36 protein-coding genes, 1 tRNA gene and 1 riboswitch (2 of these 38 cut by a window edge) are annotated in these 57,671 nt (G+C 70.9%); of the genes, 25 read left to right on the top strand and 12 right to left on the bottom strand.

The window, feature by feature from the left end; genetic code table 11:
- From glmU to RM704_RS29700, 3 genes are all read right to left on the bottom strand, one after another.
- On the bottom strand, nt 1–811 hold the 5' portion of the coding sequence (gene glmU / locus RM704_RS29690; protein WP_078936909.1) for a bifunctional UDP-N-acetylglucosamine diphosphorylase/glucosamine-1-phosphate N-acetyltransferase GlmU. It extends 638 nt beyond the left edge of the window; the window shows 811 of its 1,449 coding nt (coding positions 1–811); it begins with the start codon at nt 809–811; its stop codon lies beyond the left edge, outside the window.
- Nucleotides 812–944: 133 nt separating this feature from the next.
- Nucleotides 945–1,018: transfer RNA gene (locus tag RM704_RS29695), tRNA-Gln, on the bottom strand.
- Between the two features lie 11 nt (nt 1,019–1,029).
- Nucleotides 1,030–1,902, bottom strand: a complete 873-nt coding sequence (locus RM704_RS29700; RefSeq protein WP_033524905.1) for a hypothetical protein — start codon at nt 1,900–1,902, stop codon at nt 1,030–1,032.
- A 168-nt stretch (nt 1,903–2,070) separates the two neighbouring features.
- Between RM704_RS29700 and RM704_RS29705 the strand changes: the two genes are divergently transcribed.
- Nucleotides 2,071–3,426, top strand: a complete 1,356-nt coding sequence (locus tag RM704_RS29705; protein WP_033524904.1) for a sensor histidine kinase — start codon at nt 2,071–2,073, stop codon at nt 3,424–3,426.
- Between the two features lie 112 nt (nt 3,427–3,538).
- Here the strand turns inward: RM704_RS29705 and RM704_RS29710 are convergent, their stop codons facing one another.
- Both RM704_RS29710 and RM704_RS29715 read right to left on the bottom strand, forming a co-directional pair.
- The gene (locus RM704_RS29710; RefSeq protein ID WP_033524903.1) at nt 3,539–4,033 is read right to left on the bottom strand and encodes an SUKH-3 domain-containing protein; all 495 of its coding nucleotides are present in this window, start codon (nt 4,031–4,033) and stop codon (nt 3,539–3,541) included.
- 143 nt (nt 4,034–4,176) lie between these two features.
- Entirely contained in the window at nt 4,177–4,677 is a 501-nt protein-coding gene (locus RM704_RS29715; RefSeq protein ID WP_078936908.1) for a YwqJ-related putative deaminase, read from the bottom strand.
- A 324-nt stretch (nt 4,678–5,001) separates the two neighbouring features.
- Between RM704_RS29715 and RM704_RS29720 the strand changes: the two genes are divergently transcribed.
- From RM704_RS29720 to RM704_RS29730, 3 genes are all read left to right on the top strand, one after another.
- Nucleotides 5,002–5,988 (top strand): SMI1/KNR4 family protein, encoded by a 987-nt coding sequence (locus RM704_RS29720; protein WP_033524901.1) that lies wholly within the window; start codon nt 5,002–5,004, stop codon nt 5,986–5,988.
- A 7-nt stretch (nt 5,989–5,995) separates the two neighbouring features.
- The gene (locus tag RM704_RS29725; protein WP_033524900.1) at nt 5,996–8,848 is read left to right on the top strand and encodes an SUKH-4 family immunity protein; all 2,853 of its coding nucleotides are present in this window, start codon (nt 5,996–5,998) and stop codon (nt 8,846–8,848) included.
- A gap of 241 nt (nt 8,849–9,089) precedes the next feature.
- Nucleotides 9,090–9,965 carry a cellulose-binding protein gene (locus RM704_RS29730; protein WP_033524899.1) on the top strand — a complete coding sequence of 292 codons (876 nt, stop codon included), beginning with the start codon at nt 9,090–9,092 and terminating at the stop codon, nt 9,963–9,965.
- 155 nt (nt 9,966–10,120) lie between these two features.
- Here the strand turns inward: RM704_RS29730 and RM704_RS29735 are convergent, their stop codons facing one another.
- A complete protein-coding gene (locus RM704_RS29735) occupies nt 10,121–11,704 on the bottom strand; it encodes a sodium/solute symporter (protein ID WP_192829537.1) in 1,584 nt (527 codons plus the stop codon).
- 89 nt (nt 11,705–11,793) lie between these two features.
- A complete protein-coding gene (locus RM704_RS29740; protein ID WP_033524897.1) occupies nt 11,794–12,237 on the bottom strand; it encodes a DUF485 domain-containing protein in 444 nt (147 codons plus the stop codon).
- Nucleotides 12,238–12,601: 364 nt separating this feature from the next.
- Here RM704_RS29740 and RM704_RS29745 point away from each other — a divergent pair, with 364 nt between their 5' ends.
- From RM704_RS29745 to RM704_RS29755, 3 genes are all read left to right on the top strand, one after another.
- Entirely contained in the window at nt 12,602–16,246 is a 3,645-nt protein-coding gene (locus RM704_RS29745) for a LamG-like jellyroll fold domain-containing protein (protein ID WP_311591369.1), read from the top strand.
- A gap of 172 nt (nt 16,247–16,418) precedes the next feature.
- Entirely contained in the window at nt 16,419–22,874 is a 6,456-nt protein-coding gene (locus tag RM704_RS29750) for a polymorphic toxin type 30 domain-containing protein (RefSeq protein WP_033524924.1), read from the top strand.
- A gap of 14 nt (nt 22,875–22,888) precedes the next feature.
- Nucleotides 22,889–23,233, top strand: coding sequence for a hypothetical protein (locus RM704_RS29755; protein WP_033524895.1), 345 nt, complete (start codon nt 22,889–22,891; stop codon nt 23,231–23,233).
- 80 nt (nt 23,234–23,313) lie between these two features.
- On the opposite strand, the gene RM704_RS29760 is transcribed toward RM704_RS29755, so the two are convergent.
- Entirely contained in the window at nt 23,314–24,810 is a 1,497-nt protein-coding gene (locus RM704_RS29760) for an MFS transporter (protein ID WP_192829536.1), read from the bottom strand.
- A 436-nt stretch (nt 24,811–25,246) separates the two neighbouring features.
- Between RM704_RS29760 and RM704_RS29765 the strand changes: the two genes are divergently transcribed.
- Entirely contained in the window at nt 25,247–26,035 is a 789-nt protein-coding gene (locus RM704_RS29765) for an ABC transporter ATP-binding protein (protein ID WP_033524894.1), read from the top strand.
- Entirely contained in the window at nt 26,032–28,611 is a 2,580-nt protein-coding gene (locus RM704_RS29770; protein WP_033524893.1) for an ABC transporter permease, read from the top strand. Before RM704_RS29765 ends, RM704_RS29770 begins: the two co-directional genes overlap by 4 nt.
- 145 nt (nt 28,612–28,756) lie before the next feature.
- On the opposite strand, the gene RM704_RS29775 is transcribed toward RM704_RS29770, so the two are convergent.
- Nucleotides 28,757–30,211: a DUF2079 domain-containing protein gene (locus RM704_RS29775; RefSeq protein ID WP_033524892.1), complete on the bottom strand. Its 1,455-nt coding sequence runs from the start codon at nt 30,209–30,211 to the stop codon at nt 28,757–28,759.
- A 392-nt stretch (nt 30,212–30,603) separates the two neighbouring features.
- Here RM704_RS29775 and mfd point away from each other — a divergent pair, with 392 nt between their 5' ends.
- The gene (gene mfd, locus RM704_RS29780) at nt 30,604–34,137 is read left to right on the top strand and encodes a transcription-repair coupling factor (protein ID WP_033524891.1); all 3,534 of its coding nucleotides are present in this window, start codon (nt 30,604–30,606) and stop codon (nt 34,135–34,137) included.
- A gap of 132 nt (nt 34,138–34,269) precedes the next feature.
- Here the strand turns inward: mfd and RM704_RS29785 are convergent, their stop codons facing one another.
- Complete coding sequence (locus RM704_RS29785) at nt 34,270–35,697, bottom strand: RICIN domain-containing protein (protein ID WP_033524890.1); 1,428 nt, start codon at nt 35,695–35,697, stop codon at nt 34,270–34,272.
- A gap of 445 nt (nt 35,698–36,142) precedes the next feature.
- Between RM704_RS29785 and RM704_RS29790 the strand changes: the two genes are divergently transcribed.
- The gene (locus RM704_RS29790; protein WP_033524889.1) at nt 36,143–36,868 is read left to right on the top strand and encodes an HNH endonuclease family protein; all 726 of its coding nucleotides are present in this window, start codon (nt 36,143–36,145) and stop codon (nt 36,866–36,868) included.
- 32 nt (nt 36,869–36,900) lie between these two features.
- Here RM704_RS29790 and RM704_RS29795 read toward each other — a convergent pair whose 3' ends face one another.
- Nucleotides 36,901–37,638: a hypothetical protein gene (locus RM704_RS29795; protein ID WP_033524888.1), complete on the bottom strand. Its 738-nt coding sequence runs from the start codon at nt 37,636–37,638 to the stop codon at nt 36,901–36,903.
- Nucleotides 37,639–37,885: 247 nt separating this feature from the next.
- Here RM704_RS29795 and RM704_RS29800 point away from each other — a divergent pair, with 247 nt between their 5' ends.
- The 14 genes from RM704_RS29800 to RM704_RS29865 all read left to right on the top strand — a co-directional run bounded on the left by RM704_RS29800 (nt 37,886) and on the right by RM704_RS29865 (nt 55,522).
- Entirely contained in the window at nt 37,886–39,913 is a 2,028-nt protein-coding gene (locus RM704_RS29800) for an N-6 DNA methylase (RefSeq protein WP_033524887.1), read from the top strand.
- Nucleotides 39,914–40,121: 208 nt separating this feature from the next.
- Entirely contained in the window at nt 40,122–40,739 is a 618-nt protein-coding gene (locus RM704_RS29805; RefSeq protein ID WP_311591370.1) for a hypothetical protein, read from the top strand.
- A gap of 44 nt (nt 40,740–40,783) precedes the next feature.
- Nucleotides 40,784–42,277 (top strand): serine/threonine-protein kinase, encoded by a 1,494-nt coding sequence (locus RM704_RS29810; protein WP_311591373.1) that lies wholly within the window; start codon nt 40,784–40,786, stop codon nt 42,275–42,277.
- 212 nt (nt 42,278–42,489) lie between these two features.
- Entirely contained in the window at nt 42,490–43,161 is a 672-nt protein-coding gene (locus RM704_RS29815; protein ID WP_033524884.1) for a SurA N-terminal domain-containing protein, read from the top strand.
- Between the two features lie 99 nt (nt 43,162–43,260).
- Nucleotides 43,261–44,277 carry a nucleoside triphosphate pyrophosphohydrolase gene (locus RM704_RS29820; RefSeq protein ID WP_033524883.1) on the top strand — a complete coding sequence of 339 codons (1,017 nt, stop codon included), beginning with the start codon at nt 43,261–43,263 and terminating at the stop codon, nt 44,275–44,277.
- 329 nt (nt 44,278–44,606) lie between these two features.
- Nucleotides 44,607–45,914, top strand: a complete 1,308-nt coding sequence (locus RM704_RS29825; protein WP_033524882.1) for a cytochrome P450 family protein — start codon at nt 44,607–44,609, stop codon at nt 45,912–45,914.
- Between the two features lie 219 nt (nt 45,915–46,133).
- Entirely contained in the window at nt 46,134–47,183 is a 1,050-nt protein-coding gene (locus RM704_RS29830; RefSeq protein WP_033524881.1) for a transglycosylase family protein, read from the top strand.
- Between the two features lie 182 nt (nt 47,184–47,365).
- Nucleotides 47,366–47,565, top strand: a riboswitch (cyclic di-AMP (ydaO/yuaA leader).
- Nucleotides 47,566–47,569: 4 nt separating this feature from the next.
- On the top strand, nt 47,570–48,262 hold the full coding sequence (locus tag RM704_RS29835) for a LysM peptidoglycan-binding domain-containing protein (RefSeq protein WP_033524880.1): 693 nt from the start codon (nt 47,570–47,572) through the stop codon (nt 48,260–48,262).
- 456 nt (nt 48,263–48,718) lie between these two features.
- Nucleotides 48,719–49,999, top strand: a complete 1,281-nt coding sequence (gene eno, locus RM704_RS29840) for a phosphopyruvate hydratase (protein WP_086784875.1) — start codon at nt 48,719–48,721, stop codon at nt 49,997–49,999.
- 131 nt (nt 50,000–50,130) lie between these two features.
- A complete protein-coding gene (locus RM704_RS29845) occupies nt 50,131–50,613 on the top strand; it encodes an FtsB family cell division protein (protein ID WP_033524878.1) in 483 nt (160 codons plus the stop codon).
- 58 nt (nt 50,614–50,671) lie between these two features.
- A complete protein-coding gene (locus RM704_RS29850; RefSeq protein WP_033524877.1) occupies nt 50,672–51,214 on the top strand; it encodes a DUF501 domain-containing protein in 543 nt (180 codons plus the stop codon).
- Nucleotides 51,211–52,152 carry a Ppx/GppA phosphatase family protein gene (locus RM704_RS29855; RefSeq protein ID WP_033524876.1) on the top strand — a complete coding sequence of 314 codons (942 nt, stop codon included), beginning with the start codon at nt 51,211–51,213 and terminating at the stop codon, nt 52,150–52,152. The genes RM704_RS29850 and RM704_RS29855 overlap by 4 nt, the downstream gene beginning before the upstream one ends.
- Before the next feature lie 481 nt (nt 52,153–52,633).
- Nucleotides 52,634–54,016: an NAD(P)/FAD-dependent oxidoreductase gene (locus tag RM704_RS29860; RefSeq protein WP_033524875.1), complete on the top strand. Its 1,383-nt coding sequence runs from the start codon at nt 52,634–52,636 to the stop codon at nt 54,014–54,016.
- A 204-nt stretch (nt 54,017–54,220) separates the two neighbouring features.
- The gene (locus tag RM704_RS29865; protein ID WP_033524874.1) at nt 54,221–55,522 is read left to right on the top strand and encodes a class I SAM-dependent methyltransferase; all 1,302 of its coding nucleotides are present in this window, start codon (nt 54,221–54,223) and stop codon (nt 55,520–55,522) included.
- A gap of 70 nt (nt 55,523–55,592) precedes the next feature.
- Here the strand turns inward: RM704_RS29865 and RM704_RS29870 are convergent, their stop codons facing one another.
- Nucleotides 55,593–57,671: the 3' portion of an ABC transporter permease gene (locus RM704_RS29870; RefSeq protein WP_033524873.1), read on the bottom strand. It continues 462 nt past the right edge of the window; 2,079 of the gene's 2,541 nt are visible here — the last part of the coding sequence; its start codon lies off the right edge, out of view; its stop codon occupies nt 55,593–55,595.

Genomic DNA, 57,671 nt, shown 5'->3' on the forward strand with positions numbered 1-57,671 from the left:
CCCAGGTCGTGGCGGGATCGATCACGGTCACCCCGGCCAGCATCGCCCCGGTGAGCAGCCGGTCGTTCAGGATGCGGCGGGCCTCCGAGAGCTGCACACGGTTGTTGATCCCCGCGATCTCACGGTGGTCACCGGCGACGGAGGCACCGACCCGGTGCCCCGCCTCGCGCAGGATCCCCAGGACGTCCGTCAGGTACTCCTCGCCCTGGCTGTTGTCCGTCCTGACCTTCCCGAGGGCGTCCGCCAGCAGCTGGCCGTCGAACGCGAACACCCCGGAGTTGATCTCACGGATCGCGCGCTGCGACTCGGTCGCGTCCTTGTGCTCCACGATCGCGGTGACGGCACCGCTCGCCCCGTCACGCACGATCCGGCCGTAACCGGTGGCGTCCGGGACCTCGGCGGTCAGCACCGTCACGGCGTTGCCGTCGGCCGAGTGGGTGGCCGCGAGCGTCTGGAGGGTGGCGCCGGTGAGCAGCGGGGTGTCACCGCAGACGACGACCACGGTCCCGTCGACGACACCGCCCAGCTCCTCCAGGCCCATCCGTACGGCGTGCCCCGTGCCGTTCTGCTCCGCCTGGACCGCCGTACGTACACCGGGGTCGATCTCCGCGAGGTGCGCGGTGACCTTCTCGCGGGCGTGCCCCACGACGACGACCAGGTTCTCGGGGTCCAACTCGCGCGCGGCGGCGAGGACGTGGCCCACCAGGGAGCGGCCACAGATGCTGTGCAGAACCTTCGGTGTGGCCGACTTCATACGGGTGCCCTCACCCGCTGCTAGGACGACGACGGCTGCCGGGCGGGTTGCGCTCACGGGGATGCCCTTCGGCTGTGGGTGCGGTGGGGGTTGACATCCGCAGGATACCGGGGCGTTGTGCGGGGGAAATGTGAGCGGGTCCTGACCCGTGTTGCTGGGGTCAGGACCCGAACTGAGGTCTTGTGTGCCGTGGCTCCCGGAGAAGGATTCGAACCCTCATTCAACGGACCAAAACCGTTTGTCCTACCCTTAGACGATCCGGGATGGGTTGCGCGCTATGTCCGATTTCGTTGATCGGTTTCGCGCGCGGACACCACTATGCCGTACCAGGAGCCTTCGATGCGACGGTAAAGGTCGGCTCCCTGGAGGACCTTGATCGCCAGGCAGCCTCTGTAGGAGTCGCCGATGTTCTTCCGGGCCGTCTTCGGGTTGTGCTTCTTGATCGTTGTTTTGTTGAACGCAGACCGATCGGCGCCCACGAGTTCGGCCCAGTACTGTTCAGCGCCCCCTACGTCCGCGCTCTCGTGGATCATCACGTTGAATCGCAGGCGCTTGCGATCCACCCCCAGCAGGTCGAGCCATGCGAGGAAGACCTGGATCATGCCGGGGTCGCTGTTGACGAAGGTCACGTTCTCGCGGCGGTCGTACGGCTTGTCCTTGCTGCCCTCGGCCCAATAGAGGCCCACGCCCACCAGGAACAGTTCGCGCGGTGAGAGGTCGCCGATCGCTTGCTTGGCCGCCTCCTTGGTCTGCTGCCGTTCCTCGTCGCGGAGGCGGAGCTTCGCTTCCCAGCCCCGTCGGGCGATGGTTGCGGCCTCCTCGCGGGAGCGCGTGCGCTCGGGCTTCGGCAGGTCCCGCACCCATAGGGAGATTGAGCTCTTCGAGCAGCCCAGCTCCACCTGGATCCGGTCGTACGTCCAGCCCTGGAGGCGTAGCTCCCTCGCCCTTGCCTTGAGGTCGTCTTTCGCGTTGGGGCGCTTGGTCCATTCCGGGGGCGGCTCGCCTTCCAGGAGGCGGTTGAGGATGTCGTTGTTGTCGACGAGGAGCCGGTCGCGGATCTGGCGGCGGCTGAGGCCCTCGCGCCGCAGCGCGACCGCCCGCTCCCGCAGCCCCTCGAAATCGGCGTACTTGCTGTGTGGATGTGCCATGGGCATACCGTCCGGGTGGAATGCGGGGTTCCGGGATCGAACGGTGGGCGATTCAGCTGTTCGAGGGATACCGGGTGGTTTCGCTTCTGTTCGATTGTGGCGTGTGGTGTAGGCCAGTACGGGAAACTCGCCGGAAAAGCGGGGGCGCTCGAACGTAGGCTTGGGTGTATGACCACGACGGGGGAAGACCACACCGCTGCCGGGACGGGGGACAGTGCCGGGCCGTGGTGGTGGGAGCGGTGGCGGAGCGCCGCCCTCGACGGCGGGCTGGCGCTGGCGTCGGCCGTCGAGTGTTCGATCGAGGGCGTCGAGTTCGCCCGGAACGCCGCGTTGCCGGAGGCCGTGGGGGTCGTCTTCGGGGCGCTGGCCGGGTCCGTGCTGCTGGTGCGGCGGATGTGGCCCGTCGCGGTGGTGCTGGTCTTCATCGCTGTCGCGCCCGCTCAGATGGGGTATCTGATGGGGCTCGTCGGGCTGTACACGCTGGCGGCGTCGGAGGCGCCGAGGCGGATCATCGGGGCGTTGTCGGGGATGGCGTTCGCCGGTGTGTTCATCGTGTGGTTCGTGGAGGCGACGCGGAGCAATCTGCAGGGGGACGGGGCGGTCGGCGGCGGGGACGCGTTCGCCGTGTTCCTGGCGTCCACGATGGCGATCGGGCTGACCGCGCCGCCGGTGCTGCTGGGGCTGTATGTCGGGGCGCGGCGGCGGTTGATGGAGAGTCTGCGGGAGCGGGCGGATTCGCTGGAGCGGGAGTTGCAGCTGCTGGCGGAGCGGGCGGAGGAGCGGGCCGAGTGGGCTCGGGGGGAGGAGCGGACCCGGATCGCGCGGGAGATGCATGACGTCGTCGCGCATCGGGTGTCGTTGATGGTGGTGCACGCGGCCGCTCTTCAGGCGGTGGCGCGGAAGGACCCGGAGAAGGCTGTGCGGAACGCGGCGCTGGTGGGGGACATGGGGCGTCAGGCGTTGACCGAGTTGCGGGAGATGCTCGGGGTGCTGCGGTCGGGGGAGGGGTTCTCGTCGATGGCGGCGGTGCGGTCGGGGTCCGCGCCGGCGCCGGCGTCGGTGCCGTTGGCGGCGGTGGGCGCGGCGGCCGCGGCGGCGGCTTCGCGGGCCGAGGACGAGGCGGCGGAGGGTCCCTGTCTGGCCGAGCTGGAGGCGTTGGTGGGGCAGTCGGCGGCCGCGGGGATGGTCGTCGAGTTGTCGGTGGAGGGGGAGGTGCGGGTGTACGCGGCCGAGGTGGAGCAGACGGCGTACCGGGTGGTGCAGGAGGCGTTGACGAACGTCCACAAGCATGCGGCGGGGGCGAAGACGCGGGTGCGGTTGGCGCATCGGGCGGCGGAGATCGCGATGCAGGTGGAGAACGGTCCGCCGCCGGAGCCGGGGGCGGCGGGGGCCGCGCGGTTGCCCAGTGGGGGGAACGGGTTGCTCGGGATGAAGGAGCGGGTGGCCGAGCTGGGGGGTGTTTTCGTGTCCGGGCCCACGGATGCCGGGGGGTTTCGGGTGTCCGCGGTGATTCCGGCGGCGTAGACGTAGGGGGCGTGTGGCGCCGGGTGGCTGCCGGTGCCCCCTGAGTCGGTTCGGGTGCCCCAGCTGTCGGCTTCGGGTGCCCTCGCTCCCCGGCTTCGGTCGAGCGGGGGGCTCAGCCCGCTGTGAGGCGGGTCGGGGACGTGCCGGTCAGGAGGGTGGTGAGGGCTGTGTCGATGGTGGGGCCGAGGTACCAGTCGCCGGTGTGGTCGAGGGCGTAGGCGCGGCCCTCGGTGTCGATGGCGATGAGGGCGCGGGTGGCGGTCTCGTGGCCGAGGGGGCAGACCTCGGTGTCGAGGGCGCGGCCGAGGTCGCCGAGGGTGCGGGCCATGTGCAGGCCGTGCAGGGGGTCGAGGTGGAGGTCGGCGGGGGCGAGTCGGCGGCCGGGTCCCTGGGCGGTGAGGCGGAGTCCGCCGAATTCGGCCCAGGCTTCGACCGCGGCCGGGAAGACCGCGTGGCGGTGGCCGGCGGGGGAGGTGTGCTCGCGCAGGGCGTCGGCCCAGATCTCGGCCTGCTTTATGTCCCAGCGGCCCGGTTGCCATCCGGCGGCGCGCAGGGCGGCGTCGACGGGGACGGAGAAGCGCGTGGTGGAGGTGCGGTCTGTGTGCATCTGCCCTTTGTTCGTCGGTGGTGCGTAGGTCGTTTTCGTACGTGGTTCGTGGGTGGTTCGGTGGGTGGTTCGTGGGTGTTGCCGGCGGTGACCGGGCGGGTCCGGGTCGTGTTCTCTGACGTGTTCTTCGGGCGCCCGGGTTCCTAGTTCGCCTGGGTCGGGTCGACGATGCGGACGCCGAAGTGGGCGCTGAGGGCGGCGCAGGAGCGGCAGGGCGTGGCGAACGCGCCGTGCAGGGGGTCGCCGTCCTCGCGGATGTGCCGGGTGGTGAGCTTGGCCTGCTTGAGGACCTTGCGGGCCTCGCCGTTGGACATGGGTCTGCGGGCGGCGCGCCTGCTGCGGGCCGCGTCGGCGCCGGTGATGTGGCGGGAGATGAGGATGGCTTCGGCGCAGCGGCCGGTGAAGCGGTCTCGCCGGTCGGTGGCGAGGGAGTCGAGGAACTCCTGGACCAGGGGGTGCAGGGGCGGGGCCTGGTCGCCGCGGGCGGCGGTGCCGGTGAGGGTCTCGCCGCGTACGGAGAGGGCCGCGGCCACGGTGGGCAGGATGCCGTCGCGGCGGTGGAGGAGGGCGGGGGCGTGTGGCTGTTCGGCGGTGCTCCAGCCGATGCGGGGGTCGCCCGATGGTCCCGCCTGTGTCGCGCTCATGATCGTGATCCCCTCCTATTGCATCCCCCGCCAGGGGACACAGAGTGCCAAACGGCGTGGCCGGTGCGGAAGCTGGGGCAGTGCGACACGCCCGTTCTTCGGCGTTGCGTGAGGGTGGTGTGACGGCTGGTCACGGAAGCGGAGGCCCGATGACCGGTGTCGCCTTACCGCATAGGCTGTCGACAACCGCGATCCGTTCGGTCTTGCGATCGAGGGCGGACAGAACAGGCCGTACCAGGGCCTTTTCTGCTGTCGGGAAGCAGTACGTCACAGCAACAACGCAGCCAGAACAGGTCTCACAGAACGCCGCAGGGGGCTACCGCCATGACGACAGGTCGGCTCGGGCAGCAAGCCGCGCCGCCGAACGCGGCCTACGCCGGGCAGGTCGTGCAGTTTCCGGACCCGGTCCGGGCGGCGCGTCATCCGAGGGGTGTCCGTGTTGACGCGCACGGCTTTCCGGACTTCTCGCCCTACGCGCGCGCCGCGGCGGAGATCGCCGATCCCCCGGAGGGGTTCGGGGTGGACGAGCTGCGGTTGACGGACTACGTGTCCGCGAACGCGGCGCTGGCGGCGTCCGGACACGAATTGTGGGACACGATCCCGCCGGTGGCGACGCCGCACGGCTGGACGTGGCATCACGCGCCGGGTGGGCGGCGGCTGGAGCTGGTGCCGGTCGAGGTGAAGGCGCTGTTGCGGCATCACGGTGGTATCGCGACGGCGCGTGTGGACCAGCACAAGCGCGGGACGCGGCCGTTGCAGGAGACCCGGCCGGCGCATTTCGGGTTGCCGAAGTCGTCGGCGGTCGCGGTGACGGAGACGCAGGTGCAGGGGGTCGAGGAGGACCTCGGGTACCGGTTGCCGGGCGCGTACCGGTCGTTCCTGAAGGCGGCGGGCGGTTGTGCTCCCGTGGGGGCGGCGCTGGACGCGGAGTTGGGGTTGCTGGTCGATCAGCCGTTCTTCACGGTGCGGGACGAGGCCGCGGTCAACGACCTGGTGTATGTCAACAAGTGTCTGCGGGACCATCTCACCAAGGACTATCTGGCCGTGGCGTTCGCGCAGGGCGGGATCCTCGCGGTGAAGGTGAAGGGCGACCGGATCGGGTCGGTCTGGTTCTGCGCGTACGACGACGCCCGTGACGTCGATCCGTCGTGGTCGCCGGCCGCGCGGGTGGAGCGGTTGCTGCTCCCCGCCGGTGAGGACTTCGACGCGTTCCTGTCCCGGCTGGCGGGCAATCCGCCGGAACTGGAGACGGTGGCCAACCTGATGGTGGACGGTGGCTTCGCGCGTGCCGTGCCGGTCGCGGGGGAGTGAGTTTTCGATGGTGACGTTCGCTCAGGCGCAGGAGCGCGCCGAGGAGTGGATCAACGGCGATCTGCCGGGCTATCAGCACCGTGAGGTGCGGGTGCGGGAGTTCGAGCTCGGGTTCGTGGTGTGGGCGGAGGACCGGGCGGACGGTCCGCGTTCCGACGGTGGCGCGCAGCGGCTGGTCATCGCCCGGGACAGCGGGGAGGCCACGCTGTGGCCGTCGCTGCCGGTGGGTGAGGTGATCCGCCGGTTCGAGGAGGAGTACGGGCGTACGGAGGCGGCCGCGGCCGCCGCGCCGGCGCCTCCGGCTCGGGTGGATCTGAATCAGACGTCGTTCCTGCTGACTCCGCCGGAGTGGTTGCAGGACGCGGCGGACCGGATGGGGATTCCGGACCACCGTACGGGTGCGGGGGCCGGGTCCGGGTCCGGTGCCGGCGCCGGTGCCGGTGCGTCCGAGGGTGCCGGGTCCCGTCCGGCCGCCGTCGGCGCCGATTCCGGCTCCGGTACGGGTGGTTCCGGTGCTCCGGGTGCCAATGGGGCGTCCGGGGGCGGCGGTTCGCTGCCCGAGACGATGGCGGGGCCGGTCGGGCAGTCGCCCTCGGCCGGTCCTGGGGCGCCCGACGCGCCGGCCGACGCCACGCCGTGGCCGGCCGCCGCCTCGGCGGAGGACGAGGTGCGGGACGCCGTGCCGCCGAGGGACGCCGAGCCGCACGACGTGGTGCCCGCGGGGGCGACCCCGTGGGCCGGGACGGACACCAACGCGGAGGCCGAGGACGACCGTTCGGTGCCGCTGCCGGACACCGTGTTCGCGCCCCAGCTGTCCGAGGTGAGCGACGCGGACGACACTCCGCCGCCCAGCGCGCTGCCGGACGCCAAGACGGCGCTGATCTCCGGCGGCAGCCAGCTGCCGCGTACGACGGTGGCGCCGGCCATGGGCGGCCCCGGTCCCGGCGCGGGTGCGCAGGGCGGCTCCGCGCAGCCGTCGCAGCAGGTCCCGTCCGGCCCGGGCACCCCGCCGCCGGGAGCCCCGCAGTCGTACGGGTACCCGCAGGGGCCCGGCGGTCCGCAGGGCCCGGGGACCCCGCCGCCCGGGGCGCCGTCGTACGGCTATCCGCAGGGCCCTGGTGGTCCGCAGGGACCCGGTACGCCGCCTCCGGGGTCTCCGCCGGCGCCCCACGCCGGTGACATCGCCGACGCCGCGACGAGCAAGGCCGCGCCGCCGCCGCGTCGGGGTGGCGCGGCCGGTGCGCCGCCGCCTCCGGCTCCGCCCGGGACCCCGGGGATGCCGGGTGCCCGTCCGGGTGCCACGCCTCCGCCGCAGTCCGGTCCCGGCGCTCCGGGCACCCCGGCGGGCGGGTACGTGCCGACCCAGATGGTCTCCTCCCTCGGGCCGGGTGGCCCGGGTGGTCCGGGTGCTCCCGGTGCACCGGGGGCTCCTGGTGCTCCTGGTGCGCCTGGTGCGCCGAATCCGCCGGGGGGTACGCCTGCCGGTGGTGTGCACCACGCGGCGACGATGCTGGCCGGGCCCGCCGTGGGCGGACCGGGTGCGCCGCTGCCGCCGGGGCCTCCTGGCGCTCCGGGGCAGCCGGGTGGTCCGCACGCCCCGGGTGCGCCTGGTGCTCCTGGCGCTCCTGGTGCGCCGAATCCGCCGGGGGGTACGCCTGCCGGTGGTGTGCACCACGCGGCGACGATGCTGGCCGGACCTGCCGTGGGCGGTCCCGGTGCGCCCGGTGCGCCCGGGGCCCCGCAGCCGCCCGGGCCGCCCGGGATGCCGCCGGGGGCTCCCCACGGGATGCCCGGTCAGCCGATCCCCGGTCAGCCGATGCCCGGTCAGCCGGGGCCGCCGATGGGGGCTCCGCCCGCGTACGGCTACCCGCAGCCGCCGGCCGGGCAGCCGACCGTGGGCCCCGGCTACCAGGCCGTCCTGCGCTTCCGGGCGCCGGACGGGTCCGAGCAGCAGGTGATCCGGCGTTCGGCGCCGGGTACGCCGCACCCGGAGTGGCAGATCTTCCACGAGCTGCGCGGGATGAACATCCCGCCGGAGGCCGTGCTGGAGCTGCACACCGAGTTGGAGTCGTGCGAGCTGCCGGGGGCGTACTGCGCGCGGATGATCCGTGAGCAGTGGCCGAACGCGCGCATCACGTCCATCGCCCCGTACGGCAAGGACCACGCGAGCCGGCAGCAGGGTATGGCCCAACTCCTCGCTCACCAGGGCGAGTTGCACCAGGTCGCGGACGGTCCGGCGCGGCCCGCGCCGGTGCGGGCGCCGTTGCCGCCGGTGCAGCCGGCGCCGCCGGTCCCGCCGGAGGCGATCGGGCAGGAGCTGGCGGCGGCGTTCGGGCCGGGTGTGTTCCGGTTCGACCAGCAGGCGGTGTCGCGGCAGGGTGTTCCGCCGATCGTGGCGCACACGCTGGTCGTGGCCGGGCTGCCGGTGGACATGGGTCCGTTCTTCTGGGCGCAGGCCCAGCCGGGCCGTCCGGTGCCGACGCTGGCGGAGCTGGCGCAGGAGCGGGGTGTGCAGCCGGCGGCGGACGCGGGCTCGTACCTGGTGATGGGCAGCGACTTCGGCAAGGCGCTCTGTGTGCAGTACGGCACGGCGAACATCGTGGCCGTGCCGGTGGAGGCGGGGCCGGGCGGCGCGCCCGTACCGCCGCAGTTCGTGAACACGGGTCTGCCCGAGTTCGCGCGCTGTCTGGCTCTGCTCGGCCGGATGTGGCGGCTGCGCTTCGGTCTCAACCAGGAGCAGGCGGGTCGCTGGACCGTCGACTTCCAGGCGCAGCTCGCGGCCCTCGACCCGGCGGCGCTCGCCTCGCCGGAGAGCTGGTGGTCGGTGCTGCTGGAGCAGATGTGGGACGGGTTGCTGTGACCCGTCGCGGCTGACCTCCACGTCGGCCGTCCGCCATACGCATGACGCGAGGGCCCGGCCCGGACACGCAGGTGATCCGGGCCGGGCCCTCGCGCGCGTCCGGGGCGGGGGCCCTGCGGGTGTCCGGCCGTCCGCTCCCGTGACCTCGCACGGAGTGTCGCGTTATGAACACTTTGGTCCGATCCATCAAGATGTGGCGCGAAATCATCATTTCGTGTGCGTCCGGCGGAGAGGGCCCAGCATGAGCAGCGCACCGACGGCACCCCATGACTTCGAGTTCGACGTCGTACGGCGTGGCTACCGTCCCGACGAGGTCGACGCCCACGCGGCGGCTCTCTCCAGGGACCGGGACGCCGCGTGGGAGCGGGCCGCCCGGCTGACCGTGCTGGCCCGGGAGATGGGCGCGGACCTCGACCTGCTGCGCGAGACGGTCGCCGGGCTCACCCCGCAGACGTACGAGGCGCTCGGCGGGCGCGCCCGGGAGTTGTTCGAGCTCGGTGTCGAGGAGGCGGCGGCCGTTCGCGAGGGCGGGCGTGAGGACGCGCGGCGGATCGTCGCCGAGGCGGAGGAGGCCGGGCAGCGGCTGCGGGGGGCCGCGCAGGCCTACGCGGACGAGGTGCGGGGCGAGGCCGAGGAGCGGGCCCGGCAGGTGTTGCTGGCGGCTCAGGCCGAGGCCGACGATCTGCGGATCGAGGCCCGGCGGGGGGTGAAGGAGGGGCGGGGCGAGGCGTTGGCCGCGCTGCGGGAGATGCGGGAGCGGACGGAGGGGATGCTCGCGGAACTCCAGAAGGAGTACGACGAGCGGGTGGCCGAGATCGAGCGGGAGGCCGCCGAGCGGGAGGCCGCGTTCGACGCGGCGCTGGCCGAACGGGTCGCCCGTGCGGAGGCGGAGCTTCTCGCGGCCGAGCAGGGGTTGGCCGACGCGGAGGCCGATGCGGCGCGGATGCGGGAGGAGGCGGAGGAGCGGGCCGCCGAGGCGTTGGCGGAGGCTCGGCGGCGGGAGGAGTGGGTGGCTCGGGAGACCGAGCGGGTGTTGCGGGAGCACGGGGAGAGGTGGGACGACGTTCGGGCGCACATGGACTGCATCCGGGAGAGTCTGTCCGCGTTGACGGAGTAGGCGCGGGTGGGGAGTCAGGGGGGCGGGGGTGCGTTGTCGGGTGCGGGTGGGTGGGGGTTCTCGCGCAGTTCCCCGCGCCCCTGGGAGGCGCCCGGCGGTTCCAGGGCAGCCGGAGGCTCCGCTCGTTCCTGAGCGGTGCCTCCGGCTCTCGGTCGTCAGTCGCCCCTTCTTGTCGCGCCTGCCAGGATCCAGCCCTCCACGGCTTCGTACTGTCTGCGTTGTTCTTCTGCCTTGGCGCGGCCGGAGAGGGTCGTGCCGAGCCAGCCGAAGGCGAAGCCGAGGGGGATGGAGAGCAGGCCGGTGGTGGTGAAGGGGAACCAGTTGAAGTCGGCTCGGGGGAAGGCGGAGTGGGGGGAGCCGGAGACCAGGTTGGTGCCGGTCATGAGAATGAGGACGGAGAGGCTGCCGCCGATGAGGGTGTACATCAGGCCCGTACGGGTGTAGCGGCGCCAGAAGAGGCCGTAGACGAGGGCGGGCGCGATGGCGGAGGCGCCCAGGCAGAAGGAGAGGGTGACCAGCGGCTGGAGGTTGCGGTGCTGGACCATCGTGGCGAGGACGATCGCCGTGACGCCGACCGCGCACGCCGAGAGCCTGGCGATGGTCATCTCGCGACGGGGCGTGAGCGGTTGGCGGGCGCGGGCCGCGAAGACGTCGTGGGCGAGGGAGTTGGCGCAGGCGAGGATCATGCCGGCGACGGAGGCGAGCAGCGTCAGGAAGACGGCCGTCGTGACGGTGGTGAAGAGCAGCGTCTCCGCCGTGGACACCTCCGTGCCGAACGCCGCCATCGATCCCAGCAGATAGGCCGTGTTGCCCTGGGGGTCGGCCGCCGCGATCACCTCGCGGCCGATCAGGGCCGTCGCGCCGAAGCCGATCACCGAGATGATCAGGACGAAGAGGGCGACGGAGGGGACCGCCCAGGACAGTGAGCGGCGGACCTGACGGGCGCTGTTCGCGGTGTACATGCGCATGGTGATGTGCGGGAGGCAGGCGCCGCCGAGGACGACCGTCAACTGGGCGCTGATCATGTCGAGTTCGGGGTACGGGCCGCCCGAGAACTGCAGTCCGGAGTGGAGGTAGCCGGTGCCGATACCGCTCTTCTCCGCCGCCGCGCCGAGCAGCAGGCCGGGGTTCCAGTCGAACTTGTGCAGGATGAGTACGGCGACGAGCGCGCCGGAGCCGAGCAGCATCACGATCTTGAGGATCTGGATGAGGGCGGTGCCCTTCATGCCGCCGATCGCCGCGTAGCCGATCATCAGCGCGCCGACGATCACCACGACGCCGGTCTTCAGGCTGTCGCTGGAGAACCCGAGGATGAACGCCAGCAGGTCGCCGGTGCCCGCGAGCTGTACCAGCATCATCGGCATCAGCGCGGCGATCGTGACGACGCAGGCGACGATGCGTACGGACCGGCCGGGCATCCGCCGGGCCAGCGCGTCGCCCATCGTGAACCTGCCCGCGTTGCGCAGGGGTTCGGCCAGCAGGAACATCAGCAGCATCAGGGACAGGGCCGTGCTCAGGGCGAGGACGACACCGTCGTAGCCGAAGAGGGCGATCACTCCGCCGGTGCCCAGCACGGTCGCCGCGGAGATGTAGTCGCCGGCGATGGCGAGGCCGTTGCGCATGGGGGAGAGCGAGCCGTAGCCGGTGTAGAACTCGTCGAGGTCGTCCCGGTCGGGGCCCGTCATCACGCACAGCAGGAGCGTGATGGTGGCGACCGCCGTGAAGCCGACGAGGGACATGGCCTGTGCCGACCCGCTGAACTCGGCGAGTCCGCCCGCGGCCGTGGTCGAGGGGGCGCCGGCGGTGAGGGCGGTGGTGGCGGTGACGCTCATCGAACCGTCCCCCGCCTCGCGTCGACCGCCGCGAGGTCGCGGATGCGGTCGGCCAGCGGGTCGACGCGCACGCGCGCGGTGTGCTCGTAGAGCCAGATGGCGAGGCAGGTCACCGGTACCTGGAGGAGGCCGAGCAGCAGGCCCATGGAGAGTCCGCCGCTGACCTCGCTCGTCATGAACGACGGGGCGAAGGCGGACAGGAGCAGGAACAGCACGAAGTAGCCGAGGGCCGTCAGGGTCGCCACCCGCCGCTGCCAGCGGTACGCGCCGCGCAGCACCCGCAGGTCGCTGTGGTGGCCGAGGGAGGGGTGGCGAGGGGCGGCCGGGTTCGGCTGCGGTTCCGGTTCCCGGCGGGCCCAGGGGTAGGTCTGGTACGAGGGGGACGAGGTGTGCGGTGTGTACGGGGGTTGGTGCGGGGGTGACGAGAACGCGTCGGTCATCCCGTGGTCTCCTTGCGCGGCTCGGGTCCGGGTGCGGACCGCAGGGAGGGGGGCGGGCGTGAACGCTACTCGTGGGTTCGGCGGAGCGCGAGCTTTTCGACAAACTGATCGGTCGGTATGCGCTTACTTGGAGGATCCGGCGCTGACCTGGGGTGTTACCCGGATTAACTCAGGTTTTTGAACGAGGGTCAGAAGGGGCTTGTGGAGTTGCTGTGCGCACCGTGTGAGATGTGCCTCACCGATCGCCACTTGGTCAGCAAAACGACACTGGTTACCCTCCCCTTCGACCAAGTGCACGACCAAAAATAAAAAAGCGGGGGGAAGAGTGCGACCACACAGTCGCAGTCGAGCCATGCGCGGAGCGATGACCGTCGCTTCCGCGGTGCTCGTGCTGGCCGGCGGCCTACAAGCCGCACCGGTGCAGGCGGCGGGCACGGACAGGGACACGGGGAACACCGGCCGCACGGCCGACGACGGGGCACGGGGCAAGGACTTCTGGGAGGACGACGAGCTGCCGGCCGCCACGGCCGAGGCACGCGCCTCCGCACGGGCCGTCGCGTCCCGAAAGCCCGTCGTCGTCGACGCGTTGACGTCCTCGACCAGCCGGGTCGTCGCCCATCCGGACGGGACCTTCACCGCCGAGACGGCGACCTCGCCCGAACGCGTCCGCAAGGACGGCGCGTGGACGGACATCGACACGACGCTCGTCGCCCGCCCGGACGGCGGCCTGGCGCCGCGCGCCGCCGAGGACATCCGCTTCTCCGGCGGCGGCACCGACGAACCGCTCGCCCGGATGGTGCTGGCGGGCAAGGAGTACGCGGTGTCGTCGCCGTGGGCGCTGCCGGAACCGGAGGTCGACGGCTCGTCGGCGGTGTACCGGTCGGTGCTCCCCGACGTGGACCTCGCCGTGCAGGCCCACCCGGACGGCTTCACCTACCACCTGGTGGTCCACAGCCGCGAGGCCGCCGCCGACCCGGCCCTGCGGAAGGTGAGCTTCCCCGTCGAGACCGAGGGGCTCTCCGTACGCACGGACGACACCGGCGCGGCCTCGTTCGTGGACGCCTCGGGGCACGCGGTCGTCTCCAGCGGCTCGGCGCTGATGTGGGACGCGGGCACCGGGGACGAGCCCTCGGGCACCGGGGACGAGCCCTCGGCGGACACCCCGGCGAAGAAGGCCTCGTCGGTCCGGTCGGCATCGTTGTCGGGCTCCGCCGCCGAGGACGGCGCCCACTCCCTCGGCACCGACGCCGTCGCCGACTCCCTCAGCGCCGACGCCACCTCCCGTACGGCCGTCATGGACACGGCGGTCACCGACGACACCCTGACCGTCGTCCCGGACCAGGACTTCCTGACCGACCGGGACACCACCTACCCGGTGGTCATCGACCCGCCCGCGGTCAAGGCGACCCTGACGGGCTGGACCGCGCTGTGGTCGGACTCGCCGGGCACCAGCTTCTGGAAGACCAAGCACGCCCTCGGCGTGGGCTACGACGCGTACGTGGACAACAAGAAGTCCCGCTCGCTGTTCCAGTTCGACACCCGCAGGGTGGCCGGCAAGAAGATCCTCGACGCCACCTTCACGGCGTACGCGATCTGGTCGGCGAACTGCGACAAGCGCGACGTCCACCTGTACCGCACGAGCCCGATCTCCTCGTCCACCACCTGGAACTCGCAGGACAGGTCGCTCAAATGGCACGCGAAGGTCGACACGGTCTCCGCGGCCAAGGGCCACTCCGCGGACTGCAAGGACGGTGACATCGAGTTCGACGCCACCGCCGCCGTCGCGCACACCGCGAAGGCGAAGGACACGCTGACCACGCTCGGTCTGCGGGCCGACGAGGGCGACCCGATCGCCTGGAAGCAGTTCATGTCACCGCTGGACCCGGAGGCCACGTCCGCACGCAAGCCCCGGCTGTCCATCACCTACGTCACCCCGCCGGACAGCAAGCCGTCCTCGGTGAAGATGTCCGACCCGAAGATCGCCTGCTCGGCCTCCACGGCACCCGCGCAGATCCGGGACGCCACGCCCCGGCTGACCGCGACGCCCACGTCGAGCGACGCCTCCAACGCCTCGCTGCGCCCCCACTTCGAGCTCTACAAGGGCAGCGCGACCACGGCGACCTCGCTGAGGCCGACCACCTGGACGGACAGCGGCACGGCCGGCACCTCCGTCACCGCGACCCTGGACGAGAAGGTCACGTACAAGTTCCGGGCCCGCACCGAGTACAAGTACACCTGGAAGGGCGACACCCACTCCCTCTACGGGCCGTGGTCGGGCTACTGCTACTTCACGGTGGACTCCAAGGGCCCGCTGCTGCCGAAGGTCTCCTCGACCGTCTACAAGGAGTGCGCGGGCACCAGTTGTGACGCCGCCGACCCGGAGCAGGGCAGCGTCGGCATGACCGCCGGCTTCAAGATCGAGGGCGGCGCCGGCGACGTCCGCCGCTACGACTGGTGGCTCAACGGCGTGAAGCTCGGCAGCAAGTCGTTCACCGCCAACACCCCCGCGTACGAGATCGAGGCCGCGCCCGACAAGCGGCTCACCAACACCCTGCGCGTGCAGACCTACGACGGGGCGGGCAACGCCAGCCCGCACGCCGACTACCAGTTCCGGGTGGCCAAGGGCTCCGACCCGGTCGCGAGCTGGAAGTTCGACGAGGGCAGCGGTACGACCGCCGCGGACTCCTCCGGCCACAACCGCACGCTCAGCCTGACGTCGACGACCTGGACGGACAAGGCCCGCCTCGGCGGCGCTCTGCGCACCGCGGGCGTCAGCGGACAGGGCGGTGTCACCGCCTCCACCGTGCTCGACACCACCAACAGCTTCGCCGTCGGCGGCTGGGTGCGGCTGACCTCCAAGGACCACATCTCCACCGTGGCCACCCAGAGCGGCACCCGCGCGGGCGCCTTCCAGCTGTACTTCTCGCAGTCGCTGGACCGCTGGGTCTTCAACCGGTACGCCACCGACGCCGACGAGCCGACGATCGTGCGCGCCCAGTCCAAGAAGCCGCCCGTGGTGGGCGCGTGGACCCATGTCATGGGCGTCTACGACCACAACAAGAAGCAGATCAGGCTCTACGTCAACGGACAGCTCCAGGCGGCCACCGAGTTCACCACCCCCTGGGCGGCCAAGGGCACCTTCGAGGTCGGCCGGATGAAGGCGAGCGGCCGGTACTCGTCGTGGTTCGAGGGCGACCTCGACCACATCCAGGTCTGGAACCGGGTGGTCTTCGACAACGAGATGGGCGCGATCGCCAACGCCGAGAACCCGGCCACCGGGCAGACACAGCCCGCGCTGCTCGCCAACTGGGGCTTCGACGAGACCTCCGGCACCGTCGCCGCCGACGCCACCGGCCGGGGGCACGGCCTGACCCTCGAACAGGGCGCGGCCTTCGCCACCACCGACGACCCCGCCCACGGCAGCGTCCTGGAGCTCGACGCCGCCCAGTACTCCCGGGCCACCTCGCCCGTCTCCCTGGACGAGTCCGGCAGCTACACCCTGGCCGGCTGGGTCGACCTGGCCGCCCAGTCGCGGCTGGAGAACACCACCATCGCCCACTCGCCGACCGTCTTCTCCCACCCGGGCGCCGAACGGAACTCCTTCCGCCTCTGGTACCGGCAGCCGGAGGGCCAGAGCGTCGGCGACTGGAACTTCGGCCGCTACGAGACGGACGTCCTGCTCGGCCCGGCCGCCACGGTCACCTCCGACGAGGTCAACGCGCCCGGCGGCTGGGTGCACGTCGTCGCCGTCTTCGACTCGGTGAACAGCTCCATCAAGCTGTATGTCTCCGGGCAGAGGCAGGGCGACGAGGACGGTGTGCTCAGCGAGGACACCTACCAGCCCGCCGGGCCCCTGATGGTCGGCGGTTCGCGCCGCCACGACAACGGCGAATGGGGCAACCCGCTGCCCGGCCGCCTCGACGACCTGCGGGTCTACGCCGGCGTGCTGTCCGACGCGGAGATCACACAGCTGGCGACGGTGGACGAGCCGCCGGTGCCGATCGAGTAGCCGACCCCCTTCCTTCCTCTTCCAGCGGTGTGCCGGGCCGTGCGCCCGGCACACCCTCGTCCCACGATCCGGGAGAACTCCCCACGTGTTGTCCAGGAACAGCTCACTGCTGCCCAAAAGCTGGGCATGGAGCAGAGCGGGCCGACGCCGGCTGGCGTCCGTCGTGCTGCCCGTGTCCACGGCGATCGTCGCCACGCTGCTCAGCGCCGCACCGGCGCTCGCCGCCGACGACGACCGCGACCACAGCGCCCTGCAGAAGGCCAAGTACGGCAAGGCCCGGCCCTTCGACCCGAAGGTCACCAAGGTCAAGGACCCGACCGTGGCCGCCGCGCGCGAGACGCTCGCCAAGGCCCGCGCGAAGGTGACGTGGCCGGACGCGTCGGCCGTGACGGTCAAGCCGTCGAAGGCGGTGAAGGCGACCAAGACAGCCGCCACGGCGAACACGGTGAACCCGGCCAAGACGGCCAAGACGGCCACCACGGCGATGACGGCCAAGACGGCCAAGGCAGCCGAGGCGAGCACCGTGCCCGAGGTGCGCGTCCTCGGCCGCAAGGCCACAGGCCGGCTCGGCATCGACGGCCTGGTGTTCACCCTCTCCGGCGGCGACGGGGCCAGGACCGCCACCACGGTCGACTACAGCTCCTTCGCCGACGCCTACAGCGGCAACTGGTCCTCCCGCCTGCGTCTCGTCCAGCTCCCCGCGTGCGCGCTGACGACGCCGGACAAGGCCGAGTGCCGTAGGACGACCCCGGTGGCGTCCGAGAACGACGCCGAGGCGGAGACCGTGACCGCCCAGGTCACCCCGCCCAAGGCCAAGACGGCCAAGGCCCGGCCCGCCGCCATGGTGATGGCGCTGTCCGCAGCGGCCGGCTCCGACCAGGGCACCTACGAGGCCACGCCGCTGGCGTCCTCCTCCACCTGGTCGGCCGGCGGTTCCAACGGTGACTTCACCTGGAACTACCCCCTGGAGACCCCGCCGTCCCCGGCGGGCCCGGCGCCCAACCTGTCCATCGGCTACTCCGCGCAGAGCGTGGACGGCCGCACCTCCTCCACCAGCGCGCAGTCGTCCTGGATCGGCGAGGGCTTCGACCTGTCGACGTCGTACGTCGAGCGGGCGTACGGCAGTTGCGAGGACGACGGGCAGGACAAGAAGTACGACCAGTGCTGGAAGGAGGACAACGCCTCCCTCGTCCTCAACGGCAAGTCGACGCCCCTGGTCAAGGGCTCCGACGGCAAGTGGCGGCCCAAGAGCGACGACGGCGAGCGGGTCGTCCACGACACCGGCGCCGTCAACGGCGACGACGGTGACACCGGGGAGAAGGGGGACAAGGGCGAGTTCTGGACGGTCACCTCGACCGACGGCACCCAGTACGTCTTCGGCAAGAACCGGCTGCCCGGCTGGAGTTCGGGCAAGCCGGAGACCAACTCGGTGTGGACGCTGCCGGTCTTCGGCGACGACTCCGGCGAGCCCGGGTACTCCTCCGGCGACTCCTTCTCCGGCCGCGCCAAGACCCAGGCCTGGCGGTGGAACCTCGACTACGTCGTGGACCCCCACGGCAACGTCATGACGTACTGGTACGACAAGGAGCTCAACCACTACGCCAAGAACGGCACCACCGGCAACGGCACCGAGTACGTCCGCGGCGGCTGGCTCAAGCGCATCGATTACGGCCAGCGCACCGACACCGTCTTCTCCACCACCCAGCCCGCCGCGGCCCGCGTGAAGTTCACCGTCGCCGAACGCTGCCTGCCCGTCTCCGGCGGCGAGACCTGCGGTTCGCTCACCTCCGCCAACCGCAACGCCTGGCCGGACGTCCCGTTCGACCAGATCTGCGCCGCCGACAAGCCCTGCACCGACCAGCCCAGCCCGGCGTTCTTCACCCGCAAGCGCCTGACCGACGTCACCACCCAGGTGTACGACGGTGCCGGCAGCGCCGAGACCGACTACCGCGCCGTCAACGCCTGGCACCTCGGGCAGACCTTCCCCGACCCGGGCGACGGCTCGGACGCCGGCCTGTGGCTGGACTCCATCAAGCGCACCGGCAAGGCGGGCACCGACGCCTCCCTGCCCGCGGTCACCTTCAGCGGCATCCAGCTGCACAACCGGGTCGACCGCACCGGTGACGACGTCGCCCCCTTCATCAAGTGGCGCGTCCGTACGGTCCTGTCGGAGACCGGCTCCAAGCTCACCGTCAACTACTCCAAGGAGGACTGCGTCGCCGGCAGCGACGTCCCGTCCGACCTCGACTCCAACACCCGCCGCTGCTACCCGGTCAAGTGGATCCCGCCGTCCAACCCGACGCCGGGCACCGACCCCAAGCCGCGCACCGACTTCTTCCACAAGTACGTCGTCACCCAGGTCACCGAGTCCGACCCCTACGGCGGCGCCCCGCTGAAGCAGACGGACTACACCTACAGCGGCGGCGGCGCGTGGGCGTACGACGACGAGTCGCCCATCACCCAGGCCAAGTACCGCACCTGGAACATCTGGCGCGGCTACCAGAAGGTCACCACGACCACCGGCGAGCCCTCCGGCACCCGCTCGAAGTCGACGACCCTCTACTACCGGGGCATGGACGGCGACAAGCAGTCCGGTGACACCACCCGCAAGGAGACGGTCACCGACTCCACGGGCAAGGCGGTGACGGACTCCGAGCAGTTCGCCGGCCAGGCCCGCGAGCAGATCACGTACAACGGCGTCGACGGCGCGGAGACCAGCGGCACGATCAACACCCCCTGGTCCCGCACGACCGCCACGGACAAGCACTCCTACGGCACGGTCAACGCGTACATGGTCCGCACCGCCTCCACCGTCACCCGCACCCCGGTGACCGGCGGCACCACGCTGACCTCCACCAAGTCGACGACGTACGACCCGACGAGCGGTCTCGCCCTGAAGGAGGAGACCGACGCGGCGGGCGAGAAGGACTGTGTCGTCACGGAGTACGCCGTCAACGACACGGCGTGGATCCTGTCGCTGCCCAAGCGGGTGGAGAAGGTCTCCACGGGCTGCGACGCGACACCGAAGCGGACGAACGATCCGAAGACGACCGATGTGATCTCGGACGTCCGCACCTCCTACGACGACCAGGCCCACGGCAAGGCCCCGACGAAGGGCCTCCCGACACGCGAGGAGCGCGTCACGGGCTACAAGGCCGACGGTTCCGCCGTGCTCCAGACGGTCACGACCAGCAAGCACGACGCCCTGGGACGGGTGACCGACACCTGGGACACCAACGGCACCAGGATGAAGCACACCGAGTACACCCCGGCGACCGGCGGACCGCTCACGAGGACGGTCGAGACCAACGCGCTGGACCACACGGTCACCACGGACCTCGCGCCGGAGTGGGGGGTGAACCTCTCCACCACCGACCCGAACGGCAATCGGACCGAGATGGCCTACGACTCCCTCGGCCGCCTCACCGACGTCTGGCTCGCCGACCGCAACCGGTCCGCCGACCAGGCACCGAACCAGAAATTCGAGTACAAGGTCCAGAACACCGCCGCGTCCTGGGTCGCGACCAAGGCGCTGCGCAACGACGGCAAGACCTACGACACCCGTTACGCCATCTACGACTCGCTGCTGCGTCTGCGGCAGACCCAGACGCCCGCCGCGACAGGGGCGGGCCGGGTGATCACCGAGACGAAGTACGACACCCGCGGCCTGGAGGTCTCGGCCGTCTCCGACTACGTGGACACCAAGGCGCCCTCCGGAGCGCTGGCCGATCTGCTGACCGCCGCACCGGCCGGGACCGCGGTCGAGTACGACGGAGCGGGTCGGCCCGTGGTGGAGAAGATCCTCGTCAACGACAAGGAGTTCTCCCGCACCAAGCACACCTACATGGGCGACACCACCGTCGTCGAGCCGCCCGTCGGCGCGTCGGCCGTACGGCAGCGGGTGGACGCCCGCGGCCGGCTCGTGGAGAAGCTGGAGTACGACGGCAACACGGCCGGCGGCGGCTTCACCCGGCTCACCTATGGATACGACCACGCCGATCGGCTCACCAGCGTCAAGGACGACGACGGCAACACCTGGACGTACGGCTTCGACTTCCTGGGCCGTGAGACCAGCGCGAGCGACCCCGACGCGGGAGCGACCTCCTCCGAGTACAACGACCTCGACCAGGTCGTCGCGACCACCGACGCGCGGAAGAAGACCATCGGCTACACCTATGACCTACTGGGCCGTTCGACGGGCAAGCTCGACGGCAAGGTCCCCGTGGTGGACGGCAAGCCGACCCCCGACGACGCCAAGTACCTGGCGCGCTGGACGTACGACTCCATCGCCAAGGGACAGCTCACCTCGTCGATCCGGTACGTGGGCGGCAAGTCCGGCAACGTCTACGCGTCCACCAACGCCAAGTACGACAAGGTCTACCGCGTCCTGAGCGAGCAGTACACGGTCAGCAAGGCCGAGGGCGACCTGGCCGGTGCCAGTGGTGTGTACACGATCGCCAACGAGTTCAACCTCGACGGCACACAGAAGAAGCGCACCATCCCCGCCATGGGCGGTCTGGCCCAGGAGGTCCTGGAGTACGGCTACACCGAGAAGGGGTCGCCCGACACCCTCCAAGGCCTCACCGGCATCGTCCAGAACACGGACTACCTGCCGGCCGGCGAACAGATCCGGGTGACACTCGGCGTGTCGTCCACGGCGAACTGGACCGAGATCAACCGGAGTTACGAGACGGGCACCAAGCGGCTGGCCCGTCAGAGCGTGGTCTCCGAGACCAACTCCGGCACGGACTCGGACGTGTACTACCGCTACGACCTCGCCGGAAACCCGGTGGAGGTCGAGGACAGGGCCACCAGCCCCAGTGACCGGCAGTGCTTCACCTTCGACGGCCACCGTCGGCTGAAGGCCGCCTGGACCACCACCGCCGACTGCGCCACGGCTCCCACCAAGAGCAACGTCGGCGGACCGGCGGCGTACTGGCAGTCGTTCTCCTTCGACACGGCCGGCAACCGCAAGTCGGTCACCAACCACCTGACGTCGCAGACGACGTCGTACCAGTACAAGACGACCGACCAGCCGCGTCCGCACGCGCTGGCCTCGACCGAGACCAAGAACTCGGCCGGAACCGTCACCGCCGAGTCCGGCTACACCTACGACCCGTCGGGCAACGCCGTCACCCGTACGACGGGCGGGAAGACCCAGCGACTCGACTGGAACACGGAGGGCAAGCTCGACAAGGTCACCGAGGCCGACGGCACCACCACCGAGTACCTGAACGACGCCGGCGGCAACCGACTGGTCCGCCGGGACAAGACCGGTACCACGCTGTACCTGGGTGAGACCGAACTGCGCCTCGACAAGGCGAGCGGCAAGGTCGAGGCCACCCGCTACTACAGCCACGGCGGTCAGCCGGTGGCGGTCCGCACGACGGCGGGGCTCACCTGGATCGCCGGCGACCACAACGGCACGGCGAGCGTGCAGGTCGACGCCGCGACCCAGGCCGTCACCCGCAGGCACATGACGCCCTTCGGCGAGGCCCGCGGAACGGCGGCCAAGTCATGGGTGGGTGAACGGGGGTTCGTGGGAGGCACCCAGGACCCGACCGGCCTCACACATCTCGGGGCACGCGAGTACGACCCGGCCACCGGGCGGTTCATCAGCGTCGACCCCGTGGCCGACGTCACCGATCCGCAGCAGATCAACGGCTACGCGTACAGCAACAACAACCCCGTCACCTTCGCCGACCCCGACGGCAAGTTCTTCGGCGCGATCTTCGCCCTGATCCGGGCCATCGTCCGGATCATCGTCGCGGTGATCAACTACCTGCGCTGGCGGGCCGCTTCGTCCGCGCAGTCCGGCGGTATGTCCACCATGGGCAGCGCCAACTACGCGAGCAGCGGCGGCACCGGCACGGACTGTTCCGCCACGTATCCGGCGTACAAGCCCGGCTGCAACACCAATGTGGAGCCGGAGGACCCGCGTGCGGAGGGCTCGTTCAAGGACAGCCTGGGAGGCATCGGCCACAACCTGGTGTCGGGCTTCGAGGCCATGTCCAACTTCAGCCCCGTGTGCTGGTTCGAGGACTGCAGCGGTGGCACCGACATGTACGACGACTTCGTCGAGAAGCATGGCGTGGACACCGACTCGCAGGCCTTCGACTCCGGGGACAAGGCGGCCGAGGCGGCGGGCTTCGCCACGGGTGGCATCGGCTTCCTGAGGTCGCTCGCGAAGAAGCTGTTCAAGACCACCAGCAAGAAGGCACCCAAGGGCGACGTGCCCCAGGCCAAGGCCGCTACCCGGATCAAGGACGGAGGGTGGGACCTCCAGGGCGGTGCCAATCCGCTCAGCATCGTTCCCAAGAACGCGACTCCGGAGAAGTGGACGCAGATTCCGGGCGGTGCCGCGAAGGGCGCCAAATGGAAGTGGACGGATCCGGTGACGGGCAAGACGGTACGTCTCCGAGTGCACAGTTCGGACCCCAGCGCCCCGGCCGGCAGCAACGCGGCCAAGGGCGACATCGTCCGCATCCAGATCGGAAATCAGTTCCAGGACATCACCGGTAAGCTCTACCACAAGAATGTCCACAAGCCGGCCAGTGAGAATTACAATGCCGCCGCCGCGAACGCGACCCATATTCCCTGGCCCAGTCAGCACAAGCTGCCGTACTGATCGGAGAGAGCGCGATGGGTATCGGCAACAGAAGACTGGCCGAGCTGATCAGGGAACTGGTCAGCGACGACGGACGGCGACGCGAGAGGGGCAGTGACCGTGTCGAGGACTGGATGAACTCCTACTCCCCGAAGGAGGCAAGGGTCATCGCCGAGACACTGGCGCTCATGGCGTCCTTCGAGGAGTCACGGACGTGCCTGGAGGCTCAGCTCCACGCCCTGTCCGAGCTGGACACCGCCGACCGGACAGGTGGCGCGGACCTGACTCCGCTCCGGGACATTCCCGACGCTCGAATTCACGTCGAGCACCGGGACTATCTGGAGGATCTCGCCCCCTATCTCGAAAAGGGAGCGGAATAACCGGGGAGTTCGGGACAACGGACCGGAAGTGAAAGGTGCGGGGCGGGTACGCGTCATGGCGTGCCCGCCCCGCACCGCGCTCAGCCCTTCAACACCGGAAACCTCCGAGGCGCCACCAGCACCAGCACCAGCAACGCCACCACCGCCGCGCCCCCCGCCCCCAGGTACACCGCGTGGACCGCGTCCGCCACCGCTCGGCGGACCGGTTCGGACGCCGGGCCGGAGCCGAGGTCGTGGGTCACGGCGTCGAGGTCGCCCGAGCCGCCCAGCCGGGACGCCAGGACCCCGTTCGCGACCGCGCCGAAGGCCGCCGCGCCCAGGGTCTGCCCGGTCTGGCGGCAGAAGAGGATGGAGGCGGTGGCGGTGCCCCGCTCCTCCCACTCCACCGACGACTGCACACCGATGATCAGGGGGAGCTGGAAGAGCCCCAGCGCGGCGCCCAGCAGGAGCATCAGCAGCGTCGGTTGCCAGGCTTCGCCGGGGTAGGGGAGGAAGGCGAACGAGAACAGGACGAGCGCCGCACCCGTGATGCCGAGGATCGCCGTGTCGCGGAAGCCGATGCGGCGGTAGACGTGCTGGCTGAGGGCCGCCGACAACGGCCAGGTCAGCGTCCAGACGGAGACGACGAAACCGGCGGCCACCGGCGCCAGCCCCAGCACCGACTGCGCGTAGGTCGCCAGGAAGACCGTGGGCGCCACCATCAGCAGGCCCAGCGCGCCGAGCGCCAGGTTCACCGCCGCGATCGTGCGCCGGCGCCACACCCAGCCCGGGATGATCGGCTCGGCGGCCCGGCGCTCGATCAGCACCAGGACGCCGATCAGGGCGACTCCCGTGCCCAGCAGGCACAGCGAGGGCCAGGAGAACCAGGACCAGGCCACCCCGCCCTGCACCAGCGCCATCAGCAGGGCCCCTCCGCAGGCGAGGATCGTCAGGGCGCCCGCCCAGTCGGTACGGGGCCGGCCGCCCGTCGACTCCCGGGGCGGCTCGTGCAGATGACGGACCAGCAGCCATAACGCCACCGCGCCGAGCGGCAGGTTGATGAGGAAGATCCAGCGCCAGTCCGCGTACGTGGCGAGGACACCGCCCACTCCGGGGCCCGCCACCGCCGACACCGCCCACACCGTGGACAGTCTGGCCTGGATCCTGGGCCGCTCCGCCAGCGGATACAGGTCCGCCGCCAGCGTCTGCACCGTGCCCTGGAGGGCGCCCCCGCCCAGGCCCTGGACGATCCGGAAGGCGATCAGGGCGGCCATGTTCCAGGCCAGCGCGCACAGCAGCGAGCCCAGCAGGAACAGGGCCGCGCCCGCGACGAGGACCGGCTTGCGGCCGAAGGTGTCGGAGAGCTTGCCGTAGACGGGGAGGGTGACGGTGACGGCGAGCAGATAGCCGGAGAAGAGCCAGGAGAAGACGGAGAAGCCACCGAGGTCGGCGACGATCTGCGGTACGGCGATCGAGACGATGGTGGCGTCCAGCGCGGCCAGGCCCATCGCCAGCATCAGCGCGGCGGTGACCGCTCTTCGGCGGCCGGATCCGGTGTGCCGTGTCGCCTCGCGTGTCGCGGGTCTGGCGCCGCCCACCGGGTTCTCGTCCACCGAATGCCTTCCCCTTGCACCTATCTGCCGCCGACCACCATGCCATTGACCCTGACGCCACGGCAGGGTGCAGCCTGGTCGCACCGGAAGGAGGAGGTGAACCCCGAGTCCGTCTCCTCCCGGCGGGCGAGAACCCCTAGGGGTACCTCCGTACTACGGCCGGGGGCGGGTTCGTACCGCCGGAGGACGAGACGGAAGGCCTTCCGTCCTTAACCTGGCTTTACGCCGCTGGGGGGCGGTGCACCGGAGCGGTGGGGGTGGGGTTTTCCCCAGCAGAAGACTGCGCTGGGCACCAGCGCGCCGGACCCCTTCCGGGGACCAGACTCAGCAGCGCAGCACCGCGTACGGCTCGGCATCTCGCTTCGTACGGCTCGTCCACTGAGCAACGGAACCATTCGCTGCCCGACTTAGGAGACATACCGTGACATCGGCTGTGACCATCACCAGGCACGGGGGTACTGGAGGGACTACGGCCGTTGCCGCGCGGGCGCGGCAGGTCGTGAAGGCGTACGGGTCCGGTGAGACCCGCGTCGTCGCCCTCGACCACGTGGACGTGGACATCGCGCGGGGTCAGTTCACCGCGATCATGGGCCCCTCGGGGTCCGGCAAGTCCACCCTCATGCACTGCCTCGCCGGACTCGACACCGTGACGTCGGGCCAGATCCACCTCGACGACACCGAGATCACCGGTCTCAAGGACAAGAAGCTCACGCGGCTGCGCCGGGACCGGATCGGGTTCATCTTCCAGGCGTTCAACCTGCTGCCGACGCTGAACGCCCTGGAGAACATCACCCTCCCCATGGACATCGCGGGGCGGAAGCCGGACAAGGAGTGGCTGGGGCGGGTCGTCGACACCGTCGGCCTGAGCGACCGGCTCAAGCACCGGCCGACCCAGCTCTCCGGCGGCCAGCAGCAGCGCGTCGCCGTGGCCCGTGCGCTCGCCGCGCGGCCGGAGATCATCTTCGGTGACGAGCCGACGGGCAACCTGGACTCGCGGGCCGGCGCCGAGGTGCTGGGCTTCCTGCGCAAGTCGGTCGACGAGCTGGGCCAGACCATCGTGATGGTCACCCACGACCCGGTGGCCGCCTCGTACGCGGACCGGGTGCTGTACCTGGCCGACGGCCGCATCGTCGACGAGATGTTCAAGCCGACCGCCGAAGCCGTGCTGGACCGCATGAAGGACTTCGACGCCCGGGGGCGTACGTCATGACTGTCATGAAGACCTCGATGCGCAACTTCTTCGCGCACAAGGGACGGATGGCGCTCTCCGCCATCGCGGTCCTGCTGTCGGTGGCGTTCGTGACGGGAACCCTGGTCTTCACGGACACGATGGGTACGACGTTCGACAAGCTGTTCGCGGCCACCTCCTCCGACGTCACGGTCAGCGCCAAGGGCGCCTCCGACAGCGGTGAGACGCAGTCCGACAACGGCAAGCCGCCGGTCATGCCCGCGTCGGTCGTGGACAAGGTGGGTGGCGCGGACGGCGTGAAGTCGGCCGAGGGCACCGTCTTCTCCACCTCGGTGACGGTCGTCGACGCCGACAAGGACAACCTCTCGCCCACCAGCGGCGCCCCGACCATCGTCGGCAACTGGAACGCCAACGACGCCCGCACCATGAAGATCTCCTCCGGCAACGCCCCGCGCGGACCGGACCAGATCATGGTCGACGCCGACACCGCCGACAAGCACGACCTGGGGCTCGGCGACCCGATCGGCGTCATCAGCGCCGTCGGCACGCACGAGGCGAAGATCTCCGGTATCGCCGACTTCCAGGTCACCAACCCGGGCGCCGCGATCTTCTACCTCGACACCGAGACCGCGCAGAAGACCCTCGTCGGCGAGACCGGCGTCTACACCAACGTCAACATCACCGCCGCGGACGGCTTCACGGACGCGCAGGTGAAGAAGAACGTCTCCGCGGAACTCGGCGGCGCCTACAAGGTGCAGACCGCCAAGGAGATCGCGGACGCCAACGCCAAGGACGTCGGCGAGTTCATGAGCGTGATGAAGTACGCCATGCTCGGCTTCGCCGGGATCGCCTTCCTGGTCGGCATCTTCCTGATCATCAACACCTTCTCGATGCTGGTCGCCCAGCGGACCCGCGAGATCGGCCTGATGCGGGCCATCGGCTCCAGCCGCAGCCAGGTCAACCGGTCGGTCCTCGTCGAGGCCCTGCTCCTGGGCGTGTTCGGCTCGGTCCTCGGGGTCGCCGGCGGTGTCGGACTCGCCATCGGCCTGATGAAGCTGATGAGCGCCACCGGCATGAACCTGTCCACCGACGACCTCACCATCGCCTGGACCACCCCGGCGGTCGGTCTGCTCCTCGGCATCGTCGTCACCGTCCTCGCCGCGTACGTGCCGGCCCGGCGCGCGGGCAAGGTCTCCCCGATGGCCGCCCTGCGTGACGCCGGCGCCCCGCTGGACGCCAAGGCCGGCCTCGTACGGGCCGTGATCGGACTGCTCCTGACCGGCGCCGGCGGCTACTGCCTGTACCTGGCCTCCACCGCCGACAAGGCGAGCGAGGGTTCGATGTGGCTCGGTGGCGGGGTCGTCCTGTCCCTCATCGGCTTCGTCGTCATCGGCCCGCTGCTCGCCGGCGCGGTGGTGCGGGTGCTGGGCGCGGTCGTCCTGCGGGCCTTCGGCCCCGTGGGCCGGATGGCCGAGCGCAACGCGCTGCGCAACCCCCGCCGTACGGGGGCCACCGGCGCCGCCCTGATGATCGGCCTCGCCCTGGTCGCCTGTCTCTCCGTCGTCGGCTCCTCCATGGTCGCCTCGGCCACCGAGCAGCTCGACAAGACGGTCGGCACGGACTTCATCATCCAGTCCGACACCGGCCAGCTGATCACCCCGCAGGCCGTGGATGCCGCCCGCTCCGCCGAGGGCATCAAGAGCGTCACCGAGTACAAGTGGACCCAGGCCGACTTCACCACCCCCGACGGCAAGACGCTCAAGGAGACGGCGATCACCGCCGCCGACCCGAGCTACGCCACCGACCTCGCCACCGAGGTCGTCGCGGGCAAGCTGGCCGACGCCTACAAGCCCGACTCGATGTCCGTCCACGAGAAGTTCGCGGAGGACCACGGCATCGAGCTCGGCTCGAAGATCGCCGTCGACTTCAAGGACGGCCGCACGGCCGATCTGACCGTCCGCGCCATCACCAGCAGCGACGTCGTCATCGACGCCGGGGCGATGTACACCTCCATCGACACGATGGCCACGTACGTTCCGGCCGACAGGATGCCGCTCGACCAGCTCCTCTTCGCCTCCGCGAAGGAGGGCCAGGACGCGGCCGCGTACAAGTCCCTCAAGGACGCGCTGCACGACTACCCGCAGTACGAGGTCCGCGACCAGACCGACTACAAGGAGGCCCTGAAGGGCCAGATCGACCAGCTCCTCAACATGATCTACGGTCTGCTCGCCCTGGCGATCATCGTCGCGATCCTGGGAGTGGTGAACACGCTGGCACTGTCGGTCGTCGAGCGGACCCGCGAGATCGGTCTGATGCGTGCCATCGGCCTCTCCCGCCGCCAGCTGCGCCGGATGATCCGCCTGGAGTCGGTCGTCATCGCCCTCTTCGGCGCGTTCCTCGGCCTGGGGCTCGGCATGGGCTGGGGCGCCACCGCGCAGCAGCTCCTCGCCCTGGAGGGTCTGAACGTCCTCGACATCCCGTGGCCGACGATCATCGGGGTCTTCATCGGCTCGGCCTTCGTGGGCCTGTTCGCCGCGCTGGTCCCGGCGTTCCGGGCGGGCCGCATGAACGTCCTGAACGCGATCGCCACCGAGTAGCCACCGGCTGCCACCGGACACGGGGGAACGGGGACACGGGGGAACCGGGGGAGAGCCCGGCGCCCGGAAGCGGAGGCTTCCGGGCGCCGGGCTCCACCCGTTCCGGCGGGCGGGCGCCCACAGGTGGACGTACGCGCGGACGCCCTCAGGACCTGCCGGGGGACGTACGTTCCAGCAGCACGTACCCCTGGATGACGCCCCGCAGCGTGTATGTGTCGCGCGGGTGCAGCTGACGGGCGAACCCGGGGACGTCCTTCACCCAGCGCGAGCGGTTGTTGAAGACGATGTAGTCGGGCGCGAGCCCCTTCGCGCGGCCGATCCAGAAGACCCGGCAGCGGGAGGTCAGCCGGCTGATGGGGCCGATGTTGGACTCGACGGTCGCCCCGTCGGGGATGGTGCCGAGCAGCTTCTCGACGGCCCTGACGTCCGCCGGCACCCGGTAGGCGTCCGCCTTGGTCAGGGTGCCCAGCGGCAGCGCGGTCGTCAGCGCGAGCGACGCCGCGAGGACGGCGGTGGGCAGATGGATCGCGTACGAGCGCAGCCACGGCCGGGAGCTGTGCCGGGCGGCCGGGAGCGCGTCGACGAGCGCGAGGGTGATGATCGGCATCAGGACGGCGCTGTAGTGCCAGGCCGTGCCCCAGTAGTTGTCGTCGGAGGAGACGAACCGCCAGCCCAGGGTGGGCAGTACGGCGACGAGGACCGGGGAGCGCAGGGCGAGGAGTCCGCTGGTCGGGATCAGCAGCCACAGAACGGTGCGGATCTTGACGTCCAGGCCGTCGAGGGGGCCGGAGCCGCCGACCTTGGTCAGGTAGTCGGAGGCGCCGGCGGTGTTGAAGGCCGGGATGACCAGGGTGAAGGTGAGCAGCGTGGCGACCGCGCCGAACGAGGCGACCCCGACGGCGTACGGCACCACGCGGGACGACCCCTCCCGCCGGGCCCGGAGCGCGACGACCACCGCTATCGCCGCGAGCGTCAGTCCCTGGTCCTCCTTGACCAGCACCAGCGGCAGTCCCCAGAGGAGCGTCGCCCGCCAGCGCCGGCGCAGCAGCGCCTCCAGGGAGAACGCGATCAGCGGGACCGCGAAGCAGATCTCGTGGAAGTCGAAGTCCACGGCGTTCTGCAGCCCCCACGACAGCCCGTACGCCACCCCGAGCCCGACTCCCCGGGCCCGCCCGAGCATCCACGTCGCCGCCCGGGTCACCGGGACCGCCGACAGCGCGAACAGCGCGGCCTGGACGACCAGCAGCGTCACGGGGGTGGGGAAGACCCGGTAGAACGGTGCCAGCAGCATGGTGACCGGGCTGAAGTGGTCCCCCAGGACGTTGTAGCCCGGCCCCTTCAACTCGACGATCGGTGCCTGGAGGTGCGCGTACGCCCGCACCGCCTGCTCGTAGATGCCCAGGTCGTACGAGCGGGTCCCCATCCGCAGGTACCGCCCGACCGACACCGCCGCGTACGCCACGAACAGCACGAGCGCGAGCACGTACGGCTCCCGGCCGGCGAGGGAGAACCGGCGGCCGGGAGCAGCGGGCGGGACGGACGCCGCGGCCGGCCCGGGTATGAGCGCCGACGGATTCGTCGACGGGGCGCTCGGGACCATGGGGGCTCACGTTCGGGTGGGGACGGGGGTGCCCTAGAGACTAGGCGCCCCTGAAAGGCGAGGGGCGCAGCCCCCGCCTTTCAGGGGCGCGGGGAACTGCGCGACCAGCCCCCACCGGACCCGCACCGGGGGTCGAAGGGGCGCAGCCCCTTGAGGAAGGGACGGGTAGGGGCGGCGGGGGCGAGACCAAACCCGTCCACGGCCCCCACCCCGCGCGTCGTACCCTGGACACCCCCGGCCCGTCACACGAGGTCCGGGCGTTCGTGTTGCCCCAGCAGCCCCAGCCACGGCCCCGCGGCCGGCTCCGAACAGCAGCCTTGAACCGCAGCTATGAACCGCAAGCCCCGACCCATCAGCCCCCACCTTGCCCACCCGGACGGGAAACGCCCCGAATGAGCCTCCACGGTCTGCTAGACGCCGTAGTCAAGGACGCCCCCCTCGCGGAAGCGATCAGGGCGGCGTCCGACGGCCACCGCACCCACATCGACCTGGTGGGCCCCCCGGCGGCCCGCCCCTTCGTCGTGGCCGCCCTCGCCCGCGACGCCGGCCGCCCCGTACTCGCCGTGACGGCGACGGGCCGCGAGGCCGAGGACCTGGCGGCGGCCCTGCGCTCCCTGCTGCCCCCGGACGGCGTCGCGGAGTACCCGGCCTGGGAGACCCTGCCGCACGAGCGCCTCAGCCCGCGCAGTGACACCGTCGGCCGCCGCCTCGCCGTCCTGCGCCGCCTGACCCATCCCCGCCCGGACGACCCGGAGACCGGCCCGGTGTCGGTGGTGGTCGCCCCGATCCGTTCGGTGCTCCAGCCGCAGGTCAAGGGCCTCGGTGACCTGGAGCCGGTCGCCCTGCGCACCGGCGAGACGGCCGATCTGAACCGTACGGTCGAGGCGCTGGCGGCAGCCGCGTACTCCCGGGTCGAGCTGGTCGAGAAGCGCGGCGAGTTCGCCGTGCGCGGCGGCATCCTGGACGTCTTCCCGCCCACCGAGGAGCACCCCCTCCGGGTGGAGTTCTGGGGTGACGACGTCGAGGAGATCCGGTACTTCAAGGTCGCCGACCAGAGATCGCTGGAGGTGGCGGAGCACGGTCTGTGGGCCCCGCCCTGCCGTGAGCTCCTCCTCACCGACGATGTGCGCGCCCGCGCCCGCGACCTCGCCGAGGCCCACCCCGAGCTGGGTGAACTCCTGGGCAAGATCGCCGAGGGCATCGCCGTCGAGGGGATGGAGTCGCTCGCCCCGGTCCTCGTCGACGACATGGAGCTGCTGATCGACGTCCTGCCGAAGGGCTCGATGGCGGTCGTGTGCGACCCGGAGCGGGTGCGCACGCGCGCGGCGGACCTGGTGACCACCTCGCAGGAGTTCCTCCAGGCGTCCTGGGCGGCCACGGCCGGCGGCGGCGAGGCACCCATCGACGTCGGCGCGGCCTCCCTGTGGTCGATCGCGGACGTCCGCGACCGGGCCCGTGAGCTGGACATGATGTGGTGGTCGGTGTCGCCGTTCGCCGCCGACGAAGAGCTCGACGCGGACACCCTGAAGCTCGGCATGCACGCCCCCGAGAGCTATCGCGGCGACACCGCGAAGGCGCTCGCCGACACCAAGGGCTGGCTGGCCGACGGCTGGCGGACGGTGTTCGTGACCGAGGCCCACGGCCCGGCCGCCCGCACGGTGGAGGTGCTCGGCGGCGAGGGCGTCCCGGCCCGGCTGGAGGCCGAGCTGGGGGAGATCTCCCCGTCGGTCGTGCACGTGGCGTGCGGCTCGATCGACTACGGCTTCGTCGACCCCGCCCTCAAGCTCGCGGTCCTCACCGAGACCGACCTGTCCGGCCAGAAGGCGGCCGGCAAGGACGGCGCCCGGATGCCCGCCCGCCGTCGAAAGACCATCGACCCGCTCACCCTGGAGGCGGGCGACTACATCGTCCACGAGCAGCACGGCGTCGGCCGCTACATCGAGATGGTGCAGCGGACCGTGCAGGGCGCGACCCGCGAGTACCTGGTCGTCGAGTACGCCCCCGCCAAGCGCGGCCAGCCCGGCGACCGCCTGTACATCCCCACCGACCAGCTGGAGCAGATCACCAAGTACGTCGGTGGCGAGGCGCCCACCCTGCACCGCCTCGGCGGCGCCGACTGGACGAAGACCAAGGCGCGCGCGAAGAAGGCGGTCAAGGAGATCGCCGCCGACCTCATCAAGCTGTACTCCGCCCGGATGGCGGCACCCGGTCACGCGTTCGGTGCGGACACGCCCTGGCAGCGGGAGCTGGAGGACGCCTTCCCGTACGCCGAGACGCCCGATCAGCTGACGACGATCGCCGAGGTCAAGGAGGACATGGAGAAGACGGTCCCGATGGACCGCCTGATCTGCGGCGACGTCGGCTACGGCAAGACGGAGATCGCGGTGCGGGCCGCCTTCAAGGCCGTCCAGGACGGCAAGCAGGTCGCCGTCCTCGTCCCGACCACCCTCCTGGTGCAGCAGCACTTCGGCACGTTCAGCGAGCGGTACTCGCAGTTCCCGGTGAACGTCCGGGCCCTGTCCCGCTTCCAGACGGACACCGAGGCCAAGGGCACCCTGGAGGGCCTGCGCGAGGGCGCGGTCGACATCGTCATCGGCACCCACCGCCTGTTCTCCTCCGAGACCAAGTTCAAGGACCTGGGCCTGGTCATCGTCGACGAGGAGCAGCGCTTCGGCGTCGAGCACAAGGAGCAGCTGAAGAAGCTGCGCGCCAACGTGGACGTGCTGACGATGTCCGCGACGCCGATCCCTCGCACGCTGGAGATGGCGGTCACGGGCATCCGTGAGATGTCGACGATCACGACGCCTCCGGAGGAGCGCCACCCGGTCCTGACCTTCGTCGGTCCCTACGAGGAGAAGCAGATCGGCGCGGCGATCCGCAGGGAGCTCCTGCGCGAGGGCCAGGTCTTCTACATCCACAACCGCGTGGAGTCCATCGACCGCGCGGCGGCCCGGCTGCGGGAGATCGTCCCGGAGGCGCGGATCGCGACCGCCCACGGCCAGATGTCGGAGCAGGCGCTGGAGCAGGTCGTCGTCGACTTCTGGGAGAAGAAGTTCGACGTCCTCGTCTCCACCACGATCGTGGAGTCGGGCATCGACATCTCCAACGCGAACACGCTGATCGTGGAGCGCGGGGACACCTTCGGCCTGTCGCAGCTGCACCAGCTGAGGGGACGGGTGGGCCGGGGCCGGGAGCGGGGGTACGCGTACTTCCTGTACCCGCCGGAGAAGCCGCTGACGGAGACGGCCCACGAGCGCCTCGCGACCATCGCCCAGCACACGGAGATGGGCGCCGGCATGTACGTGGCGATGAAGGACCTGGAGATCCGGGGCGCGGGCAACCTGCTGGGCGGTGAGCAGTCCGGCCACATCGCGGGCGTCGGCTTCGACCTGTACGTGCGGATGGTCGGCGAGGCCGTCGCGGATTACCGGCGTCAGCTGGAGACCGGGGAGATCGAGGAGGAGCCGCCGCTCGAGGTGAAGATCGAGCTGCCGGTCGACGCGCACGTCCCGCACGACTACGCGCCGGGGGAGCGGCTGAGGCTGCAGGCCTACCGGGCCATCGCCTCCGTGAACACCGAGGCCGACATCGCCTCCGTACGCGAGGAACTCGTCGACCGCTACGGCAAGTTGCCCGAGCCGGTGGAGAACCTGTTGCTGGTGGCCGGGCTGCGCATGCTCGCCCGTGCCTGCGGCGTCGGCGAGATCGTGCTCCAGGGCACCAACATCCGCTTCGCGCCGGTGGAGTTGCGGGAGTCGCAGGAGCTGCGCCTGAAGCGGCTGTACCCGGGCACCGTCATCAAGCCGGCCGCGCACCAGGTGCTGGTGCCGCGCCCGAAGACGGCGAAGGTGGGCGGGAAGCCGTTGGTCGGGCGGGATCTGCTGGGGTGGACCGGAGAGTTCCTGGCTTCGATTCTGGGGTCCTGAGGGCGTTCGCCGGGCGCCGCCGGGCGTCCGGCGGCGATCGCTTGCGGCAGCGACCCGGTGTCCCGTACCGCGGCCCCGGCCGGAGAAGTCCGGTCGGGGCCGCGGGCAGGAACGTGAGGGCCGCGCGCGTGCTCAGGCGCCGCGCTTGAACTGCTGGTTGGTGCCGCTGCCGCAGCCCCACTGGATGAGCTTGGCGCCGTCGGCGGTGGACTTGTCCAACACGTCGAGGCACTTGCCGCTGCGCCGTGAGACGAGGCGGAGCCAGCCGTCACCGGCGTCCTGGAGCTGCCACTGCTGGTTGCTGCCGGTGCCGCAGGTCCATTGGATGATCGGATTGCCGTCGGCGGTGGAGTTGTTGGCCACGTCGAGGCACTTGCCGCTGTGCCGGGCGACGACCTGGACGTATCCGCTGCCCATGTCCTTGAACCACCATGCCTGGTTCATGCCGCCGTTGCAGGTGTACTGGGTGATCTGGGTGCCGTCGTCCTGGGACCGGCTGGGGACGTCGAGGCACTTGTTGCTGTGGCGGGCGGTGATCGTCTCCCAGGGTCCGCCGACGCCGTCGACCTTCCCGGCCGCGGTGTCGATGTTGATCTGCGCGAACCAGTCCATGGTCATCGTGGTGTCGGTGGGGAACTCCAGCGGCAGCCAGACGTACTTCGAGGCGTTGACGTTCTGGTTGAAGGAGTTGCCCCAACGGTCGCCCATGTAGAGGTACTCGGTGCCCGTGCTGCCCTGCACGGGAAGGACGAACGTGGTCTGCGAGCCGTACGCGGTGGCGTCGCCGACGTTCTGCAGGGCGCTCCAGGTGCCGGTGATGCTGGAGGCGGTCGCGTACATCTGCTGGTTGGGCCGCCAGCCGGTGGCGCCGGAGGTGAGCAGGAAGTAGACGCCGTTACGCTTGAACAGTGCCGGGGCCTCGCGGAGCTGGCCGGGCCAGAGCAACTGCACACGGGTCTCGACGGTGAGGTAGTCGGGGCTGAGGCGGTAGATGTGCAGGTCGCGGTTCTCGCGCGCGGCCGAGATCATGTAGCCGGTGCCGTCGTCGTCCGTGTAGACGGTGATGTCGCGGGACATGTGGCCCAGCGGGCGGAAGCTGCCCTGCCAGGTGTAGTCGCCGTCGACGGTGTCGGAGACGGCGACGGCAGCGCGGGCCTGGGTGTAGTCGGTGGCCAGCTCCTTGTGCATCCACATGACGAACTTGCCGGTGGACGCGTTGTACATGACCTTGGGGCGCTCGATGTTGGCCGAGGCGAGCTCAGGGTCGCTGGCCTGGGTCAGGACATGGCGCCGGAACTCCCAGGTCTTCAGATCGGTCGAGCGGTACGCGGACACGTACCGGAATGAGTTGTCCTCGTTGCGGTTCTCCCCGAACCAGTAGTAGTACGAGCCGACCTTGATGACGCCACCACCGTGCGCGTGCACGACGGCACCTGTGGTGTCCGTGAACTGGGTGGCGTTGGGGATGGTGACGGTGGCCGCGTGCGCGGTGCCCATCAGAAGGGTTTGCGGGAGGAGACCTATCAGCACGGCAAGCAGGAAGAGCCAGACACGACGCATCGGGGGTTCCATTCACGACAGGACAGCACGAGAACGACCAAAAGCTGGCTGAAACCAACGTGCAGCATGAGAATGCTTGCGGTAGATGCGTGTCAAGAGTGTGAACGTGTTGAATCGCGCGGATGTCATCCAAGCGCCGCAATGTACTGAATTGTCCTGCCGATACTGGCGAGTTGGCCGACCTGGGGCTGTGCGGCCGGTCGAATGCTCAGGGAGGACCGGGCTCGCGGAATGTTCGATCGAGTCGATTTCTGTTCGAGGTTTCGGCTCCCCAACGTCGTGTTTCGGCCTGGCCCCGGTGCCCTCGGTGGTGAATCGCCGTCAGGTGTCCCGACGTACGCTGACCGACCTTCTCTTGTGCCCGGGGGCTACGGTGTCGAGCAGGGGAGACGGGGAACCCCACGCAGGACCGCGTGCGTGCACAGAGCAGAGGAAGGGGTGTCGCATGGTGCGTTTGAGGGGTGGGGTCGCCGTCGTCGCCCTGGTGCTGGTCGCCGCGACCGGCTGCGAATTCGACAACGCGGAGGGCTCGGCCGGACCGCGGGAGAGCCCCGGCGGGGGTGGCGGCGGCGCCGCGTTCGCCGCCGCGGAGGCGCTGACCGTCAAGGGGCGGGCGCCCAAGACCAATTACGACCGCGGTGAGTTCGGCAGTCCCTGGGCCGACACGGACTCCAACAGCTGCGGCACCCGCGACGACATACTCAAGCGCGACCTGGACGACGTGAAGTTCCGGGCCGACGACTGCACGGTGGTCTCCGGGATGCTCGACCCGGACCCGTACACCGGGGAGGACGTGCCGTACGTCCGGGGGCGCAGCAAGGTCGACGTGGACCACATCGTGGCCCTCTCCGACGCGTGGCAGAAGGGCGCCCAGCAGTGGGACGACAGCAAGCGCATAGCCCTGGCCAACGACCCGCTCAACCTCCTGGCGGTCGACTCCGGCACCAACCGCGGCAAGGGCGACGGTGACACGGCCACCTGGCTCCCGCCCAACAAGGCCTACCGCTGCACCTATGTGGCCGCCCAGGTCGCCGTGAAGACGAAGTACGACCTCTGGGTCACCTCCGCCGAACAGTCCGCCATGAAGCGCGTCCTGACCACCTGCCCCGAGCAGAAACTGCCCACGGGCGGCAACCCGACCAAGGCCCCGGCCCGCTTCCACGCGGACTGAGGCGGTCGCGGTGCCGCCCGGTGGGAGGTGCGTCAGCTGAAGTCCTCGTCCAGGTCGATGACCTTGCCCTCGGGAGCCTTGGCCGGGACCGGCTTGTCGTAGTCGGTGAAGACCAGGTCGCCGGGCTCCTCGGCGGTCTTGCTGACGACCCGGAGCAGGTACGGCTTGCCCTCGGTGGCGACGTACAGGGTGTACTTGTCCTTGCCGTCCTTCTCCTCGAGGGTGATCGCGGGGGTGCCGTCGACCTCGGCGGTCTTGCCGCGCGTGGCGCCGGAGTCGACGTCCTCGAAGTCGGCGAGGACGGTGTCGAGGTCGCAGAAGCTCGCGATGTCCTTGGAGTCCGCGGCGGTCGCGGACGTCTTGGTCCACTTGCCGGCGAGCATGTCGACGACCATGTCGGCCTCCTCCTTGGAGGAGTCCTTGGACTGGGCGCGCAGGAAGGCCTCGTCGTACTTCATGTAGAGCGTGTCGCCGACCTTGATCAGCTCGGCCTCGCCCTCGCCGCCCATGCTCATGGTGCCGGCGCAGTCGCCCTTCTTGTTCATCGCCATGTCCATCTGGACCGTGCCGCCGGCGGAGTCGTCCTGGATCTCGCCCTTCATGCGGAGCGATTCGGCGTCCGAGGTGGCCTTCACGGCCTTGTCGGCGATCTCGCCGCCGGTCAGGCCCGCGAAGGGACCGTCGGCCTTGTCCTCGCCGGGCAGACAGCCGGTGAGCGACAGGGTGGCCGCGGCGGCGATGCAGAGAGCGGCGAGTGCGGTGCGACGCATGGGAGTTCCCCCCTGGGAATCGATGAGCGGTGAGCCGTGCTGAGCGGCGTGCGCCGGTACACAGCGCAGCCAACGTGTGACCATCCGAATCGGGCGGCCGGTCGTTCGATGGGTCAATCACAGCAGAGCTTGTGAACCGAGTCAACACGGTTCACGGAACCTTGTCTGTACACGGCGTGAAGGGGTAGATCTTGCATGCGTCGGTATGCTCGACGTCACACCACCAGGTACGAGGGGAGCCGGGCGCGTGCAGGGGAACGGGACAGAGGTCACGGCCGCGGACATCGCGCGGCTCGCCGGGGTGGGTCGCGCCGCCGTCAGCAACTGGCGCCGTCGGCATGCCGACTTCCCCAAACCGGTCGGCGGCACCGAGACCAGCCCGGCCTTCGCGCTCAGCGAGGTCGAGGAGTGGCTGCGCGACCAGGGCAAGCTCGCCGAGGTGCCCCTGAAGGAGCGCGTCTGGCAGCAGGTCACCGGTCACCCGGAGGGTCCCGTCACCGCCCTGGTGCACACGGGCTGCGCCCTGCTCCTCCTCCGCGAACGACCCTTGACCTGGCTGGAGTTGAGCGCCGTCCCCGACGACGGGGAACTGGCCGCGATCCTGTCCGAGTCGCTGGGGGAGGTCCTCACCCCGCGCTTCGGCCCGGCCCGTGGCCCCGCCGTGCCCCGGCCGCGCCCCGCCGAGATCCTGCCCTCGATCCCACTGCTGCGCGGCGCCACCGAACTCGCGGCCGACCTGGGCGCACGGCAGACCTTCGAGTTCCTCCTCGCCCGGCACCTCGACGCCAACCCGCGCCAGTACACGCTCACTCCGGGCGAGCTCGCCGAGCTGATGGCCGAACTCGCCGGGCCCGCCCGCTCGGTGCTCGACCCGGCCTGCGGCACCGGCGCCCTCCTGCGCGCCGCCGCCACCCGCCCCGACCAGGAGCTGTACGGCCAGGACAGCTCCGGCGAACTGGCCGCCCTCACCGCGCTCCGCCTCGCCCTGCGCACCGGGAGCACCGTCCGCACCGCCCCGGGCGACAGCCTCCGCGCGGACGCCTACGAAGACCTCAGGGCCGAGGCCGTCCTGTGCCACCCGCCGTTCAACGAGCGCAACTGGGGGCACGACGAACTCGCCTACGACCCGCGCTGGGAGTACGGCTTCCCGGCCCGTACGGAGTCCGAACTCGCCTGGGTGCAGCACGCGTTGGCCCGCCTGGAGGACGGCGGCACCGCCGTGCTGCTGATGCCGCCGGCCGCCGCGAGCCGCCGCTCGGGGCGCCGGATCCGCGCCGACCTGCTGCGCCGGGGCGCGCTGCGCGCCGTGATCGCCCTGCCGGTCGGCGCGGCACCCCCGTACAGCATCCCGCTGCACCTGTGGGTGCTGCGCAGGCCCGGCAGGGCGTCGGTGCCACCGCAGTTGCTGCTCGTCGACGCCGGGCGGCTCGTGCCCGAGGGACGGAGCGGGTTCGACTGGGCGGCGGTGCGCACCGCCGTGCTCGACGCCTGGCGGCCCTTCGACCGGACGGGCCAGACCGCGGAACGGCCGGGGCTCAGCCGTTCGCTGCCGGTCATCGACCTGCTCGACGACGACGTGGACCTGGCCCCCGCCCGGCATCTGCCGCCCCCGGCCGCGGGCGGCGGCGCCGCGGAGCTGACCGCCGTACGCGACCACCTCGGCGAGACCCTGCGGCTGGCCGCCGACCTGACGCCCCCGCTCGCCGAGGAGGCGCGGCCCGCGCGCTGGCCGCTCACCACGGTCGGCGAACTCGCGCGCGGGGGAGCCCTGGTGCTGCGCACCGGCGGGAACGGCCCCCACGCGCGCGTGCTCACCGACCACGACGTCCTGGCCGGCACGGCACCCTCGGGAACGCTGCCGGAGACGGGCGAGCCCGCCGTGCTCGTGGAGGCCGGCGACGTCGTCGTGCCCGTCCTCGGCGGCGGCGGGATCGCGCGCGTGATCGACGAGGAGACCGCGGGCGCCGCCCTCGGCCGCAACCTCACCCTGCTGCGCCCCGACGCGGCAGCGCTCGACGCCTGGTTCGTCGCCGGTTTCCTGCGCTCCACCGCCAACAGCCGCCAGGCCAGCAGCTACGCCTCCACCGCGACCCGGCTCGACGTCCGCCGCCTCCAACTGCCCCGCCTGCCCCTGGAACAGCAGCGCCGCTACGGCGAACGCTTCCGTGCCCTCGCCGCCTTCGAGGACGCCCTGCGCCGGGCCGGACGGCTCGGCGAACGCCTGGTGCGCGGCATGTACGACGGCCTGACGGACGGCACCGTCGCCCCGGACTGAGCCGGCGGCAGCCGGTCGTGGACCCGCCAACTCCCCCCGCGGCTCCCACCCCGACGCCTACCGGACGGAACCGCTCCGCCCGGGGCGGGCGTGACCAGCACTGCGGTACTACAACGGTTGTCCACAACCCTGGACCTCATGTCGTGGTCGACCGATACCCTCGGGACGACATCGCACGTCCGCTCTCACCAGGCCCTCAGGAGCAGCCATGCAAGGCCACGGCTACGCGCCGACACCGCCCCCCGGCCCCGATCAGGGGGGCCAGGTCACACTCCGTGTGATCTTCGTGGTGGTCGCGGTCATGAGCTGTGGCCTGCTCGCGTGGGCGTGCCTGCTGCGGCTCGCCTCGGTGACCCGCAGGACCCTGGACTGGTGGCTGTTCGCCCTCGCGATCGTCCACATCGTCGCGACGCTGTACATCATCGGCACCGACCCGGGCGAGGAGGAGTTCACCACCTGGCGCGGCGACGTCGGCATGTCGATGCTGCTCGGCGGCCTGGTCGCGATCGTCGCGTACTACCTGGCAGCGGACATACGCCACTCCAGCCGCTCCCGGACGGCCCCGCCCTCGCCGTACGCCCAGACCACCGTGTACTCGGGACAGACCGGCTACAACCCCCAGCAGTCGGGCTACAGCTACCCGCCGGTCCAGGTCCCGCAGCCCTACACCCCCACCCCGCCGGTCCCGCAGCCGCCCGTGCAGCAGCAGCCGCAGCACCAGCCGGCCCCGGACCCGCAGCGTCCCGGGCCGGCCCGTATCGACCAGGTGCGCGCCGAACTCGACGAGCTCAGTGACTATCTCCGCAAGCACGAAGGAGACAGGTGACCCAGGGGCAGGGGACCGGTCGCCTGATCACCGGTCGCTACGAACTGTCCACGATCATCGGACAGGGCGGCATGGGCCAGGTGTGGACGGCCTACGACCAGCGCCTCGACCGGCGGGTGGCGGTGAAGCTGCTGCGCCCGGACAAGGTCGCCGGCCAGGAGGCCGACGAACTGCGCCGCCGCTTCGTGCGCGAGTGCCGCGTCACGGCCCAGGTCGACCACCCCGGCCTGGTGACCGTGCACGACGCGGGCAGCGAGGGCGAGGAGCTCTTCCTCGTCATGCAGTACGTCGACGGGGCCGACCTCGCCGACCACCTCGCCGAGCACGACCCCTACCCGTGGCAGTGGACCGTCTCGGTCGCCGCCCAGCTGTGCGCCGTGCTCTCCGCCGTGCACGCGGTGCCGATCATCCACCGCGACCTCAAGCCGCGGAACGTCATGGTCAAGCAGGACGGCACGGTCACCGTGCTCGACCTCGGCGTCGCCTCCGTCATGGACACCGACACCACCCGCCTCACCCACACCGGTTCACCCATCGGCAGCCCCGCCTACATGGCCCCCGAGCAGGCCATGGGCGGCGCGGTCGGCCCGTACACCGACCTGTACGCCCTCGGCGTGCTGATGCACGAACTGCTCAGCGGGAACGTCCCGTTCACCGGCTCGACAGCCCTCGGCGTCCTCCACCGCCACCTCTACGAGCCACCGGTCCCCGTCCGCCGACTGCGCCCCGAGGTCCCCGAGAACCTGGAGGCCCTGGTCCTGCGGCTGCTCTCCAAGGACCCGCAGCACCGCCCGTCCTCCGCACAGGAGACCTACGAACAGCTCCTCCCGCTGCTCCCCGCGCGCGGTATGCCCACCGGCTCCCCGCTCGACCCCACGCGCCCCTTCCTGCGTCCGCACGCCCCCTGGCCGGACCGCGCCCGCATCCCCGCGCCACAGCCCTCCGCCGCGCCCGACCAGGCGCCCGCGGCGGACAAGCCCGATGTGGCGGGCGCCGTCGACGAGGTCAAACGGCTCCTCGGCGAGGGCCGCATCACCCAGGCCGTCGACATCCTCGGCGCGATCCTCCCGGCCGCCGCCGCCCAGCACGGCGAGCACTCACCCGTCGTCCGCACCCTGCGCAAGCAGTACGCGGCCACCCTCATGGACGACGGCCAGTACCGCCGCGCCCTGCCCGAGCTGCGCCGCCTCGCCGACGAGCGCGCCGCCGAGGCTGGCCAGGCCGACACCCAGGCCCTGCGCTACCGCTACGACTCCGCCCAGTGCCTCGAACAACTCGGCGAACCGGCCGCGGCCCTCGCCGAGTACCGCTCCCTGCTGCCGTACTACGAGAACCAGTACGTCGGCGGCGACCCCGAGCTCTCCCTCGACGTCCGCCGCCGCATAGGCCACCTGCTCCTCGCCCTCGGCGACCGCGGCGCCGCCCACGAGACCCTGGGCCGCCTGCTGCTCGACGTGGAACGGCTGCGGGGACCGGGCCATCCGCTGGCGGGCGAGGTGCGGCGCACGCTGCAGTGGCTGGGCCAGATGCGGGGCTGACCCCGCCGACGGACCGCGCATCCCGGGGTGAACCGGGCGACCCGCGCCTCCCGACGCCCCGCGTGGGCCGGTGGTGGCACGCTGCCGGTGCGACGGTGCCCGAAGTCGACGTGAATCGTTGGTCGAATGGCTGGCCGAGAGCAGGGCCACTGCCTACCATCGATCACCGCAAGACGTTGTGCACCGCCGCACAATCTCCTCGGGAGGCCCACTTGCACCGCCGCCGTCGCACCGCGCTCCTCCTCTCCGCCGCGATCACCGCCGCGGCCCCGCTCCTCACCGCCTGCGGGGGCGATGCGCATCCCGGCGCGGCGGCCGTCGTCGGCGACGACCGGATCACCGTCGCGCAACTGGAGAACCGGGTGAACGACGTGCGCGCCGCCCAGCGCGCCGCCAGCACGGACGAGAGCCAGTACCAGCAGGTCGTCGCCCAGAGCAGCGCCCTCACCCGCAACACCCTGAACGGCATGGTCCTGGAGAAGGTCCTCGACCAGGCGCTGGAGGACGCGGGTGTGACCGTCACCCGCAAGGAGGTCCAGCAGTACCGTTCCGGCCTGGAGAAGGAGGCCGGCGGCGCCGAGGCCCTCGAAGCGGCCTACCTGCAGCGCTACAGCGTCGCCCCCGAGCAGCTGGAGGACAGTCTCCGCAGCGATGTCGAGGTGCAGAAACTCGCCACCGCCCTCGGCGCCGACCTGAACAGCCAGGAGGGCGGCACGATCTTCTGGAAGGCCCTCTCGGAGGCCTCCGAGAAACTCGACGTCGACCTCAACCCCCGTTACGGCAGCTGGGGCGTCGACAAGGCCTCGGGCCGCGTCGGCCTGCTGGAGGCCAAGACACCCTGGGTGAAGGACGTCACGGGAACGGGGTCGCAGGAGCCGGCGTAACCGCCGATCCGAACCGGTCCCGTCCGGTCCCGTCCGTTCTGTCCACAGGGCCTGTGGACAACTTCGGGGGTCGTCGGTGACGTGGGTTACGTTCGTGGGGTGAACGCACACCGCCCCGACGGCGACCCCGCCCCCACGGCCCCCGGGACGTCGTCCTCCGACCCCGGCCGAGTCGTCCTGCTCACCACCAGCCATCGCGTGGCGCCCGGCCTGCTGTCCTGGCCCGCCTGGCAGGCACTGCACGGGGCGGACCGCGTCCTGTGCGCGGACGAGACGCACCCCCAGCTCCCCTACCTGCGCGAGGCCGGCATCACGGTCGAGCGGGCGACCCCGACGGCCGAGGACCTGGTCGACGCCTGCGCCGGCGACCGCACGGTGATCGTGGTGGCCACGGCCGAGGGCGAACCCCGCCTCACCGACGGCCTCGCCCGCCTCGCCGGCTCGGGCCGCGTCCGGATGCCGTCCCTGGAGCTGCTCCCCGCCTCGTACGACCTCCCCGGCGCGCGCCTGCTCGACCTCGTCCAGGTCATGGACCGCATCCGCGCCGCATGCCCGTGGTCCTCCCAGCAGACCCACAAGGGCCTCGCCAAGTACGGCATCGAGGAGGCGTACGAACTCGTCGAGGCCATCGAGGAGGGCGACCGCGACGAACTCCGGGAGGAACTGGGCGACGTCCTGCTCCAGGTCGTCTTCCACGCCCGCATCGCCGAGGACGACCCCGACACCCCCTTCTCCATCGACGACGTCGCCGCCGGCATCGTCACCAAGCTCATCCACCGCCACCCCCACGTCTTCGGCGACGAAACGGCCACCACCCCGGAGGAGGTCAAGGCGCACTGGCTCCGCACGAAGGCCATAGAAAAACGCCGGGAGTCCGTGACCGACGGCGTCCCCCTGGGCCAGCCCGGCCTGGCCCTGGCCGCCAAACTCTCCTCCCGCGTCCGCACCGCCGGCCTGGCCGTCCCGCTGCCCCAGGGCCAGGACATCGGCTACGAACTCCTCACCCTCGCCGCCCGAGCCGAAGCCGAGGGCACCGACCCCGAAGCGGCCCTGAGAGCGGCGGCGCGCGCCTACCGCGACGCGATCCGAGCCGCGGAAGGACTCGACGAGGGCTGACATGACCAGGAGCGCTGGGGTTCTGAACGGACCGGCGCACGGGCCGTCGGCGGCGGAGCCGGACCTTCCCGATGCGAAGAAGGCTCTGGCCGAGACCCCCAGGTCCCCGGCGTACTCCCCCCGGGGCGGCGACACGACTCCTGTCCGTGGTCCGATCCCGGGAGGCCCGGAGCCATCACTCCGGTGGAGCGGGGGCCCCGCACTCCCCCAGCTACCGCCGAGGGTGCCCCCGGGCGCCGTACCCGGCGTCCCCGATCGCACGATCACCGTTGCCCGTACGGCCCAGGGCGCCGCAAGCCGACCATCCCACGATTGAGTAGACCGTCCTCATGCACATTCCCCGGCCGGCAGCTGGCCGCCCCTCCTCCCCGAGCCCGGCCCCCTCCCTGTTCACCTGGGAGTTCGCCACCGACCCCTACCCGGCGTACGCCTGGCTCCGGGAGCACGCCCCGGTGCACCGCACCCGGTTGCCCAGCGGTGTGGAGGCCTGGCTGGTCACGCGCTACGACGATGCCAAGCAGGCCCTCGCCGACCCGCGTCTCTCGAAGAACCCCGCGCATCACGACGAGCCCGCCCACGCCAAGGGGAAGACCGGCATCCCCGGTGAGCGCAAGGCCGAGTTGATGACCCATCTGCTCAACATCGATCCGCCGGACCACACGCGGCTGCGCCGTCTCGTCTCGAAGGCGTTCACGCCCCGCAGGGTCGCCGAATTCGCCCCCCGGGTACAGGAGTTGACCGATCAGCTCATCGAACGTTTCGCGGCGACGGGCGAAGCCGATCTCATCCACGACTTCGCCTTCCCCCTGCCCATCTACGCCATCTGCGACCTGCTCGGCGTCCCCCGTGAGGACCAGGACGACTTCAGGGACTGGGCGGGCATGATGATCCGGCACGGCGGCGGCCCGAGGGGCGGTGTCGCGCGCTCGGTCAAGAAGATGCGCGGCTACCTCGCCGACCTCATCCACCGCAAACGGGAAGGGCTCACCGAGCACCCCGCCCCCGGCGAGGACCTCATCTCAGGGCTCATCCGCGCCTCCGACCACGGCGAGCACCTCACCGAGAACGAGGCCGCGGCGATGGCGTTCATCCTGCTCTTCGCCGGCTTCGAGACGACCGTCAACCTCATCGGGAACGGCACCTACGCCCTGCTCACCCACCCCGAGCAGCGCACCCGCCTCCAGGCATCCCTCGCCGCCGGGGAGAAGGCGCTGCTCGAAACCGGTGTCGAGGAACTCCTGCGCTACGACGGCCCCGTGGAACTCGCCACCTGGCGCTTCGCGACCCGGCCCCTCACCGTCGGCGGGCAGGACATCGCCCCGGGCGACCCCGTCCTCGTCGTCCTCGCGGCGGCCGACCGCGACCCGGCCCGCTTCCGGGACCCCGACACCCTCGACCTCTCCCGCCGTGACAACCAGCACCTCGGCTACGGCCACGGCATCCACTACTGTCTCGGCGCCCCGCTGGCCCGTCTCGAAGGCCAGACCGCGCTGGCGACCCTCCTCACCCGCCTCCCCGACCTCCGACTCGCGGTGGATCCGGCCGACTTGAGGTGGCGCGGAGGGCTCATCATGCGGGGGTTGCGCACGCTTCCGGTGGAATTCACCCCGCAAGGGCGGTCCGGGGGCCGTTCGTGACGCGGTTCGTAAGCGGTACGTAGTAGTACCCGGGCAGCCCGTAGCACTACCGCATTCCGCGACGGAAAGTGACTCTCCCTCAAGTCTGTGATCTTCACGTGATCTGCGCTGCATTAACTTGTGACAACTGATCGACTCCCGCTACGTTCACACGTCAGTGCGAAGGGGTCACCCCACACCCTTCGCACCGGTCACCGCTGTCGCGTGAAAGGCAACCGCATGCTCTCCGGGAACGGTCGACACCGTCGCCCCCGTCAGGCTCCCGCCCTCCTCGTCGCGGCCGGAGTGACCGGCTCGGCCATCGCGATCCCCCTGCTCGGCGCCACCGGCGCGAGCGCGGCCGACGGAACCACCTGGGACCAGGTGGCGGAGTGCGAGAGCGGCGGCTTCTGGAGCGCGGACACCGGGAACGGACGCTACGGCGGCCTCCAGCTCACCCAGGCGAACTGGGAGAAGTACGGCGGCCTCGACTACGCGGCGAGCGCCGATCAGGCCAGTCGTTCGCAGCAGATAGCCGTCGCGGAGAAGGTGCTCGCCGACCAGGGTGTCGGCGTCTGGGCCACCTGTGGTCTGCTCCACAACCTCGGGGGCGACTCCGGTTCCGCCGACGTGGACACGGGCGTCGCGGGCGACTCGACGGATTCGGGTGACTCGTCCAGTTCATCTGGTTCGTCTAACTCTTCCGATTCGTCCGAATCTTCCGGTTCCGCCGGCGAGGCCGACGAGGCCGACTCGGCCAAGTCCGCCGACTCGGTCGACTCCGACACGTCGGGCGACTCGACTCCCGAGGCTTTCGAAGGGTCCACCAAGGCCAAGGCCGGTACGGGTGCCGACACCGACTCGGACGGCACGGCCGGCTCGGACGGCTCCACGGCCTCCGGGGGTGCGAAAGCGGACAAGTCGACACAGAGTGACAGCTCTTCGGTCGACGAGGGCGAAGGCGGCACCGGTCGTCATCGCGGCGCCAGCGCCGACGAGAGTGCCTCCGGCGCGGAGGTCGGGACGGACGCGGCCGACGGCTCACGCCCCGCCGACCCCACCCCCTCCGGCCGTCACGCCTCCCGCGGCGGCGACGGGGCGGGGGAGTCCGCGGACGGCGCCTACACCGTCCGCGCGGGCGACAGCCTGACGCGGATCGCGAACTCCCTCGACCTGACCGGCGGGTGGCGTGAGCTGTACGCCGAGAACGAGGGCACGGTGGGAACCGACCCGGACCTCATCCTTCCCGGTCAGACCCTCGAAGTCGGTGCCGAAACGGGCGAAAAGTAGCGACAGTTCAGGTCACTGTTCGCCCCTGAATGCCCGTTTTGATCTAGGTGGGAGATGAATCACAGGCCCCCTGATCGTCTTTGAAATCCGGGCAATCACGTGTTTACGGTCGTGACCGCTCGCCACAGCGGGCCCCTGCGGTCGGTACGCCGAATCCTGCCAACGGCCGCAAGGAACAGTCGTCGCGTCAAGCGCCGTAGGCAGGAGCGGGGGACCCAAGGTAAGTGCCGGGTCCGGTGGTTGCGGCCCTTCGGGGGCGTACGTCCGGAACCGGCTCGGGGTGAAGCCGCGCGACGTGAGCCGAGAGGCGAGCGTGCGCGGCCGGGCAACTCAACCGGCCCGAACCCGACAGCTCACCTCGCAGGCGTCGGTGAGGGGATCTCTCCATGCTGTTTTCCAGCAAGGGCAAGCACCGTCGTCCGTCCAAGGCCGCTCGCGCCATCGCCGTCGCCGGTGTCACCGGCGCCGCCGCCATCGCCGCCCCGCTGATGGCCGCCGGCAGCGCATCCGCCGCCACCGCCTCCGAGTGGGACGCCGTCGCCCAGTGCGAGTCCGGCGGCAACTGGTCCATCAACACCGGCAACGGCTACTACGGCGGCCTGCAGTTCTCCGCCTCCACCTGGGCCGGCTACGGCGGTACGCAGTACGCCTCCACCGCCGACCAGGCGACCAAGGCCCAGCAGATCGCGATCGCCGAGAAGGTCCTCGCGGGCCAGGGCAAGGGTGCCTGGCCGGTCTGCGGCAAGGGCCTGTCCGGCGCCTCGTACGACGGTGCCGCCGCCTCCTCCGGCTCCTCGGACTCCGGCTCCTCGCAGCAGAGCACCCAGGAGAGCACCAAGAAGAGCACCGAGGACACCCGCGCCTCCCGCTCCTCCGAGCGCGCCACCGTGGAGACCCCCACCGGCAAGAAGGTCAAGAAGGGCGACGGCGAGTACAAGGTCGTCACCGGCGACACCCTCAGCGCCATCGCCGCGAAGAAGAACGTCAAGGGCGGCTGGGAGAAGCTCTTCGAGCTGAACAAGGACATCATCGACGACGCCGACTTCATCTACCCGGGCCAGCAGCTCCACCTGAGCTGACCCGCGACGTCGGCGACGGTCGCCACACGCCTGCCGCCCCCACGGCCGTCCCCCACGGCCAGGCAGGCGGGGCCGGTTCGGCCGGGCCGAGAAATCGGGCCGCTTCCCGGCTGAACCACAGCCCGCTCACAGCCGTGTCCTCCATAGTGAAGACCTCGTGAGGGCCGTCCCCCCGTCCCCACGAGCTCCCCGCCCCGGTGCGCATTCCCCCGTACGCACCGGGGCGGGGCTTTTTCATGCGCGGTCACCCCGCCCGAGCCCGGCCGTTTCTGCGCCGCTCCGCCTTTCTGTTCACTTTCTGGCCCACCCCCCTTTGTTCCGGCCTGAAACAATGGGTACGGTCTGTCTGTCCACGGGACGGTCGGTCGGCTGCCGACGAGCCCGGGGCGGTTAGGCTCTAGTCGCAAGGCCCGCGGGCCCCGCAGTTCCGCGTCACATCCCATGAAGGAGATGCTCGTGCCGTCCATCGACGTCGTCGTAGCCCGGGAAATCCTCGACTCGCGAGGCAACCCCACCGTCGAGGTCGAGGTCGGCCTCGACGACGGCAGCACGGGTCGTGCCGCCGTTCCGTCCGGCGCCTCCACCGGTGCCTTCGAAGCCATCGAGCTCCGTGACGGTGACCCCAACCGCTACCTCGGCAAGGGCGTCGAGAAGGCCGTCCTCGCCGTGATCGAGCAGATCGGCCCGGAGCTCGTCGGCTACGACGCCACCGAGCAGCGCCTGATCGACCAGGCGATGTTCGACCTGGACGCCACCGACAACAAGGGCTCCCTCGGCGCCAACGCCATCCTCGGCGTCTCCCTCGCCGTCGCCCACGCCGCCTCCGAGGCCAGCGACCTCCCGCTCTTCCGCTACCTGGGCGGCCCGAACGCGCACCTGCTGCCCGTTCCGATGATGAACATCCTGAACGGCGGCTCGCACGCCGACTCCAACGTGGACATCCAGGAGTTCATGATCGCCCCCATCGGCGCGGAGTCCTTCTCCGAGGCCCTGCGCTGGGGCGCCGAGGTCTACCACACCCTCAAGAAGGTGCTGAAGACCAAGGGCCTGTCCACCGGCCTCGGCGACGAGGGCGGCTTCGCCCCGAACCTGGAGTCCAACCGCGCCGCCCTCGACCTCATCCTCGAGGCCATCAAGGAGGCCGGTTACACCCCCGGCGAGCAGATCGCCCTCGCGCTGGACGTCGCCGCCTCCGAGTTCTACAAGGACGGCGTCTACACCTTCGAGGGCAAGGAGCGCTCCGCCGCCGAGATGACGGAGTACTACGCCGACCTCGTCGCGTCGTACCCGCTCGTCTCCATCGAGGACCCGCTGTTCGAGGACGACTGGGCCGGCTGGAACACCATCACCGAGAAGCTGGGCGACAAGGTCCAGATCGTCGGCGACGACCTCTTCGTCACCAACCCCGAGCGCCTCGCCCGCGGCATCGAGGAGGGCTCCGCCAACGCCCTGCTCGTCAAGGTCAACCAGATCGGTTCGCTGACCGAGACCCTGGACGCCGTCGAGCTGGCCCAGCGCAACGGCTTCAAGTGCATGATGTCCCACCGCTCCGGCGAGACCGAGGACGTCACCATCGCCGACCTCGCCGTCGCCGTGAACTGCGGTCAGATCAAGACCGGCGCCCCGGCCCGTTCGGACCGCGTCGCCAAGTACAACCAGCTGCTGCGCATCGAGGAGATCCTCGACGACGCCGCGGTCTACGCCGGCCGCAGCGCCTTCCCGCGCTTCAAGGGCTGAGCCGTCGGCTGACCCGTTAAGGGCCCAGCCTGAGCCAGTCGTACGTACGTCCCCGTACCGGTCCCGTACCGTGTGCGGGGACGTACGCGCGTGCGCGTGGGAGAAGGCAGAAGCGGAAGGGGAAGCGGGACATGGCCGTGAAGGACCGGGACCGGGACCGTTTCTCCACCGCGACGCGGCTGAAGGTGCTCGGTGAGCAGACGGCCGCCCGGGTCTACCGCTCCCAGACCAAGCGCCAGGCCCGCCGCTCCCGGCTGACCGGCCGGGCCGCGCTGCTCGCCCTCGTCCTCTGCTCGATGATCGTGGCGCTCGCCTATCCCATAAGGCAGTACGTCTCCCAGCGCGCCGAGATCGCCGACATGCAGCGGCAGCGCGAGGAGGCGCGCGAGCGGGTCGAGGAGTTGCGCGACCTCAAGGCGCGCTGGCAGGACGACGCGTACGCCGAGCAGCGCATCCGGGAGCGGCTGCACTATGTGATGCCGGGCGAGACCGGTTACACGATGATCGACCCGGACGCGGCGAAGCAGTCCCGTACGACCCAGGGGGCGGCCGACCGTCCCTGGTACACCAATGTCTGGGACGGGGTCGACAAGGCCGACGCCGCCGACAGCTGAACGGCCACCTTCGTGACCGTCAACCGATGAGCCACACCGAGGACTTGAGTAGCAGGTTATGCAGACCCCTCCGCCGCCCACCCCGCGCACCGAGCCGACCGACGCCGACGTCGAGGCCTTCCAGCAGCAGCTCGGGCGCCCGCCGCGCGGGCTGCGCGCCATCGCGCACCGCTGCCCCTGCGGACAGCCGGACGTCGTCGAGACGGCGCCGCGCCTGCCGGACGGGACGCCCTTCCCCACGACGTACTACCTGACGTGCCCGCGCGCGGCCTCCGCGATCGGCACGCTGGAGGCGAACGGCGTGATGAAGGAGATGACGCGGCGGCTGGAGACGGATCCCGAACTGGCGGCCGCCTACCGGGCCGCGCACGAGGACTACATCGCCCGCCGCGACGAGATCGAGGTCCTGGAGGGCTTCCCGAGCGCCGGCGGCATGCCGGACCGGGTGAAGTGCCTGCACGTCCTCGTCGGGCACTCGCTGGCCGCCGGTCCCGGCGTGAACCCGCTGGGCGACGAGGCCATCGAGATGCTCCCCGAGTGGTGGGCCAAGGGCCCGTGCGTGGTGCCCGCGTCGGAGTCCTCGAAGGAGGACGACCAGTGACCCGGGTCGCCGCCGTCGACTGCGGTACGAACTCCATCCGGCTCCTCGTCGCCGACGCCGACCCGGCCACCGGTGAACTCGTCGAGCTGGACCGGCGCATGATCATCGTGCGGCTGGGCCAGGGGGTCGACCGCACGGGTCGACTGGCCCCCGAGGCGCTGGAGCGGACCTTCGCGGCCTGCCGTGAGTACGCGGCCGTCATCAAGGAACTGGGCGCCGAGCGGGTCCGTTTCGTCGCCACGTCCGCCTCCCGGGACGCCGAGAACCGGGACGAGTTCGTGCGCGGGGTGTTCGACATCCTGGGCGTCGAGCCCGAGGTGATCTCCGGCGACGCGGAGGCGGAGTTCTCCTTCACCGGCGCGACCAAGGAGCTGACGGGCCGTGCCGACCTCGCCAGGCCGTACCTGGTCGTGGACATCGGCGGCGGCTCCACCGAGTTCGTCGTCGGGGACGATCATGTGCGCGGCGCCCGCTCCGTGGACATCGGCTGCGTCCGGCTGACCGAGCGGCACCTCGTCCGGGACGGGGCGGTCGTCGACCCTCCCGCGCCCAAGCAGATCGCCGCGATCCGCGCCGACATCGAGGCGGCCCTCGACCTCGCCGAGCGGGACGTGCCGCTGAGCGAGGCGCACACCCTCGTCGGGCTCGCCGGTTCGGTCACGACCCTGTCCGCGATCGCCCAGGACCTGCCCGCGTACGACTCGGTGGCCATCCACCACTCCCGGATCCCGTACGACCGGGTCAAGGAGATCACCGAGTGGCTGCTGCGGTCCACGCACGCCGAGCGGGAGGCCGTCCCGTCGATGCATCCCGGGCGGGTGGACGTGATCGCGGCGGGCGCCCTCGTCCTCCTGTCGATCATGGAGCGGATCGGGGCGGGGGAGGTCGTGGTGAGCGAACACGACATTCTGGACGGAATCGCCTGGTCCGTCGCGTAGCTCGCGGGTGGCCCCCGGGGTTCTCCCGGCGGGCCGCGGGCTCCTGTGAGGGAGTGTTTACTACTCGCCGGTAGCCTCGCTTGAGCTGTTCGGATAACGTATGAGCGCGTCCGAGGGGTGCTCCGGCACCCCTCGTCGATGCGCCGCCGAGAAACTTCGTGAAGTTCTTCACAAGAGAATCGCCCCTGTTGAGCGATGTTTTGAGGCTCCGCAGAGCGTTCCGGGGGTCCCAGGCGTCAACAAGGCGTCCCCGGCGGCCTTTCGCGAGGGTCTCGTCCGGGTGAAACCGAAGGGTGGTCCAGAGCCTGCGAGCGGCCGGAACGGCAGTTCACGCGGCCTTGACAACGGTCAAACCCCCCGGTCGGTCCCCTGGTGGGCCATGGTCCCGGAAACAGGGGTCGCGGAGTGTAGCAGAAGGGGTGAGGAAGCTTGTGAAGGGGCGCACGAGCGACCCCCGTATGGCGGGTACATACTCGATGGCATGAGCACCACGGAGCGTCCCAGGATCCTCGTAGTAGGCGGTGGGTACGTAGGCCTGTACGCAGCTCGGCGCATCCTCAAGAAGATGCGCTACGGCGAGGCGACCGTCACGGTCGTCGACCCCCGGTCGTACATGACCTACCAGCCCTTCCTCCCCGAAGCCGCCGCCGGCAGCATCTCCCCCCGGCACGTCGTCGTCCCGCTGCGACGCGTGCTGCCGAAGGCGGAGGTCCTCACCGGTCGGGTCACCACCATCGACCAGGACCGCAAGGTCGCCACCGTCGCGCCGCTGGTCGGCGAGGCGTACGAGCTGCCCTTCGACTACCTGGTGATCGCGCTCGGCGCGGTCTCCCGCACCTTCCCGATCCCCGGCCTCGCCGAACAGGGCATCGGCATGAAGGGCATCGAGGAGGCCATCGGCCTGCGCAACCACGTCCTCGAACAGCTCGACAAGGCCGACTCCACGACCGACGAGGACGTCCGCCGCAAGGCGTTGACCTTCGTCTTCGTGGGCGGTGGCTTCGCCGGCGCGGAGACCATCGGCGAGGTCGAGGACATGGCCCGCGACGCCGCGAAGTACTACAAGAACGTGTCCCGCGAGGACATGCGCTTCGTGCTCGTCGACGCCGCGGACAAGATCCTCCCCGAGGTCGGCCCGAAGCTCGGCAGTTACGGCAAGGAGCACCTGGAGGGCCGTGGGGTCGAGGTCTACCTCAACACCTCCATGGACTCCTGCGTCGACGGCCACGTCGTGCTGAAGAACGGGTTGGAGGTCGACTCCAACACGATCGTCTGGACCGCCGGCGTCAAGCCGAACCCGGTCCTCTCGCGCTACGGCCTGCCGCTCGGCCCGCGTGGCCACGTCGACGCCCAGCCGACGCTCCAGGTCACCGGCACCGACTACATCTGGGCCGCGGGCGACAACGCCCAGGTCCCGGACGTCGCCGCCCGCAAGGCCGGTGTGGAGAACGCCTGGTGCCCGCCGAACGCGCAGCACGCGCTGCGTCAGGCCAAGGTCCTCGGCGACAACGTGGTCTCCGGCATGCGGGGCTTCCCGCAGAAGGAGTACGCGCACTCCAACAAGGGCGCGGTGGCGGGTCTCGGCCTGCACAAGGGCGTCGCGATGATCGTCATGGGCAAGATGAAGATCAAGCTCAAGGGCCGTCTCGCCTGGTACATGCACCGTGGCTACCACGGTCTGGCGATGCCGACCTGGAACCGCAAGATCCGCGTCTTCGCCGACTGGACCCTCGCGATGTTCCTCAAGCGCGAGGTCGTCTCCCTCGGCGCGATCGAGACTCCCCGCGAGGAGTTCTACGAGGCCGCCAAGCCCGCGCCGGTCGCCGCCGCGAGCAAGACCGGGGAAAAGGCCAAGGCCTCCTGACCTGTCGACCCATTCGAAGGGCCTCCCGCCATCCGTGGTGCGGGGGGCCCTTCGGCGTCGGCGGGTGCGCTCGTGCGTGGTCGCGAGACGCCCCGCCCACCCGCACACCGGAAACACACCTTCCGGCGGGAATACGGCACGCCCCCGCGGGTGATTACCGTGACGTTGGACATTCCGGGATCTGTTGTCACGGAGGTGTGCGCCATGCAGGACGCCGCGTCGCGGCTGAAGACCCTGTTCGAGCAGTTGTCAGGGGCCCCGCTCCCGGTCCGTCTGCGGGCCTGGGACGGATCGACGGCCGGGCCGCCGGAGGCCCCCGTACTCGTGGTACGCAACCGCAGGGCCCTGCGCCGGCTGCTGTGGAAGCCGGGCGAACTGGGCCTGGCCCGTGCCTGGGTCGCCGGCGACCTCGGCGTCGACGGCGACCTGTACGCCGTACTGGACCTGGTGGCGGCGCATGTGTGGGAGCGGGACGAGGACGCCCGGAGCCTCACCGACACCCTGCGCGACCCGCAGGCGCGGGCGGCCGTCAAGGGTCTGCTGAGGCTGGCCGGTCCCGCCGTCCTGCTCCCGCCCGAACCGCCCCGCGAGGAGGTGCGCACCCGTCACCTGCACACCAGACGCACCGACAGACGAGCCGTCAGCCACCACTACGACGTGGGCAACGACTTCTACGAGGCCGTTCTCGGCCCGTCGATGGTGTACTCCTGCGCCTACTGGTCCGCCTCCGACGGCACCACCACCCTCGAAGCCGCCCAGCACGACAAGCTCGACCTCATCTGCCGCAAACTCGGCCTGGGCCCGGGGCAGCGGCTCCTCGACGTCGGCTGCGGCTGGGGCTCCCTGGCCGTGCACGCCGCCCGCGAGTACGGCGTCCACGTCGTCGGCGTCACCCTCTCCCAGGAGCAGGCCGCCTACGCCCGTAAGCGCGTCGCCGACGAGGGCCTCACCGACCGCGTCGAGATCCGTGTCCAGGACTACCGCGACGTCGCCGACGGGCCCTACGACGCGATCTCCTCCGTCGGCATGGCCGAACACGTGGGCGCGGACCGGTATCTGGAGTACGCCGAGGATCTGTACCGGCTGCTCGCCCCCGGCGGTCGGCTGCTCAACCACCAGATCTCACGCCGGCCGCAGCATGACGAGAGCACGTACTCCCTCGACGGCTTCATCGACGCGTACGTCTTCCCGGACGGCGAACTCGCCCCGATCGGCACCACCGTCACCCAGCTCGAACGCGCCGGGTTCGAGGTCCGCGACGTGGAGTCCCTGCGCGAGCACTACGCCCTCACCCTGCGCGCCTGGGTCACCAACCTCGAAGCGCGCTGGGCGCACGCCGTCGCCCTGGTCGGCCCCGGCCGCGCCCGCGTCTGGCGCCTCTACATGGCCGCCTCCGCCCTCGGCTTCGAACGCAACCGCCTCGGCGTCAACCAGGTACTGGCCGTACGGCCCCCGGAAGGGGGTGCGTCGGGCCTCCCGCTCAGGGCCCGGACCTGGGGCGCCTGAACGCCCGGACGGGGGCGCGTACGGCCGTGTACGCGCCCCCGTCCGGGTGTCTCCCGTGCCTCCCGCGCGGCTACTCCGACTTGATCGCGGCCAACATGTTCAGCTTCGCCGCGCGGCGGGCCGGCCACAGCGCGGCCAGGATGCCGACCGTGGCGGCGAGCAGGAGGAAGAGGGCCATCCGGGCCCAGGGGAGGACCAGTTCGTACGTCGGCATCCTGCTGGCGACGAGTTCACCGGCGGCCCAGCCGAAGAAGACGCCCAGGCCGATACCGAGCACACCGCCGAAGAGGGAGATGACCAGGGACTCCAGACGGACCATCCGCTTGATGCCGCGCCGGTCGAGACCGATCGCACGGAGCATGCCGATCTCCTGCGAGCGCTCGAACACCGACATGGCGAGGGTGTTGATCACTCCCAGGACGGCGACGATCACGGCCATGGCCAGCAGGCCGTAGAGCATGTTCAGCATCAGCGTGAACATCTTCGCGATGTCGTCGGAGAGGTCCTGCCCGCTCTGGACCTTGATCGCCGGGTTCTCGCCGAGGGCCTTCTCCAGCCGGTCCTTGGTGGCGTCGGAGGCACCGGCCGAGGTCTTGACCATGACCATCATGTCGGCCGGGTCCGTGTCGGCCGGCAGCCGCTCGGTGAGCGTCGCGTTGTCCAGCAGGATGCCCCGGATCAGTTCGTTGCTCTCGTAGACCCCGGCGACCGTCAGCTTCTGCTTCTGGCCCCCCGCGAACCCGGCGGTGAACTCCGATCCGGTCTTCCAGCCGCGCCGCTCGGCGGTCTCCGCGTCCACCACGACCTCGCCGCCGCCGACCTTGAACGCCCCGTTGTCGAGGGGCAGTTCGGTGACCTTCCCGATGGCCGTGCCGTTCACGCCGGTCAGGTACTCCGTCTCGCCCCCGATCCGGGACTCGGCGTTGCGCAGCGGCGAGACGGCGGTGACGCCCTCGGTGGCGGAGAGCTTCTTCTCCACGTCGGGGGAGAGGAAGTTGCCGTTGGCCATCGAGACGACGTAGTCCGCCTTGATGGCGTCGGCGGCCATCTTGTCGATGGACTTCTGGAGGCTGCCCGCCATCACCGTCATCCCGGTGATCAGCGTCAGGCCGATCATCAGCGCCGAGGCGGTCGCGGCGGTGCGGCGCGGATTGCGTACGGAGTTCTGCCGGGCGAGCTTGCCGGAGATCCCGAAGACCCGCATGAGGGGCGAGGCGGCCGCGATCAGCGGGCGGGACAGCAGAGGGGTGAGGACGAAGACACCGATGATCAGCGTCACCGCACCGATGCCCATCGGCGCCTGTCCGTCGGAGCCGCTCATGGTGGTGGCGTACAGCACGGTGGCCACGCCCGCGCCGGCGAACAGCGCGCCGATCGTGTTCCGTACGACGAGCGACTTGGTCGTCGCCTTCGCGTGCACGCTGCTCATCGCCGCGACCGGCGGGATCTTCGCCGCCCGGCGGCCCGGCAGCCAGGCGGCCAACATCGTGATCAGCACGCCGACGAGCAGGGCGGTGGCGACCGTGCCGGGGGAGACCACCAGCGGGCCGTCGGGGACGGTCTCGCCGAGGGCGCCGATCAGGGCCCGCATCCCGGCGCCGATCCCGACACCGGCGGCGAGACCGGTGACGGCGGCGACCGCGCCCACCACGAACGCCTCGATCAGCACGGACCGGGTCACCTGACGGCGGGAGGCGCCGACCGCGCGCAGCAGCGCCAGCTCCTTGGTGCGCTGGGCGACCAGCATCGTGAAGGTGTTGGCGATGATGAACGTGCCCACGAACAGGGCGATCCCGGCGAAGACCAGCAGCGCGTTCTTCAGGCCGCTCATATCGGCGGCGATCTGCGTGGCCTGGTCGTCCGCGAGCTTCTGACCGGTGGTGGTGTACGCGGCGTCCTTCGGCAGGACCTCGTCGACGGCCTTCTGCAACTGGGCCTGGCTGGTGCCGCGCGCCGCCGTCACGTTGATCGTGTCGTACTCGCCCTCCATGTGGAAGAGCTTCTGCGCGGTCGCCGTGTCGAACAGGGTGAGGCTGCCGCCGGCGGCGACATTGCCGTCGTCCGTCGTGAAGATCCCGCTGATGGTCGGGGTGAGGACCGGGCCGTCGACGGACAGTCGCACGGTGTCGCCCACCTCGTACCCGGCCCG

The sequence above is a fragment of the Streptomyces gottesmaniae genome (assembly GCF_031845845.1).
Classification (GTDB): Bacteria; Actinomycetota; Actinomycetes; order Streptomycetales; family Streptomycetaceae; genus Streptomyces; species Streptomyces akebiae.

Bases quoted from the DNA above. Each gene is read 5' to 3' on its own strand.
- RM704_RS29825 (WP_033524882.1), top strand. From the start codon at position 44,607: ATGCACATTCCCCGGCCGGCAGCTGGCCGCCCCTCCTCCCCGAGCCCG.
- RM704_RS29805 (WP_311591370.1), top strand. From the start codon at position 40,122: ATGCAAGGCCACGGCTACGCGCCGACACCGCCCCCCGGCCCCGATCAG.
- RM704_RS29835 (WP_033524880.1), top strand. From the start codon at position 47,570: ATGCTGTTTTCCAGCAAGGGCAAGCACCGTCGTCCGTCCAAGGCCGCT.
- RM704_RS29865 (WP_033524874.1), top strand. From the start codon at position 54,221: ATGCAGGACGCCGCGTCGCGGCTGAAGACCCTGTTCGAGCAGTTGTCA.
- RM704_RS29700 (WP_033524905.1), bottom strand. From the start codon at position 1,902: ATGGCACATCCACACAGCAAGTACGCCGATTTCGAGGGGCTGCGGGAG.
- RM704_RS29770 (WP_033524893.1), top strand. From the start codon at position 26,032: ATGACTGTCATGAAGACCTCGATGCGCAACTTCTTCGCGCACAAGGGA.
- RM704_RS29730 (WP_033524899.1), top strand. From the start codon at position 9,090: ATGAGCAGCGCACCGACGGCACCCCATGACTTCGAGTTCGACGTCGTA.
- RM704_RS29830 (WP_033524881.1), top strand. From the start codon at position 46,134: ATGCTCTCCGGGAACGGTCGACACCGTCGCCCCCGTCAGGCTCCCGCC.
- RM704_RS29710 (WP_033524903.1), bottom strand. From the start codon at position 4,033: ATGCACACAGACCGCACCTCCACCACGCGCTTCTCCGTCCCCGTCGAC.
- RM704_RS29725 (WP_033524900.1), top strand. From the start codon at position 5,996: ATGGTGACGTTCGCTCAGGCGCAGGAGCGCGCCGAGGAGTGGATCAAC.
- RM704_RS29740 (WP_033524897.1), bottom strand. From the start codon at position 12,237: ATGACCGACGCGTTCTCGTCACCCCCGCACCAACCCCCGTACACACCG.
- RM704_RS29860 (WP_033524875.1), top strand. From the start codon at position 52,634: ATGAGCACCACGGAGCGTCCCAGGATCCTCGTAGTAGGCGGTGGGTAC.
- RM704_RS29790 (WP_033524889.1), top strand. From the start codon at position 36,143: ATGGTGCGTTTGAGGGGTGGGGTCGCCGTCGTCGCCCTGGTGCTGGTC.
- RM704_RS29745 (WP_311591369.1), top strand. From the start codon at position 12,602: ATGACCGTCGCTTCCGCGGTGCTCGTGCTGGCCGGCGGCCTACAAGCC.
- RM704_RS29845 (WP_033524878.1), top strand. From the start codon at position 50,131: ATGGCCGTGAAGGACCGGGACCGGGACCGTTTCTCCACCGCGACGCGG.
- RM704_RS29775 (WP_033524892.1), bottom strand. From the start codon at position 30,211: ATGGTCCCGAGCGCCCCGTCGACGAATCCGTCGGCGCTCATACCCGGG.
- RM704_RS29850 (WP_033524877.1), top strand. From the start codon at position 50,672: ATGCAGACCCCTCCGCCGCCCACCCCGCGCACCGAGCCGACCGACGCC.
- RM704_RS29705 (WP_033524904.1), top strand. From the start codon at position 2,071: ATGACCACGACGGGGGAAGACCACACCGCTGCCGGGACGGGGGACAGT.
- RM704_RS29795 (WP_033524888.1), bottom strand. From the start codon at position 37,638: ATGCGTCGCACCGCACTCGCCGCTCTCTGCATCGCCGCCGCGGCCACC.
- RM704_RS29720 (WP_033524901.1), top strand. From the start codon at position 5,002: ATGACGACAGGTCGGCTCGGGCAGCAAGCCGCGCCGCCGAACGCGGCC.
- RM704_RS29755 (WP_033524895.1), top strand. From the start codon at position 22,889: ATGGGTATCGGCAACAGAAGACTGGCCGAGCTGATCAGGGAACTGGTC.
- RM704_RS29715 (WP_078936908.1), bottom strand. From the start codon at position 4,677: ATGAGCGCGACACAGGCGGGACCATCGGGCGACCCCCGCATCGGCTGG.
- RM704_RS29785 (WP_033524890.1), bottom strand. From the start codon at position 35,697: ATGCGTCGTGTCTGGCTCTTCCTGCTTGCCGTGCTGATAGGTCTCCTC.
- mfd (WP_033524891.1), top strand. From the start codon at position 30,604: ATGAGCCTCCACGGTCTGCTAGACGCCGTAGTCAAGGACGCCCCCCTC.
- RM704_RS29735 (WP_192829537.1), bottom strand. From the start codon at position 11,704: ATGTCCCTCGTCGGCTTCACGGCGGTCGCCACCATCACGCTCCTGCTG.